The organism is Verrucosispora sp. FIM060022, assembly GCF_003977705.1.
Lineage (GTDB): Bacteria > Actinomycetota > Actinomycetes > Mycobacteriales > Micromonosporaceae > Micromonospora > Micromonospora gifhornensis.
In genome coordinates this window covers 172433-227330 of the sequence record NZ_RQIV01000008.1, presented here as the reverse complement: position 1 = coordinate 227330, position 54898 = coordinate 172433, and the positions used below count along the sequence as shown (strand labels likewise).

The window sequence follows — 54898 nt, the reverse complement described above, 5'->3', positions numbered from 1 at the left end:
GTCTCTTCACCGATAGCTCCGCGCACTTCACCTCCTGTGAGCTGGCTGGGCAGGCGTTCGCGGCCGGTTCCCCGTTGGCGGACCTGGCGGCGTTTCTTGATCGGTTGGATGTGGCAAGGTAGTGCCTTTCTTCGGAACCTCCGTTCACTGTGGTTGGTGTCTGTGCTGATCGATCCTGGCCTGTTGGCCGTCTTCCTCGTCGCGGTGCTGGTCATCTGCGTGACGCCCGGCCCGGACATGCTCTACATCCTGGCCACCTCGGTCAGCCAGGGCATCCGGGCCGGGTTGGTGGCGTCGGTCGGCATGTCCCTGGGCATGCTGGTGCACACCGTGCTGGTCTCGCTCGGCCTGGCGGCACTGATGGCTGCGGTGCCGGTGCTCTTCGACGTGATCAAGTACGTCGGTGCCGCCTACCTGGTCTACATCGGTGTCCGGGCCTGGTTGGACTCCTCGTCGGCGTCGGAGGTCCAGGAGCGTGCGGTAGTGCCGCTGCGTACGGTGCTCTGGCGTGCCACCATGACGAACCTGCTCAACCCCAAGATCGTCCTGTTCTACCTGGCCTTCCTGCCGCAGTTCGTCGATGCCGACGCCGGGGGCGCGGGTGTGCAACTGCTGGTGCTGGGGCTGCTCTTCGTGCTGGTGGGGCTGCTGGTCGACTCGGTGATCGCGCTCGCCGCCGGTCGGCTGGGGGAGTGGCTGCACCGGCGGCACCGGGTCGACACGCTGCTCAACCGGATCGCCGGCACGGTCTTCGTGGCCCTCGCCGCCCGCCTGGTCTTTCTCTGATCCTCCACCGGTACCGCATGGCCTCGCCCTCACGGTACGGGTGCGCCCGGCAGAGCGCGCTGTGACCGAACACCGTGAGCAGGCGGTGGAGGGGGAGCGGGGAGCGCTGTTGGCCGTACTGGTGATGGTGGTGCTCGGCGTGGCCGGGATATTCGCCGTTTCCTGACCAGCGGGGGCGCCCCGGTCGCATCGGGCGCCCCCATCTGTCGTCACCGGGTCAGGGTCGCGAACCCTGGCCGTCGGTGTGCGCCAGCCGCTCGGCCGGGATCACCCCGAGCCGGCCGGCCTGGTAGTCCTCGAAGGCCTGGATCAACTCGTCACGGCTGTTCATCACGAACGGGCCGTACTGGGCGACCGGCTCGCGGATCGGCTGACCGCCCATGATGTACAGATCCAGCGTCGGCGTGCGGCTGTCCTGCCGGGCGTTGGCCCGCAACCGCAGCGCGTCACCCGGGCCGTGCACCGCGAGCTGCCCGGTGCGTACGCCACGGCCGTTGGCGCCGATCGTGCCGCGCCCGCCCAGCACGTAGACCAGGGCGTTGAAGTCGGGCCGCCAGGGCAGGTCGACCTGCGCCCCCGGCTCCACCGTCACGTGGGTCACGGTGATCGGGGTGTACGTCGAGCCCGGTCCCTGGTGTCCGGCGATCTCACCGGCGATCACCCGGATCAGCGCGCCGCCGTCCGGCGTGGTGAGCAGAGCGGCCTGGTTGCCCCGGATGTCCTGGTATTTCGGTGGGCTCATCTTCGCCACCTTGGGCAGGTTGACCCAGAGCTGGGTGCCGTGGAACAGACCACCGCTGACCACCAGGTGCTCCGGCGGCGCCTCGATGTGCAGCAGGCCACTGCCGGCCGTCATCCATTGAGTGTCGCCGTTGGTGATGGTGCCGCCACCGCCGTGCGTGTCCTGGTGCTCGAAGATTCCGTCGATGATGTAGGTGACGGTCTCGAAGCCCCGGTGCGGGTGCCAGCTGGTGCCCCGTGGCTCGCCCGGGGCGTACTCGACCTCGCCCATCTGGTCCAGGTGCAGGAACGGGTCCAGTTCGCTGGTCGGTACCCCGGCGAAGGCCCGGCGCACCGGGAAGCCCTCGCCCTCGAAGCCGCTCGGCGCGGTGGTCAGCCGGCGGACCGGGCGGATGGTGGTGGTGGACTCGTCGAGCCGGGGCAGTCGGGGCAGGACGAGGACGTTGTCGACGGTGATCGCGGGCATCGGAGGCTCCTTCAACTGTCGCTGTGAGCGGGGCTGGCGGTGGCCTGCAGCCGCTGGCCGAGTCGGGTGAAAATCCTGGTCAGGCAGGCGATCTCGGCGTCGTCGAGGTCGTCCATCAGGTGCGTGCGTACCGAGTGCAGGTGCTGCGGTGCGGCCTCGCGCAGGGCCAGCAGGCCGGCGGCGGTGAGCACCGCCTCGCTGCCCCGCCCGTCCTGCGCACACGGCTGCCGCGCCACCAGGCCGCGCCGTTGCATCGAGGAGATCTGGTACGTCAGGCGGCTGGGTGAGAAGACCAGCCGTTCGGCCAGCTCGCCCATCCGCAGTCGCTGCCCGGGGACCTCGCTGAGCAGCACGAGCACGTGATAGTCGGCGAGGCTCAGGTTGCTGGTGGCGCGCAGATCCTCCTCCAGCCGGGTGAGCAACCGCTGGCTGGCCTCGATGTACCCCCGCCAGGCGGCGAGGCGGTCGGGGCTCAGGCTCTCGGTCATGCCCCCACAGTAGCACAAACTAAAATTTGAACTATCTCGCTGAACTGCTGCCCGGAAAGCGGGCAGCGGGGCTCATGGGAGAAGATATTGAAGGTTTGAATGACAGCCTCGGACCGGTGACCGTATTCCAGCGGTGGTACGCGAGGAGCGTGTGCCACACTGCCCGACGTGGTGAACCTGACCGGCCCTGGCCTGCTGCTACGTCCCTGGCAGGATGGCGACGCCCCTGCCGCCCTCGACGCCTTCGGTGACCCGGAGATCGCTCTGTGGAACCCCCAGGGCGACGGTCTCGACCTGGACGCCGCCCGACAGTGGGTACGGCGGCGCGCCGACTGGTCGAACGGCACGAACGTGGCGCTGGCGCTGGCCGATCCGACCGATCCGGCCGTGCTGCTCGGCTCGGTGTCGCTGCACCGCATCCACGACGGGGACGCCTCGATCGGCTACTGGGTGGTGCCAGCGGCCCGCGGACGAGGGCTCGCCTCGGCCGCGGTCGCCCGCGTCACCGCCTGGGCCTTCGCCGAACTCGGACTGCACCGCATCGAGTTGTGTCACGCGGTGGGCAACCCGGCCTCCTGCCGAGTCGCCGAACGGGCCGGCTACCTGGCCGAAGGCACCCTGCGGCAGTCGCACCGCTACGGCGACGGCCGGCGCCACGACGAGCATCTGCACGCCCGCCTGGCCACCGACTGACCGTCGCGGGCACACGATCCGCCCCCGACCGTACCGGTCGGGGGCGGTGGGAATCGTGCGCGGTTGAGGTCAACCTGCGGTCTGCGGGGCGCGCCCACCCAGGTGCAGTCGGCCCAGCAGTTGACGGGCCTGTTCGGCGACGTCCGCGTCGACGATGACGGCGTACTGGTTGGCGCGCAGCGAACTGGCCGAGGTGAAGTCGCGCTTGCCGCCCGTCATGGCGTGGGCGACCGCGCCGAACACCGCGCCCCAGATCGCGCCGATGACCAGGCCGGCCAGGATCACCGCGAGCCAGTTGCCGACGGTGAAGATGCCGAACAACAGGCCGATGAACAGACCGAACCAGGCACCGGTGCCGGCGCCGATCAGACCGGCACGAGCGGTCGTCATCCGACCCAGCACGGTCTCCACCAGGGTCAGATCGGTGCCCACGATCGCGCTGCGTTCCACCGGGAACCGGTTGTCGGCCAGGTGGTCCACCACCCGTTGGGCGGAGGGATAGTCCGGGTAGGCCCCGATCGTCACGGTCGGCGGGCCGAGCTGCGGACCGTGCCCGTCGCCGCTGGGCGCCGCGGTACGGCCACCCGGCCCCGACGGGAGGGTGCCGCCACCGGTCACGCCCGGCTGCCAGGCCGGGGGATTCGACTGTGTGGTCATGGGTCTCCTCCTTCGTCGCTCCACGCGTTCCCGCCCGAGGGCAGCGGTAACGCGTCGGCCGGGCCGGCGAACCGGACGTCGGCCACCGGCGCTGAAGCCGACGGAGGCGACAGCCGACGGAGAATCAGCCGACAAGGGTGACGCAGGCGTGAGCCCCTCGCCGATGCCCGAAGGCGGTGGCGAGGGGCCCAGGCAGGTGCGATCAGGTGCAGTTGGTGCCGTTGAGGGTGAAACCGCTCGGTGCCGGCAGGCTGCTGCCGCTGTAGGTGCCCTGGAAGCCGGTGCTGAGGGTGCCACCGCTGGGCAGGCTGCCGTTCCAGTCGGCGTTACGGACCGAGATCCGGTCGCCGGACTGGCTCCAGACGCCGTTCCAGCCGTTGCTCAGCCGTACCCCGGAGCCGGCCGTGAAGGCCAGGGTCCAGCCGTTCACCGAGCTGCCGCGGTTGGTCACCCGGATCTCGGCGGTGAAGCCACCGGTCCAGGTGTTCGGGGTGAACGTCACCGTGCAACCGGCGCCACCGGGCGGCGGGGTGCTGGGCGGCGGAGGAGTGGTGGGCGGCGGGGGAGTGGTGGGCCCCGGGGTGGTGGGGGCCGGCGTGGTGGGCAGCGGCCCGGCCGCGATGGCCAGGTCGTACGCCCGCTGCGGCACGAACTGACCGGCGGCGGCGATGCAGCCGTCGGCCTCGCCGGGCAGCTTGACCCAGAGGAAGGCGTCGATCGCCGAGTCGCCGGTGTTGGTGGTGCTCGGCGTGCCGATCGCCCGTCCCGGCGGGTCGCACCACTCCGAGCCGGCGGGACCGTTGCCGTTACGGCTGGTGTCGATGACCGCCTTCAGGCGGGAGATCCCGGTCGCCGCGATGATCGACTTGGCGTAGGAGACCTCACCGGCGGTGCTGCGGTAGTTCGACACGTTCACCGAGATGCCGTCGGCGCTGTTGGCGATGTCCGCGGCGAGCAGCCGGTTGGCGGCCTCGCCGGCCGAGAGCCAGCCGCCGTGGCCGATGTCGTAGTAGACCTTCGCCGCCGACGAGCCGCGCTTGAGGGCCTTACCGGCGTACGCCATCGAGGCCCGGACCTCGGCCTGCTGGTTGCCGTCCATGCAGCTGGTCATGATGGGGAGCACGTCGGGCTCCAGGATGATGGTGGCCGGTCGACCCTGCAGGCCGGCCGCCACCTGGTCCACCCACTGACGGTAGGCGCTGTGGTTGGGCGCGCCGCCACCGCTGTGGTTGCTGCAGTCGCGGTTGGGGATGTTGTAGACCACCAGGATCGGGATCTTGCCCGCTGCCGCGGCGGCGCCGACGAACTGGCTCACCTCGCCCTGCACGGTCGAGGTGTTGGTGGTGGTGTACCAGCGGGGCTGCGGCACGTTGGCGATCCGGTCCCGGATCACGGCGGCCCGGGAGTCGCCCGGGTTGGCCGCCACCCAGCGGGCGGCGCTGGTCTGCGGGTCCACGTAGAAGGCGGAATCGGCAGCCGCGGCGGGCGCCGCCAGCAGCGCGCCCACGCCGACGGTGGCGGCGACGGTGAGTGCCGTCACCGCGCCGACCACGGCGGACGTGCGTCGGGTTCTCATGGTCTGCTCCTCGGATATATCGAGCAAGTTGCGTGGAAGCGCTCCCACATGTCCGTCAAGGTACGCACCCGTTGCGAGATTGTGAAGACCTTCCGGAAGCATCGATGGCTTTAGGTATGTTTGGCGGCCTGGCCAGCGGCCAGGTACGACGGAGCCAGCAGGGACCGGTACGTAAGATCACCGGGTGACTACGGAGCGGACCGGCGTCGTGGTGGTCGGTGCCGGCATCGCCGGTGTGGCGTGCGCGGTGCAGCTGCAACGGGCCGGCGTGCCCGTCCAGCTCAGGGAACGTGCCCAGGTGACCGGTGGCCGGATGGCCAGCAAACGGTTCGACGGGCGTCCGGCCGACCTGGGCGCGGCCTACTTCACCGTCAGCGATCCGGACTTCGCCGAGGTGGTGGCGCAGTGGCAGGCCGCCGGGCTGGTCCGGGAGTGGACGGACACCTTCGTCGCGTACGGCGCGCAGGGGCGGCACGAGGTCCGTGGCCCGATGCGGTGGGCGGCGCCGGGCGGACTCCGTTCACTTGTCGAGCACCTGTCGCAGGACCTGCCGGTGCTGGTGAACCGGCTGGTGCTCGACGTGGCCCCGGGACCGTCGGTGGACGGCCAGCGGTGCCAGGCAGCGGTACTGGCGATGCCCGGGCCACAGGCCGCGTTGGTGCTCGACCCGGCCCTGACCGCCGCCACCGAGGCGCTGCGGAACCAGCGTTGGTCACCGTCACTGGCGGCGATGCTGCGGTTCCCGCACCGGCGTTGGCCGGACTTCCGGGGCGCGTTCGTCAACGACCACCCGGTGCTGCGCCTGGTCTGCGACGACGGGGACCGCCGAGGTGACCGGGAGCCCGTGCTCGTCGCGCACACCACCGCGCAGTTCGCCGCCGGGCATCTCGCCCAGCCCACCGCCGCCGCCCCGGCGGTCGAGGCGGCCGTACGCGACCTGCTCGCCCTGCCCGAACCGGCGGTACACGTGCACCTGCACCGGTGGACGTACGCCCAGCCCACCGCCGGCTCCGCCGCCGGGTTCCACCTCGACGACGAGGGGATCGGGCTGGCCGGAGACGCGTACGGTGCGCCACCCCGGGTACAGACAGCGTGGCGCTCCGGCCACGACCTCGGTCGCGCGCTTGCCAGCCGGCTGACCTGAGCTACCCGCGCTGAAGCCCTACTGCGGCGGGGTGAGGATCTCGAACCAGACGGTCGAGCCCCGCACGGTGGGATCGGTGCCCCAGGCGTCGCTCAACTCCTCGATCAGGCCCAGCCCACGGCCCCGACTGCTCAACGTGTCCGTCCGGGTCCGGGTGACCGTGCCGCGCGAACCCGAGTCGGCCACCGACACGAGCAGGCGCTCGGGGCTCAGGTCGATCTCCACCCGGGCCGCCGTGCCGGCGTGCAGCAGGGCGTTGGTGGTCAACTCGCTGGTGCACAGCACCGCCGCGCCGATCACCGACTCGGCCACCTGCCACTCGGTGAGCTGGGCGGTCATCCAGTGCCGTACCCGGCTCGGCGCCGTCGGCTCGGCCGGTACCTCCATCCGGGCCGACCGGCTCGGCCGCAGCGCGTACTCGACGGCGAGCACAGCCACGTCGTCCTCGGTGGCGCCGGGCACCGCGGCGGTGGCGGTGGCACAGAGCGCGCGGGGGTCGCCGCTGTGCGCGGCGCCCACCGACTCGGCCAACCGAGCCAGACCGTGCGTGAGCCCCTGCCGTCGCCGTTCCACCACGCCGTCACTGAACAGCAGTAACGTGTCGCCGGGCGGGAACGCGACGGTGCAGGTCGCCGGCTGGTATCCGACGCCCAGCGGCGCGCCGGCCGGCACCTGCACATACTCGGCTCGCGGCTCGCCGTCGGCCGAGCAACGCCGGATCAACGGTGCCGGATGGCCGGCGCTGGCCAGGGTGAGCAGTTCCCGGGCCACGTCGATGACCCCGAACGCCACGGTGACGAACAGCTCGTGCGTACCGGCCTCGGCACCCAGGCTGCTGACCAGACGGTCGAGCCCGACGAGCACCTGGTCCGGGCGCGGCTCGTTGAGGGCCAACGCCCGCAGGGCCGCGCGTACCTGACCCATCCGGGCCGCGGCCTGCACGTCGTGTCCGGCGACGTCACCGAGCACCACGCCCAGCTCACCGGTGGGCAGCACGAAGGCGTCGTAGAAGTCGCCACCTGCGGCGTTGCCGTCCACGCCCGGGTCGTAGCGCGCCGCGATCCGCAGCCGGGGCAGGCCCGGCAGATTCTCCGGCAGCATGCTGCGCTGCAACAACTGGGCCGTACCGTGCTGGGTCTCGAAGCGGCGGGCCCGCTCGGTGGCCTGACCGACCAACTCGGCCGACGCCGCCAGCAACACCCGCTCCTGCGCGGACCAGCTGTGCGGGGAGCGGTAGCCGACGGTGAGGGCACCGCGTACCACGGCGGCGCTCAACGGCACCGTGGCCAGGGATCGGATCTTCTGGTCGTGACGGTCGGCGGCGACCTCGCGCAGGGGCTCGCCGTCGTCGGTGTAGCTGGCCCGTCCGGTGCGGGCGCTGACCACTGCCGGGGCCGGCCAGTCCGCCGGCCCGCGCCGCCACAGCGGCGGGAGCCGCTCGTCGGCCTCGTCCACCAACTCGCCCCGCACCCGTCGGGCGAGCCGCCAGCCGCCACCGTCGTCTACCGCGAAGGAGACCCGGTCGGCGTCGAACGAGGTGATCGCGTAGCGCAGCGCGACCCGGGCCACGTCGTCGAGGGTGAGGGTGCCGGACAGCGCCGCGGCGAGTTCGCTGATCCCCTGCAACTGCCGGATCGCCGGGTTGGTCTCGGTGATCACGGACAGCACACCGACGATGCGGCCCCGGCTGTCCCGCACCGGGGAGCAGGCCCGTACGTACACCACCTGGTCGAGTTGCCCGTTGGCCCGGCGCAGCGGCAGGGTCATCTCCCGTTCCAGGAACGGCTCGCCGGTGCGGTAGGTGTGCTCCACCACGTCACCGATGCCCGGCATCGGCCAGATGTCCGCGAAGACCTGCGGCGCGGGCTGTCCGAGGGCCTGGGGGTGCTTGTCGCCGATCAGTTCGGCGTACGCGTCGTTGTAGAGCAGGAAGAACTCGTCGCTCAGGTGCAGCACCATCGGTGCCGGCGAGGCGAGCACGATCTCGGCGGCGGCCCGTACGGCCAGGTCCCAGTATTCCGGGGGGCCGAGCCTGCTGCCGCTCCACTGATGGCGGCTGACCATGCCGGTGACGCCAGGCATCCGCGCGCTCGGGACGCTGCCTGCTGGCGTGGGGACTCGCCCGACCGTTCCTGGCATGACAGCAGCCTAGTCCGGCGAGCCGAACAGTGTTTCGATCATGCGCTGCGATCCCCGAGGCTCGGGACATAAGTCCAGTTCAGAGCAATCCTGTGGCGATCTGTCGAGAAAAAGGAGGCGATCGGCGCGGCGTGCCGTCCGAGCGAAGGGGTAAGCGCGCGGGGCAGACCATGCGACAGGAGGGACATCATGCCGGAAACCTTCGCGGCCAGGCAGGTCGACATCGGCAATGCCGTGGCTGACATGTGGAGGTCGGTGCTGCTGTTCGTACCGAGGGCCATCGCGTTCATCGCGATCCTGGTGGTCGGATGGCTCATCGCCAGAGCCGTGCTCAAGATCGTTGACGCGGCGCTGGAACGGGTGGGGTTCGACCGGGCGGTCGAACGAGGTGGCATCAAACGAGCACTGGAACGAACGAAGTACGACGCCAGTGACATCCTGGCGAAGCTGGCGTACTACGCCGTGCTGCTGTTCACGTTGCAGTTCGCGTTCGGGGTCTGGGGACCCAACGCGATCAGCAACCTGATCTCGGGTGTGGTGGCCTGGTTGCCACGCGCGTTCGTCGCGATCGTCATCGTGGTGATCGCCTTCGCGATCGCCAACGCCGTACGGGACATCGTCAGCGGGTTCCTGGGCGGCCTGTCGTACGGCAAGGTGCTGGCCGACGTGACGGCCTTCTTCGTGATCGCCCTGGGTGTGATCGCGGCGCTCAACCAGGTGGGCATCGCCACCACCGTCACGACGCCGGTGCTCATCGCGGTGCTCGCCACGGTGGCCGGCATCCTGATCGTCGGCGTCGGTGGTGGCCTCGTCAAGCCGATGCAGAACCGTTGGGAGGACTGGCTGCACCGGATCGCCGAGGAGTCGCGGGCCGTTCGTGAACAGCGGCAGGGCGCTGCGGCCGGTCGCGGCGACACCCAGCGGCAGATGGCCGACCGGGCCGGTGCCGAGCGGAGTCAGGCGATGGCCGGTGGCCGGGCGACCCACCAGTCCGGGGCCGCGAGTGACGAAACGCAGCAGTTTCGCCGGTGAGCACGGCAGCAGGTCGCAACGGGTGTCCGCCGACCGCGGGCACCCGTTGCCGTCACAACGGCGGCGGCTGCGGGGCCGGGGTGTCGAGGGCGGCGGTCAGCGCGCAGACGGCGAGCAGGCGCACCAGCACCCAGTCGGCCTCCGACCAGTCGATCGGATCCGTGGGCGGCTGCCACCCGTGTTCGTCGGCTGCGGCGCGTACGCCCTCGGCGTAGCCGGCGAGCGCGGCGGCGGTCAACGGGCGCTGGTCACCGTGCAGGCTGTCGCGTACGGCGGCGGCGTGCTGATCGACGACCGCGAGCAGCCCGGGCAGCTGGTTGGCGGCGGCCAACCCGTCGAGCCCGACGGCGTTGGCGAGCCCCACGAGGGTGGTTCGCGTCGCGTCGACAGCAGTGGAGGTGGGAACCTCGTTCGGGGGCACGCGCATGGGGAACGAATCTAACCAACCCGGACCGGTAGCGTCCTCGTCCACTCGGTTGGCCGGCGCATCCACCGCTGGTCGCCGTCGGCTGTCCGCGCGTTCCGAGTCGGTGCGGACCGGGCAGCCCACGCCGCCGCGGATGGTGCACCAGCCCTCAGCAAGGCACGAAACGGACCAGCGGGCAACGTCACCGAGCGAACCCGACCCTCGGCCGGGGTGACCGATCACACAGCGCCGACGACCCGGCGAGCCGGGCCGTCGGCGGTGAAGTCAGTCGGACGAGCGGGCGTCGGCGGGACGCCGGCGGGCGGCGTCGTCGGCGATGATCACAGTGGCCACCATCAGCGCGACGCAGAGGCTGAACAGCCAGGAGCTGTCCGCGACCAGCCGGGCGGAGACGGGTGCCTGCACGGCGGCGAGGAGGAAGCCGATCCATGCCAGGCGGCGCTGACGCGTGGTGAGGAAGCCGGAGCCCTGATGCATTCCGAAAGTCTTACGCGCATCGAGGGCGTTGCCGTCAGCCGAACGGCCGATTCTGGCCGAGCTGTCCGGATTTCCGACCGTCCGGCCAGCGCCTCACCGCCCCGGTCGGGGCGGGCGTCACATGGTGTCGGGTCCGGTCCGGCCGGTGGTCGACGGGCGGTAACCCCGCTCCGGGTCGGTCGGCTCCAGGTCGCTGCCGGGCACGACCCGACCGCGGTCGGCCGGCTCCGGGCCGTGCCCGAAGGCGGCCTCCTCACCGGCGTCGTTGGCGGTCACGTCATCGGCCTGCCCGTCGAGCGTGTTGCGGGCCACGGCCCGGTCCAACTCCTCCAGCGAGAGCCGCTCCTCTTTGCGCCACGTCCTGTCGTCCGTCATGCCTTGAGCCGTACCCCCGCCGGGTCGCCGCAAACGGGAGCGGCCACCCGCGGCCCGAGCCGTGCACCGACGGTGCCCAGCCGGCCCGGCGACCGACGGTGCGCCGTGCACGGCGACGGCCGCCGGTGGGGACACCGGCGGCCGTCGACGAGATCATGCTCAGGGCTGCGGTCGGTCGACCTTGCCGCGCCAGGCGCCGGTCTCCTGCCCGCGTCGTTCGATGAACTGCTTGAACCGCTGCAGATCACCCTTGGCCCGCCGGTCGACCACGCCGAGCTTGTCGCCGGCCTGCTCGATGACGCCGTGCGGGTCGAACTCCAGTTGCAGGCTGACCCGGCTGCTGTGCTCGTCGAGCCGGTGGAAGGTCACCACCCCGGCGTGCTGGGTGCCGCCGGTCGAGCGCCACGCCACCCGCTCGTCGGGCAGCTGCTCGGTGATCTCGGCGTCGAACTCCCGCTTGACCCCGGCGATCTCCACGGTCCAGTGGGTCATCGTGTCGGACAGTTGGCGTACGGACTCCACGCCCTCCATGAAGTGGGGGAATTCCTCGAACTGGGTCCACTGGTCGTACGCCGTCCGCACCGGGACGGCCACGTCGACATGTTCGGTTACGCCACTCATCAGCATCCCTCCCTGCGCCGGCGGGGGCGACGGGCCTGGACGGCCCGTCTCACCAGCGCGTCGTCTCGTTCTTGTGCCCCAGCGCCGCCCACACCTCGGACACCGTCTGGTACCGGGTGCCGTCGGGCAGACGCTCCAGCGCGGCGATCACGTCGTCGGGTGCCTCGTTCTCCCGCGCGTTGGCGAGCAACGCGGCCCGGTCGCCGGGCAGGGCGGTCATCGTGATGAACCGCCCGAGCCGACTTCGCGCCTCGACGTCCTCGGAGGTCATCCCCTGTGGGGTGCCGCTGCGCAGGTCACCGCCGGGGGCGGTGGTCGCCTCCGGCTGGTCTTCCCCGGCGGGTTCCGGCACCCGGGACTCGTCGACCCGCGAGCCACCGGTCCCCGGCCCCTGTACCAGGCCGTTGACCTCCTGACTCATCTGCTCGTCGACTCTCGGTGCGTGCTTGCTGTTGCCGCGATCCATGCCTTCTGCGCTACCCGCCACGGTGAGTGGTAAACCCGGCAAGCAGTCACGAACCGGCCGGTGAGCGGGGCGGCAACACCGGTTCGGTGCTGTCGCTCGCGCCGGACTGGATCACCCGACCGCGCTGGAGTTCGGCGTTGATCTGGACGCCGAGCATCAGCGCCGAGTTGGACAGGAAGAGCCAGACCAGGAACGCGATGACCGCGCCGAGGCTGCCGTAGGTGGCGTCGTACGAGCCGAAGTTCGCCACGTACAGGCCGAAGCCGAAGGAGGAGATCATCCAGGCGAGCAGGGCCACCACGCCGCCCGGGGTGAGCCAGCGGAAGCGGGGCTGGCGCACGTTCGGCGCGACCCAGAACAGCAGGGACAGCAGCAGCATCGCGATCATCGCCAGGGCCGGCCACTTGGCCACTGCCCAGGCCGTACGAGCCGCGCCACCGGCACCGATCAGGTCACCGACCGCGTCCGCGACCGGGCCGCTGACGATCAGACCGGCGGCCACCGTGGCGATCAGGACCAGCGACAGGGCGGCAAGCCCGATCTGCATCGGACGCAACCGCCACATCGGCCGGCCCTCGGTCACCCCGTAGATCGCGTTCGAGGCACGGGTGAACGACGCGATGAAGTTCGACGCCGACCAGAGGGCACCGAACAGGCCGAAGCTGAGCAGGACCCCGGCCGAACTGTTCTGGTCCACCAGCGCCCGAACCACCCCGACGAAGCTCTCGTTGCCCACCACGTCACCGGCGCCGACGCCACGGGCCAGGTCCAGGACGGTGTCGACGGTGCGTTCGCCGTCGGAGACGAGACCGACCAGGGCGACCACCACGACGGTGGACGGAAACAGCGCGAGCACGCCGTAGTAGGTGAGCGCGGCAGCCCAGTCCGTGCAGTTGTCCCGCAGGAAGTTGCGGCCGCTGCGGATCAGCACGCCACGCCAGGTCGGCCAGCTCAGTTGGCGGATCCGGCGGGGCAGCCCGGCGGTGCGACCGTCGGCCGGCGGGACGTCGGAGTTCGTCGTGGTCATCACCGCTCCCTCGCAGTTCGCGACCCGGTTCGGGTGGCCCGGCCGGTACCCGGCCTCAGCCGTCGGCAAACCGCTCGCCCGTTTACCGGCTGCGGCAACGGGGACGCCAGTAGGAACGCTCGCAGACGACAGGAGGACGAGATGCCCGGGCGCGAGGTACTGCCCAGCACGCTGCGGCGCTCCCCGGAGAAGGCCCAGCGCACCTGGGAGAAGACGCACGATTCCGCCGTCGAGACCTACGGCGAGGGCGAGCGGGCGCACCGTACCGCCTTCGCCGCGGTGAAGCACCAGTTCGAGAAGGTGGGCGACCACTGGGAGCCCAAGGGCCGCAAGGGCCCCAGCGACGCGCAGGCCGCAGGTGGCGGCCCGCAGCGGCGGGCACCCACGGCCGGTGGGGTGGACGCCAACGCCCCCAAGGACCACCTCCTGGAGGTGGCCCGCAAGCTGGACGTGCGGGGCCGATCGAGCATGACCAAGCCGGAACTGGTCAAGGCCATCGAGAAGGCCAACGACCGGCAGACCCGCAAGGCCCGCGGCGACTGAGCTGACGTCGAGGGTTCCGGTCGCAGGGGTACGCCCGCGACCGGGACCCTCGCGCTCACCAGTGCCCGCCGCCGGGCGCCTCGATGTGCACCGCCTTCATCGCGGTGAACTCGTCGAGCAGTTCCGGCCCGTAGCCGAAGCCCTGACCACTGCCCCGACGGGGATGGGCGGCACCGGCGGGGGCGCCGCCGAAGACCGCGTTCACCTTGACGGTGCCGACCGGCAACTCCCGCCAGGCCCGCTGGGCGTGGCTCATCGACCCGGTCAGCACCGTGGCGGCCAGCCCGTACGGCGAGTCGGCCGCACACCGCAGCGCCTCGCTGAACGAGTCGACCACCACCACCGGCGCGACCGGCCCGAAGGTCTCCTCCCGGACCAGCGTCAGGTCGTGCCGACAGTTGTCGACCACCGTGGCGGGATAGAAGGCGCCGGGGCCCTCGGGCAGCGTGCCGCCGACCCGGATCCGGGCACCGTCGGCCGCCGCCGCGGTGACCTGCCCGTGCACCTGGTCACGGTGCCGCCGGTCGACAAGCGGGCCGAGTTCGGTGTCCGGGTCGCGGCCCGGCCCGACGCGCAGTGCCGCAGCCCGTTCGACGAGTGCGTCGACGAAGTCCTCCGCGATGTCCCGATGGACGTAGATCCGTTCCACGGCGACGCAGATCTGCCCCGCGTTGGCGAACGCGCCCTGCGCCGCCTGACCGGCCGCCCAGACCGGGTCGACGTCGGCGTCGACGATCAGCGGGTCGCTGCCCCCGTTCTCCAGCAGCACCTTGGCGCCGCCGGCCGCGGCAGCCGCGGCGATGGCCCGGCCGGTGGCGGTGGAGCCGACGTGCGCCACCACGTCCACCTCGGCGGCGGCCAGCGCCGCGCCCGTCTCCGGCCCGCCGGTGAGCAGCGACAACACCCCGGCCGGCAGCGCGGTGTCGAACGCCCGGGCCAGCAGCCACCCGGTCGCCGGGGTCCGTTCGCTCGGCTTGTGCAGCACCACGTTGCCGGTGACCAGGGCCGCGCCGAGCAGCCCACAGGCCACCGCCACCGGATCGTTCCACGGGGTGATCACGGCGACCACCCCGCGTGGCTCGGGGGCCATGAAGTCGAGAGCGGCGGGATCGCCGTGCAGGGTACGCCCACCACGCGTCGCGGCCAGTTCGGCGTACTGGCGCAGGGTGCCGATGCCGGCGTCGACTCCGCCCCGGGCGTCGGCCAGCGGCTTGCCCATCTCCGCCGTGGTGGCCTGCGCGAGTTCGTCGGCGGCCTCGGCCACCGCGTCGGCGGCGCGGTGCAGCGCCGCCGCCCGTTCCGCCGGTGCGGTCGCCGCCCACTGCGCGGTCACCTCCCGGGCCGCCGCCACGGCCTTGCCCACCTCGTCGGCGATCGCGATCGGCGCGGTGCTCACCCGGCTGCCGTCGGACGGGTCGCAGACCACGAACTCGCCGTCGTCCCCGCCGGCCCCCCACACCCCGCCGATCAGCTGCGCAACCGTGTACATGGGCGCTGGATGCCCGACGTCGGGGCCGGCAAACGTTTCGTCCGGTTGGCCGCGGGGTAGCGTCGGTGGATGATTTCGCCGGGTTCCACCGGTTCCGAGCGGGCGGACGCCCTCGTCATCGGAGCGGGACACAACGGACTGGTCGCCGCCAATCTGCTCGCCGACGCCGGCTGGGACGTCCTGGTGCTGGAGGCGACCCAGGTGCCCGGCGGGGCGGTGCGGTCGGCCCAGGTCACCGCACCGGGCTACCTGAGCGACCTCTACAGCTCCTTCTACCCGCTCGGCTACGTCTCGCCGGTGCTGCGGGACCTGGACCTGCCGCGCCACGGGCTGGTCTGGCGACACGCCCCGGACGTGCTGGCGCACCTGTTTCCCGACGGGCGGGCGGCACTGCTCAACCGCGATCCGGCGGTCACCGCGGCCTCCCTGGAGGAGTTCGCGCCCGGTGACGGGCAGCGCTGGCTGACCGCGTACGAGCAGTGGCGGCAGGTCGCCGCCCCGATGATCGACGTGATCACCACGCCGTTCCCACCGGTACGCGGTGGGCTGGACCTGCTGCGTCGGCTGCGGGTCGGTGGCGCGCTGCGGCTGGCCCGGCGGATGGTGCTGCCGGTACGTCGCCTCGGTGCGGAACTGTTCGCCGGTGACGGCGGCACCGCGCTGCTCGCGGGCTGCGCCCTGCACACCGACCTGTCCCCCGAGGAGGCCGGCTCGGGGGTGTACGGCTGGCTGCTGGCGATGCTCGGGCAGCAGGTCGGCTGGCCGGTGCCGGTCGGCGGGGCGCAGAAGATCACCGACGCGCTGGTGGACCGGCTGACCGAGCGGGGCGGCCGGATCAGCTACGGTGCCCGCGCGGATCGGGTGCTGATCGCCCGGGGACGGGCGGTGGGCGTACGCACGGTGGGTGGACGGTTGTGGCAGGCCCGCCGGGCGGTGCTGGCCGACGTGCCCGCGCCCGCGCTCTACCTCGACCTGGTCGGGGCCTCGGCGCTACCGCCCCGGCTGGTGGCGGACCTGGAACACTTCCGCTGGGACGGCTCGACGCTCAAGGTGGACTGGGCGCTGTCCGGCCCGATGCCGTGGCGCAACCCGCGGCTGTCCACCGCCGGCACGGTGCACCTCGGCGCCGATCTCGGTGGGCTGACCGGGTACGCCGCCGACCTGGCCCGTGGCGACCTGCCGCGTGATCCGTTCCTGCTGCTCGGGCAGATGTCGGTGGCCGACCCCAGCCACTCCCCGCCGGGCACCGAGTCCCTCTGGTCGTACACCCACCTGCCGTTCCGGCAGGACTGGCGGGCCGAGGAACTGATGACGCACGTGGAGCGGATGGAGGAGGTGCTGGAGGCCGCCGCCCCCGGCTTCCGGCAACTGGTCGTCGGCCGGCACGTGGCCGGACCGGCCGAGTTGGAGCAGGCCAACCCGAGCCTGGTCGGCGGGGCGCTCGGCGGCGGCACCGCCGCGCCGTACCAGCAGCTGTTCCTGCGCCCGATCCCCGGCCTGGGCCGGGCCGACACGCCCGTGGACCGGCTCTTCCTGGCCAGTTCGTCGGCGCACCCGGGCGGCGGGGTGCACGGCGCGCCGGGCGCGAACGCCGCCCGGGCCGCGCTGGCCCGCGACGGCGTGCTCACCGGCGACCTCTACCACGGCGCGGTACGCACCGCGCACCGCGCGATCTACCGCTGACCCGGGTCAGCGCTCGATGTGGCGATGCCGGGTGCGCAGCTTGAACGGCATCAGCGCACTTTCGATCTTGGTGGCCGTGGTCATCTTCGAGATGCCGTCCCGCCGCTCCTCGAACCGGATCGGCACCTCAAGGATGGTGTGCCCGAGCTTCGTGGCGAGGTAGTGCATCTCGACCTGGAAGCTGTAGCCGTTGGACTGGACCCGCTCCAACCCGATGTCGCGCAGCGCGTCGGCCCGCCAGATCTTGAAGCCGGCGGTCAGGTCCCGGATGCGTACCCGCAGCAGGGTGTGCACGTACAGATTCGCCCAGCCGCTGAGGGCCCGCCGGTACAGCGGCCAGTTCTCGTCCAGTTCACCACCGGGGACGTACCGCGATCCGATCACCACGCCGGCCTGGGTGGACAGCAGGGCGCCGAGCATGCCGGGCAGCGCCTCCGGCGGATGCGACAGGTCGGCGTCCATCTGGGCCACGTACTCCGCCCCACCGTCGAGGGCCCGACTGATCCCGTCCACGTACGCGCGCCCGAGCCCCTCCTTGCCCGGCCGGTGCACCACCTCGACCCGCTCGGGGTGCTCGATGGCCAGCTTGTCCGCCACGTCGCCGGTGCCGTCCGGCGAGTTGTCGTCGGCGACCAGCACCTTCAGGCCGGGCAGTGGCAGCGCCAGGAGCCGCTCGACCAGCGTCGGCAGGTTGCCGGCCTCGTTGTAGGTCGGCACCACGACAGTCAGGCGCGCGTCCCGCCACGGCGAGGGCAACTGGACGGGTTCGATCATGGGGGACATCCTCGGTCTGCGAACAGGGTCTCTCAGAGAGTAGCTACTTGCCCCTTCCGGGGCGAAATGGCTCCCCCGCCCGGTGTCGGCCGGTCTGCCGGCACGCGGTCGGTCGACGGGACCGGATCAGTCCGGGGTCTTCTGCCGGCGGGCGATGTCGGAGAGCCGGTTGAGCGTTTCCTTGTTGCGCTGGTGCAGCACCAGGTCGTTGAGTTTGTTGCGCACCCAGCGCAGCGGGCCGGCGGCGAAGTCCTCGCCCAGCGACACCCGGGTGGCGTCCGGACCGACCGGTTCCAGGGCGAACACCACGATCGCCTCACCGGCGGGCCAGAGCTTCACCCGCAGCACCAGCTTGCGTTCCGGCTCGCACTCCAACACCAGGGAGGAGTCCTCCAGCGAGAACGGCCAGGGACCGGCGCGGTGATGCAGGCGGGTGCCGACGGCGGGCCAGCCGTCGTCCACGTTGCGCATGTGGGCGGTGCCGACCACCCAGTCGCTGTAGGTCCATCCGTCCGCGAGGACCGCCCAGACCTGCTGGACCGGGGCCTTGATCACTTGCTGCACGATCGCCACCGGTTGTCCGTACCCCGCCGGCGTCGCCGGCTAACCGCACCCGGGTTAGCTTCTCCGGGGCGACGGGTAAGGCCACCGCTGGCGGCGCCCAGCAGGCCGCCGACGCGCGGCATCCGTCCGCCGCGTCGCAGTCGACGTTTACTCCTCGGGGCGTCGGGAACCCGCCGCCCGTGCGAGGGGACCGTGGGGAACCGGATAAGCGCAGGTCAGCCGGGGTGCTGGCCGGCGCGGGACCGGTCGGTCGCGAATCCCCGCTGTTCGACGCGGTGCTGCTGGACCGCGACGGCACCCTGATCGAGGACGTGCCGTACAACGGTGATCCGGACAAGGTGCGGGCCATGCCCGGCGCCCGCGCGGCGCTGGACCGACTGCGTGCCGCCGGTCTGAAACTCGCCGTGGTGACCAACCAGTCCGGGCTGGCCCGGGGCCTGTTCACCGAGGCGCAACTGGACCGGGTGCACCGCCGGGTCGAGGAACTGTTGGGGCCCTTCGACAGCTGGCAGGTGTGCCCGCACGACGATGGCGACGGCTGCGCCTGCCGCAAGCCGGCACCGGGTCTGGTGCACGCCGCCGCCGAGGCGCTGGGCACCGTACCGGCCCGGTGCGCGCTGATCGGTGACATCGGGCGGGACATCACGGCGGCGCTGGCCGCCGGTGCGGCAGGCATCCTGGTGCCGACGCCGGTCACCCGGACCGAGGAGATCGCCGCGGCGCCCTGGGTGGCCGACGACCTGCCGTCGGCGGTCGCGGAGATCCTGCGCCGCCAGCAGGCGCTGACACCGGCGACGACCGCCACCCGCGTCGAGGCAGAACGGACCGTGCTGGTGGTCCGCTCCGATTCGGCGGGCGACGTGCTGGTGACCGGGCCGGGCATCCGGGCGGTGGCCGCCGGCGCGGACCGGGTGGTGCTGCTCTGCGGTCCGCATGGTCGGGCCGCCGCCGACCTGCTGCCCGGCGTCGACGAGGTGATCGAACACCGGCTGCCGTGGATCGACCCCGCGCCCGGACCCGTCGACCCGGCGGAGATGACCACGCTGATCGCCCGGCTCGCCGCGGTCGCCGCCGACGAGGCGGTCGTCTTCACCTCCTTCCACCAGTCGCCGCTGCCGTTGGCGTTGCTGCTGCGCATGGCCGGTGTCGCGCGGATCGCCGCGATCAGCGACGACTATCCCGGCTCGCTGCTGGACGTGCGGCACCGGGTACCGGCCGGTGTGCCGGAGGCCGAGCGTGCCCTGTCCCTCGCCGCGGCGGCGGGCTACCCGCTACCGCCCGGCGACGAGCCGCGCCTGCGGTTGCGGCCGGCGCCACCGCCCCCACCCGAGGCCGGCGAACCGGGGTACGTGGTGTTGCACCCCGGCTCGGCGGCCCAGGCCCGGGGCTGCCCACCGGAGCTGGCCGAACGGATCTCCCGAGAACTGGTCGACGCCGGCCACCGGGTGGTGGTCACCGGCGGCCCGCAGGAACGCGACCTGACCGCCCGGGTGGCCGGCGCCCACGCCGTGGACCTGGGCGGCCGGACCGGGCTGGCCGAGTTGTCCGGGGTCGTCGCGGCAGCCGGCGCGGTCGTGGTGGGCAACACCGGCCCGGCGCACCTGGCCGCCGCCCACGAGGTGCCGGTGGTCAGCCTCTTCGCGCCCACCGTCCCGTTCGGCCAGTGGGGACCCTGGCGGGTGCCGACGGTACGCCTCGGCGACGCCACCGCCGCGTGTCGCGACACCCGGGCCGCGCGTTGTCCCGTACCCGGGCATCCCTGCCTGAGCCGGGTCGAACCCGAAGCGGTCCTGACCGCCCTGCGGTTGCTGGCCGTGCCGAGCGGTGGGAGTGGCCGATGAACATCCTGCTGTGGCACGTGCACGGCTCCTGGACCACCTCCTTCGTGCACGGCAAACACCGTTACCTGGTGCCGGCCACCCCGGACCGGGGTCCGTACGGCCTGGGCCGGGCCCGCACGTACACCTGGCCGGAGAGCGCGACCGAGGTGAGCCCGGAGCAGCTGCGCGACGCCGAGGTGGACGTGGTCATCCTGCAACGCCCCGAGGAGCTGGACCTGGCGACCGAGTGGCTGGGCCGCCGCCCCGGCCGGGACCTGCCGGCGATCTACGTGGAGCACAACACCCCCAAGGACGGCGACGTCCCGCACAGCCGCCACCCGATGGCCGACCGGGACGACCTGCTGGTCGCGCACGTGACCGCGTTCAACGAACTCTTCTGGGACACCGGGGCGACCCGGACCACCGTCGTCGACCACGGCATCGTGCCCCCGGCGGTGGAGTACACCGGTGAGCTGGACCGACTCGCCGTCGTGATCAACGAGCCGGTACGCCGCTGGCGGGTCACCGGCACCGACCTGCTGCCCCGGTTCGCCGAGATCGCCCCGCTGGACGTCTTCGGCATGAAGGTGGCCGGGCTGGCCGATTACCTCGGGCTGCCCGCCGACCGGCTGATGAGCCACGACGACGTGCCGCAGCACCGGATGCACGCCGAGTTGGCGCGCCGCCGGGCGTACCTGCACCTGTGCCGGTGGACCTCGCTCGGGCTGAGCCTGATCGAGGCGATGAGCATCGGCATGCCGGTGGTGGCGCTGGCCACCACCGAGGCGGCGATGGCGGTGCCGCCGGACGCCGGTGCGCTGTCCACCCGGGTCGACACCCTGCTCGCGGCCGCCGACCGGTTCGTGGCGCAGCCGCAGCAGGCCCGCCGAGCGGGCCTCGCGGCCCGTGCCGCGGCCAGGGAGCGCTACGGCCTCGACCGATTCCTCGCCGACTGGGACCGGCTGCTGGAGGAGGAAGTATGCGGATAGCGATGATCTCGGAGCACGCCAGCCCGCTCGCCATCCTGGGCGGTGAGGACGCCGGCGGCCAGAACACGCACGTCGCGGAGCTGTCCGCCGCGCTCGCCGCCGCCGGGCACGACGTACGGGTCTACACCCGGCGCGACGCGGTCGACCTGCCGGTGCTGGTCCGCGGCCCGGACGGCTACGACGTGGTGCACGTGCCGGCCGGCCCGGCCGAACCGGTGGCCAAGGACGCGCTGCTGCCGCACATGCGACCGTTCGGCGCGTGGCTGGTGGACCGCTGGCGCGGCGGCGACTGGACGCCCGAGGTGATCCACGCGCACTTCTGGATGAGCGGACTGGCCGCCCTCCAGGCCGGCCGGGCCCTCGGTATACCGGTGGTGCAGACGTACCACGCGTTGGGCACGGTCAAGCGCCGCCACCAGGGCGTGCAGGACACCAGCCCGGCCCGCCGCATCGGCTACGAACTGCACCTCGGCCGCTGCGTCGACCGGGTCATCGCGCAGTGCCGCGACGAGGTGGGGGAGCTGGTCCGGATGGGGGTGCCCCGCTCGGCGATGACCGTCGTCCCGTCCGGGGTGAACCTGGGCACCTTCGCGCCGCTGGGACCGACGGCCGAGCGGGAACCCGACCGCCCCCGGATCCTCACCGTCGGCCGGCTGGTGGAACGCAAGGGCTTCCAGACCGTGGTGCGGGCGATGGCACACGTACCCGAGGCGGAGTGCGTGGTGGTGGGCGGCCCGCCGGCCGGGCTGCTGGAGACCGACCCGTACGCCCGGCGGTTGCGGGCCCTGGCGGGCAGCTGCGAGGTGGCCGACCGGGTGCGGCTGGTGGGTGCGGTGCCCCGGGAGGAGATGGGTCGCTGGTACCGCTCGGCGGACATCCTGGTCGCCGCCCCCTGGTACGAGCCGTTCGGCCTGACCCCGCTGGAGGCGATGGCGTGCGGGGTGCCGGTGGTGGCTACCGCCGTCGGCGGCCTGCGGGACACCGTGGTCGACGGGGTGACCGGGGATCTGGTGCCGGCCCGCGATCCCCGGGCGCTGGGTGAGGCGCTGCGCCGGCTGCTCGACGACCGGATCCGCCGGTTCGCCTACGCCGGTGCGGCGCGGGCCCGGGCCCGGCAGCACTACTCGTGGACCGTCACCGCCGAGCGGATCGCCGAGGTGTACGCCGAGGTGGTCGCCGTACGTCGGCCGACCCGGGTGGTGGCCTGATGCCGGCGGCCACCCTGCTGGAGCGGCACCTGGCGAACCTGGCTGCGGCGCTGCCGCCGTACCAGCGGTGTGAGCCGCTGCTCGCCCGGTGGGGTGCGACGCTGGCGCAGCGACTCACCGCCGGTGGTCGGCTGCTGGTGGCCGGCAACGGCGGCAGCGCCGCCGAGGCGCAACACCTGACCGCCGAACTGGTCGGCAAGTTGCGCGACGACCGTCAACCCCTGTCGGCGATCGCCCTGCACGCCGAGACCTCGGCGTTGACCGCGATCGGCAACGACTACGGCTACGACGAGGTCTTCGCCCGCCAGGTCCGGGCGCACGGTCGGCCCGACGACGTACTGCTGCTGCTGTCCACCAGCGGTGGCAGCGGCAACCTGCTCGCCGCGGCCCGGGCGGGGCGGGAAGCCGGGCTGCGGTGCTGGGCCTTCACCGGACCGGCCCCGAATCCGCTGGCCGACGCCTGTCACGAGGTGCTCGCGGTGGAGTCGTCGGACAGCCAGGTCGTGCAGGAGTTGCACCTGGTCTCCAGCCATCTGCTCTGTGAGTACGTGGAACAGGCGATGCCGGAGCACACCGGCGGCACGACACCGCGCTACGTCGAGCCGCAGGTGCCGGCGGTGTCGAGCGCCCCGGCGGAGGGCCCGGTGCGGGCGGGTGTCGAGGTGGTGCTGGACGGCGGCGCCGGGCGACCGGTCGAGGCGTGAGGAGGCAAGCGTGACAGGACCCGTGGTGGTGCTCGGCGACACCCTGCTCGACCGCGACGTCGAGGGTGTGGTCAACCGGCTCTGTCCGGATTCACCGGTGCCGGTGCTCGACGAGATGGCGCACGTCGACCGGCCGGGCGGTGCCGGTCTGGCGGCCGTCTTCGCGGCGGCCCAGGGCGCCGAGGTGGTCCTGGTCACCGCGCTGGCCGACGACGCCGGTGCGGCCCGCCTGGGTGTGCTGCTGGCCGCGGCCGGGGTGCAGGTGTATCCGTTGCGGCTGGCCGGGGCCACCCCGGAGAAGATCCGGCTGCGCGCCGGCGGGCGGGTGCTGCTACGCCACGACCGAGGTGGTGGTGTCAGCGAGCCGGGGGAGCCCGCGGAGGCGGTGTTACGGGTGATCGACCGGGCGTCGGTGGTGCTGGTCAGCGACTACGGGCGGGGGGTGGCCCGCCAGCCGGCGCTGCGGGCGGCGCTGGCGGCGACCCGGGCCCCGGTGGTCTGGGACCCGCATCCCCGTGGGCCGGCGGCGGTGCCCGGGGTACGACTGGCGACGCCGAACGAGGCGGAGGTGCGGGAACTGGTGGAGGCGTCGCCGGGGGCGACCCGGTTGGCCACCGCCGCCGAGGGTGCCGAGCGGCTGCGGCAGCGGTGGCGGGCGGGCGCGGTCGCCGTGACGCTGGGTGCCGACGGCGCCCTGCTCAGCCAGGCCGGCTCGACCCCGTTGATGGTGCCCGCTCCGGTCTCCGCCGAGGGGGACACCTGCGGTGCGGGAGATCGTTTCGCGGCCACCGCCAGCCTCGCCCTGGCCGGTGGGGCGCTCGTCTCCGAGGCGGTGACCGAGGCGGTGACCGAGGCGTCGGCGTACGTGGCGGACGGGGGAGTGGCCACGGCGCTGCCGCAGCCGGTGCGGCGGGCCCCGCAGCCGGTGCACACCGCCGTCGCGGGGGACCGGGTCGGGGTGGCGGCGGCCGCCGCGGTGGTCGCCCGGGTCCGGGCCGCCGGTGGCACGGTGGTCGCCACCGGCGGCTGTTTCGACCTGCTGCACGCCGGTCACCTGGCCACCCTGCAGGCCGCCCGGCAGCTCGGCGACTGCCTGGTGGTGTGCCTCAACTCCGACACCAGCGTCAGCGGGTTGAAGGGGCCGGACCGGCCGGTCATCGGGCAGGCCGACCGTGGTCGGCTGCTGGCCGCGTTGAGCTGTGTCGACGCCGTGGTGATCTTCGAGGAGTCCACCCCGGCGGCGGCGCTGTCCTGGCTGCGACCGGACATCTGGGTCAAGGGTGGCGACTACGCCACCGGTGGCGCCGACGGTGAGGCGTTGCCCGAGGCGGAGATCCTGCGCCGCTGGGGCGGTCACAGCGTGGTGGTGCCCTATCTGGACGGTCGCTCGACCACCGGACTGATCGCCGCCACCCGGGCCACCGGAGCGCTGGCATGAGCGCCCCGGACACCGGCCGGACGGTGCTGGTCACCGGCGGATCCAGCGGTCTGGGGGCGGCGGTGGTCGCGGCGGTGGCCCGCTCCGGCGGCCGGCCCCTGGTGCTCGACCGGCAGCCGCCGGCCGACGGCGTGCCGTGGATCGAGTGCGACCTCGCCGACACCCGGGGTGCGGAGGAGGCCACCCGTCGGCTCGTCGAGCGCACGGGTGGGCTGGACGCGGTGGTCACGGCGGCGGGTATCGACGTGCCGGGCCGGCTGGCGGACGTGCCCGGCGAGACGTGGGACCGGATCGTCGCGGTGGACCTGCTGGCCACCGCCGCGGTGATCCGGGCGGCGCTGCCGTTCCTGGAGGCGTCGAGGGGGCACATCGTCACGGTGGCCTCCACTCTCGGGCTGAAGGCGGTCAGTGACGCGACGGCGTACTGCGCGGCGAAGTTCGGCGTGGTCGGGTTCACCCGGGCGCTCGCCGCCGAGCTGGCCGGGTCGGTGGGGGTGACCCTGCTGGTGCCGGGCGGGATGCGTACCGCCTTCTTCGACGACCGGGACGCGCAGTACCGTCCCGGGCCGGACGCGATCCTCAACGAGCCGGCGGACACCGCCGCCGCGATCATGTTCGCGCTCTCCCAGCCCGCCGGTTGCGCGGTCCGTGAGCTGGTCGTCTGCGCCGAGCAGGAGACCTCCTACCCGTGATCGTGGCGCTGCGTGCCCTGGGTGTCGGTGACCTCGCCACGGCGGTCCCGGCGTTGCGGGCGTTGCGGGCGGCGTACCCCGATCGTGAGTTGGTGCTCGCCGCGCCGGCCTGGCTCGCCCCGCTGGTGGAGCTGGTCGGTGGGGTCGACCGGGTGCTGCCGACCGCCGGGCTGGAGCGGCTGGCGTGGCCTGGGGCGGCGGTCGAGGTCGCGGTGAACCTGCACGGGCGGGGGCCGGACTCGCACCGGCTGCTGGCCGCCGTCGGCCCCGCCCGGTTGCTCGCTTTCGCCAACGCCGAGGCCGGGCATCTCGACGGGCCGGCGTGGGACGACGACGAGCACGAGGTGGCGCGCTGGTGCCGGCTGCTGGCCGCGTACGGCATCGCGGCCGACCCGACGGACCTGGACCTGCGTCGGCCGGCGACGACGAGTCTGCCCGCCGGGGTGACGGTGCTGCATCCGGGGTCGAAGGTGCCGGCCAAGTGCTGGCCACCCGGGCGGTACGCGGCGCTGGCCCGGACGTTGACCGAGCGGGGGCACCGGGTCGTGTTGACCGGCAGCGCGCGCGAGCGGGACACCGTCGCGCGGGTCGCGGCCGAGGCGGGCCTGCCGCCGGAGGCGGTCTTCGCCGGGCGCACCGACGTCGCCGGGTTGGCGGCGCTGGTCGCGGGCGCCCGTCTGGTGGTCAGCGGGGACACCGGGGTGGCCCACTTGGCCACCGGCTACCGCACTGCCTCGGTGGTGCTGTTCGGCCCGGTTCCGCCGAGCCGGTGGGGACCGCCGCCGGAGCGGCGGCGACACCGGGTGCTCTGGGCGGGCGGCGGGGCATGGCCGGACTGGGACGGGGTAGGCAGTCACCCCACGATGGCCGCGCTCGATCTCGACCAGGTGCTGGCGGCCGTCGACGAAGTGGAACGGGCGGTGCGTGCGGACCGTGCGGTTGCGGCGTAGCGATCCGGGTCGGCCGGGGTACGGACGCCGCCGGCGCGGCCAGGGCTGGTCGTACCTCGGGCCGGGCGGGGAACCGGTACGTGACCCCGACGAGCTGGCCCGGTTGCGGGCACTGGTCATCCCGCCGGCCTGGCGCGACGTGTGGATCTCGCCGTACCCCAACGGGCACATCCAGGCCATCGGCATCGACGCCGCCGGGCGTAAGCAGTACCTCTACCACCCGGTCTGGCGACAGCGTCAGGACCAGGCGAAGTTCGACCACGTGCTGGAGGTGGCCCGCCGGCTGCCGGTGCTGCGGGAACGGGTCGGTCACGACCTGTCCGGGCGAGGGCTGCGCCGGGAGCGGGTGCTGGCGACCGTGACCCGGCTGCTGGACATGGGCACCTTCCGGGTCGGCAGCGACCAGTACGCCGCCGGGGACGAACCGACCTTCGGGGTGGCCACCCTGCGCGCCGAGCACACCCGGTTGCGGCAGGGCTGTGTGGTCTTTGAGTTCCCCGCCAAGGGCGGCGTCGAGCAGGTGCGGCTGGTCTCCGACCCCGAGCTGTGTCAGGTGCTGGCCAACCTGCGTCGGCGGCGGCGCGCGGCGCAGCGGCTCTTCGGCTACTGGGACGGCCGGGACTGGCGCGACGTGCGTGCTGACGAGGTCAACGACTACCTGCGTGAGGCCAGCGGCGGGGAGATGACCGCGAAGGACTTCCGGACCTGGCACGCGACGGTACGGGCGGCCACCCAACTGGCTGCGCTGGGCACCCTGCGGTCGGTGACGGCCCGTCGCCGGGCGGTGGCGGGGGTGATGCGGGAGGTTGCGGAGCTGCTGGGCAACACCCCGACAGTGGCGCGTACGTCCTACGTGGACCCTCGGGTGGTCGACCTGTTCCACGACGGCGTGCTGGCGCCGGTGGACGGTGACGCCCCTCGCGAGCAGGCCGAGCGGGCGGTGTTGACGCTGCTGGAGGGGGCCTGAGGGCAGGTCAGCGCCGGGGTGGGCCCGAGGCGCGGCTGCGGATCAGCATCTCGACGCCGTCGAGCATCCGTTCGAGGCCGAAGCGCCACTCCTCGTCGGGGTGCTCCTCGTCGTCGAACGGCTCGGCCAGCAGCTCGTGGATGGCCGGGTACGGGCCGGGCGCGGTGAGCACGGCGAGGTTGCGCCAGTAGCGCAGGCCGACCTCGTCGGGGGTCTGCCCGGATCGGGCGGCGGCCTCGGCGAGATCCAGACTGATCATGGCCCAGCTGCGGGCGTACCCGCTGACCAGCATGATGGTGGAGATCCGCTCGGTGGCCCGTAGCCCGGTGCCCCGCAGGGCGACCAGCCCGTACTCGAACCAGCGGACCTGGTTCGGGTTGATCGGTGGACCGCTGATCGCCACGTGGCGCATCCAGGGCTGTCGGCGCAACGCGACGAGGTTGCCCTCACCCCAGCGGGCCAGGGCGGCTCGCCAGCCCTCGTCGGGGGCGCGGGGTGGTGGCGGCGGGCCGAATGCGGTGTCGACCATGAGATCGAGCAGGTCGTGCTTGGTCGGCACGTACCGGTACAGCGACATGGTCGACACGCCCAGCTCGCTGGCGACGCGGCTCATCGAGACCGCCGGCAGCCCTTCGGCCTGGGCGACCTGGATGCCGGTGGCGACCACCTGCTCCAGGCTGAGACTGCGCTTCGGGCCGCGACTCGACCGGTCGCGCAGCCCCCAGGCGAGCGCGATGTTCTCGGGCAGTTCGACGTCGTCCACTCCACCTCCCTTGACCGTCATCCTAGCCTCTGCGTATGGTCTACGCAGATAAGCGTATTGCATACGCAGTTAAGGAGAGTGATCATGGCGCACGGGCCGCCGGCAGTGGAACTGGAAGACCTGCGCAAGACCTACGGCAACCTGGTGGTGCTGGATCGGCTGACCATGCGGGTAACCGCCGGCGGCGTGCACGCGCTGCTGGGGCCCAACGGGGCGGGCAAGACCACCACGGTGCGGATCCTGGCCACCCTGACCCGGCCGGATTCGGGGACCGCCCGGGTCGCCGGGCACGACGTGCTGCGCCAGCGGCGGCAGGTGCGGCGGGCGATCAGCCTCGCCGGCCAGCACGCGGCTCTCGACGACGGGCAGACCGGCGTGGAGAACCTGACCATGCTGGCCCGGCTGGCCGGTCTGTCGCCCTCCGCCGCCCGTCAGCGGGCCGCCGCCCTGCTGGAACGCTTCGACCTGGTCGAGGCCGCCGGCCGGCGGGTACGGACCTACTCCGGTGGCATGCGACGCCGGCTCGACCTCGCCGCCAGCCTCGTCGGCACGCCGTCGGTGGTCTTCCTGGACGAGCCGACCACCGGGCTGGATCCCCGCAGCCGGCAGGGCCTGTGGGAGGTGATCGGCGACCTGGCCCGGGCCGGCGTCACCGTGCTGCTGACCACGCAGTATCTGGAGGAGGCGGACCGCCTCGCCGACCGGATCACCGTGCTGCACCAGGGTCGGCTCGCCGCCGAAGGCACCGCCACCGAGCTCAAGCAGCGCTTCGGCGCCCAGCGGCTGGAGTTGGTATGGCGGGACGCGGTCGCCTTCGAGCAGGCGGCGCAGCGACTCGGCGACCGGGTCACCCACCGCGACCCGGCCCGGCGAGAACTGTCGGTGACCACCGACGGCAGCGCGCCGGACGTCCGACGCCTGCTCGACGACCTCGACCCGGACCAGCACGGGGTGGTCCGGTTCACCGTCCGGGAGGCGACGCTGGACGACGTCTTCCTCACCCTCACCGGCCGACCGACCGGCGCGCCGCAGGAGGTGGCGAATGTCTGAGCTCGCGGTACGGGGTACGCAGACCGCGGTGATGATCAGCCGCTGCGTCCGGCTGTCCCGGCGCAACGTCGACGCACTGCTCACCTCGCTGGTGCTGCCGGTGCTGCTGATGCTGCTCTTCGTCTACCTCTTCGGCGGGGCGATCGAGACCGGCTCGGCGTACGTGACCTACGTCGTGCCCGGCGTACTGCTGCTCTGTGCGGGCTTCGGCGCGGCGGGCACCGCGGTGAGCGTGACCACCGACCTGACCGAGGGGATGATCGAGCGGCTGCGCACGATGGACGTCGGCGCCACCTCGATCCTCGCCGGTCACGTGGTGGCGAGCGTGGCCCGCAACCTGGTCGCCACGACGCTGGTGCTGGCGGTGGCCGTCGCCATCGGGTTCCGTCCGGCCGTCGCGCCACTGCGCTGGCTGGCCGCAGCCGGGCTGCTGGTGTTGTTCGTGCTGGCGGTGTCCTGGCTGTCCGCGGCGTTCGGCCTGCTGGCGCGCACTCCCGAGGCGGCCAACGGCTACACCTTCCTGGTGATGTTCCTGCCCTATCCGAGCAGCGCGTTCGTGCCGGTGGAGACGATGCCCCGGTGGCTACGCGGCTTCGCGGAGCACCAGCCGGTCACGCCGGTCATCGAGTCCCTGCGCGGGCTGCTGCTGGACACGCCGGTCGGATCGGCGCCGGTCCGCGCGCTGGCCTGGTTTCTCGGCATCCTGGCCCTCGGGGTGGTGCTCTCCGCGGTGCTGTTCCGCCGCCGGGTCGCCTGACCTGCCGTCGCGGTCGGCGAAGCGGGCGGCACGTGGTCCGACGCAGACGTACGGCGGCGCTGCACAGCGCCGCCGTACGGTCGAATCAGTCGTCGAGAACCTGCGCCAGCCGGTCGCGGAAGCGTCGCTCCGACGGGCTGACCTGGCTGCCGCCCAGGCCGAGGACCCCGCCGCTGCTGGCCGCGCCGACGACCCGCTCGGCGATCTCCACGAGCCAGTGCCGGTACGCCCCGGCCTCACCGGAGTCGACCTTGGCCGCCAACAGCGCCATCGCCTCCTTCGCCCGGACCAGCACGTCTTCGGCGTAGGCGCGCGGGTCGGCGGGGGCGATGGCGGGCAACTCCTCGCCGGCCTCCGGGTCGCCCACCCGGGTCACCAGCTCACCGGCGACCGCCGCCACCAGCGGGCTGGCCGACTCCCGACCGGCGGAGATGCTCTCCAGGCCGGCGGCGCTCTCGGCCATCGTCGCCCTGGTGCCGTCGGACTCGGCGGCGCTCGCCGCGGTGAGCACCGACTGCGGCAGACCGACGAGCAGCCCCCACTCCTCGTCAGTGAAACCGAAACCGGTGTACGCCGGCTCTTCGATCATGTGCCCTCCCGCTCGTCGTCGGTCTCCTCGCCGCACCCGGGCAAGGGTGCGGCCGATGGCTGGCCCAGGTTAGTCCAGCGACAGCAGCCCCTGTTCGGACACCACGCTGACCGACAACGTCTTGTACCCGACCTCGTCGAACAGCACAGTCATCCGGCCTTCCTCGTAACTGAGCACCAGGCCCGCACCCCACTCCGGATGCCGGACCTGGCTGTGCACCGGGAACGGCCCCACCGCGCCGTCGTCGGCGACGCTGGTGCCGGCGTGACAGTTGTCGCAGTGCCCGCAGATCGCGCTCATCTGCTCACCGAAGTACGCCAGCAGGGTCTGGCCACGGCAGGCGTTGGTCTCGGCGAAGGCGCGCATCATGTCGGTGCGCGAGCGGGTGAGGTTCTGCTGCCGCTCGGCCTCGGCCAGGGCCGCCTCGGCGGCCTGGACCGGGGTGGGGGAGTAGCGGGGCGCGCCGACCCGCTGCCCGGCGCGCGGTTGCGCGGCGCCCACCTGCTCCAGCAACGCCAGGTACTGGCCGAGCTTGCGCGGCCCCAGGCCGGTGGTCTCGCGCAGTTCCTTACGGGTGGTCGGGCCACTGCGCAGCAGCGCCGCCAGGTCGCGTAGCTCGGTGACGTCCGGCAGGCCGCCGCTGAAGTACCGCTGCAACCCGACGTCCTCGGCCTGCCAGAGCAGCAGGACCCGGGCGGGCTGGCCGTCGCGTCCGGCGCGACCGATCTCCTGGAAGTAGCTGTCCGGCGAGTCGGGCAGCGCCATGTGCACCACCCAGGCGATGTTGGGCTTGTCGATGCCCATGCCGAACGCCGAGGTGGCCACCATGATCGGCACCTGGTCGGCGAGGAACGCCTCGTGCAGCCGGGCACGCGCACCGCCGGCCATCCCGCCGTGGTAGTACTGCGCCGGGAAGCCGGCGGCGGTGAGCCGCTCGGCCAGCTCCTCGGCGGCCCGACGGGTCGGCACGTAGATGATGCCCGGCCGCTCGTCCTGCTCCAACAGCGCGATCAACCGACGCCACCGGTAGTCCTCGGTCGGACAGTGCGCCACCTCGAAGAAGAGGTTCGGCCGGTCCAACCCGGACACCACGATCTCCGGGTTGCGCAGCCGTAGCCGGGCGACGATGTCCTCGCGTACCGGCGGGGAGGCGGTGGCGGTCAGCGCCACCACCGGGGGCCGGCCGATGCCCTCGATGAGCTGGCCGAGGGCCAGGTAGTCCGGGCGGAAGTCGTGCCCCCAGGCGGAGATGCAGTGTGCCTCGTCGATGGCGACAAGCGCCGGTTTCAGGTCGCGGACCTCGGCCAGCCGCTGCGGGTTGGCCAGCTGCTCCGGGGTGATGAAGAGGAACTCGGCCCGCCCGTCGCGGATCTCGGCGATCGCCTCGGCCTGCTGGCTGGGCGCCTCGTCCGAGCTGATCCGCACCGCGCGCAGCTCCGGTCGCTGCCGTTCGTTGAGCGCGGCGATCTGGTCCTGTTGCAGGGCGAGCAGCGGCGAGATCACCACGGTGGGGCCGGGGATCAGGCTGGCCGGAATCTGGTAGATCGCCGACTTGCCGGCGCCGGTGGGCAGGACCACCAGGGCGTCGCGGCGCTTCATCACGGCCCGCATGGCGGCGAGCTGGTTGGGCCGCAGGGTGCTCCAACCGAACAGGCTGCGAGCCGCGCGGCGCAACGACATCGAGTGCGTGGTCAGTTTCATCGAGGGCCGCAGGTACCCGGGCGCTGCCGCGCCGAAACCGGATACCGGAGTCGCCGGTCAGGTCAGTCGGGGCAGCACCTCCCGCTGGTACAGGTCGAGCAGCTCCTGCCAGTGCGGTCCGGTGTTGGCGACGTAGACCTCGTCGAAACCGGCCTTCGCGTACGCGTCGATCCGCGCCAGGTGTGCGTCGGTGTCGTTGCCGCAGACGATCGCCTCGCGCAACGCCTGCGGGTCGACCAGTTGGGCGGCCTGCTCGAAGTGCCGGGGCGAGGGCAGCACCTGCAACAGTTCGCCCGGGATCGCCTCGGTCGGCCACCGCTCGTACGCCAGCCGTACGCCCTCCTGCTCGGTCGGCGCGTACGCGGCCTTGAAGCCGGCCTGGCACGGCTTGTCGCCGCCGCCGTTGTCGCGGAACCGGCGCACCAGATCGGCGTCGGGCACGGTGTTGATGAAGCCGTCGCCGATGCGGGCCGCGAGGTCGACCGCCTTGGGGCCGAACGCGGAGACGTAGACCGGCGGAGGGGTCTCGGGCCGCGTGTAGAGGCGGGCGTGTTCGACCTGGTAGTGGCGCCCGTGGTGGTTGACGAACGTGCCGTCCCAGAGTTTGCGCATCACCTCGACCGCCTCCTCCAGCATCTCAAGTCGAATGCCGGCCTGCGGCCACCGGTCGCCGAGGATGTGCTCGTTGAGCGCTTCGCCGGAGCCGACCCCGAGGACGAAGCGTCCCTCGTGCAGCACCGCGCTGGTGGCCGCCGCCTGGGCCAGCACGGCGGGGTGGATGCGCGTGGTCGGGCAGGTCACCGCCGTGGTGACGGGCAGCCGGGTGACCTGGCTCAGCGCGCCGATCATGGACCACGCGAAGGGTGCCTGGCCCTGCGCGTCGATCCACGGGTGGTAGTGGTCGGAGATCCAGAGGGCGGCGAATCCGGCCCGTTCCGCGGCCCGTGCCTGGGCCAGCAGCTCCGCAGGCGCATACTCCTCAGTGGACAGAAAGTAGCCGATCTTCATGGGCTGCCCCTCGCTGTGTCGGTGTCTGCGGCAGGCGGTACCCCACGGTGTTCCGGTCACACCCGACGGGGGTCAGCGCCGGAACATCGCCCGGATCGCGAGGAGCAGCAGCAGGCCGCCGACCACCAGGCCGAGCAGGCGTACGCCGGGGATGTCGGCCGCGTTCGTCGCGTCGGCGAGCAGCAGTTCCATCCCCGCACTCTCGCGGGGCAGCGCTCCCAAGGCAACTGTAAGGTTTATTGACTATTCGTTGGCGCGGTGTGACCATGTCTGCACCGTCGGGTGGCGGTACGAGCGGAGGAGAGCGGGCATGAGCGCGTCCAACGGAAACCTGGCGGCGTTGGCGACGGCCGTTCTCCAGCCGGGTTTCGTCGGCACCGTCCCACCCGACTGGGTCCGCCGCTGGCTCGGCGACGGGCTCGGGTCGGTGGTCCTGTTCAGCCGCAACGTCGTCGACCCGGAGCAGGTCAGCGCGCTGACCGCCGCGCTGCGGGCGGAACGGCCGGACGTGATCGTCGCGATCGACGAGGAGGCCGGCGACGTCACCCGGATCGAGTCGGTGCGGGGCAGTTCCCGGCCGGGCAACCTCGCCCTCGGCATCGTGGACGACCCGGCGCTCACCGAGGAGGTCGCCCGCGACCTCGGGGCCGAACTCGCCGCCGCCGGAGTGACCCTGAACTACGCGCCGGACGCCGACGTCAACTCCAACCCGGACAATCCGGTGATCGGGGTCCGTTCCTTCGGCGCCGACGCCGCGCTGGTGGCCCGGCACACCACCGCCTGGGTACGCGGCCTTCAGTCCAGTGGTGTCGCCGCCTGCGCCAAGCACTTCCCCGGCCACGGCGACACCCACGTCGACTCGCACCATGACCTGCCCCGCATCACCGCCGACCGGGCCCGGCTGGACGCCGTCGAGCTGGCCCCCTTCCGGGCCGCTGTCGCCGCCGGCGTGCAGGCGGTGATGACCGGCCATCTGCTGGTGCCCGCGTTGGACCCGCACCTGCCGGCCACCTTGAGCAGCCGGATCCTCGGTGGCCTGCTGCGGGAGGAGTTGGGCTTCAGCGGGGTGGTGGTGACCGACGGGATCGAGATGCAGGCCGTGGCGGGCCGGTACGGCCTCGCCGGCGCCGTCGTACGGGCCCTCGCCGCCGGTGCGGACGCGATCTGCGTGGGCGGTGAGCACGCCGACGAGCAGACCGTCCGTCACCTGCGGGACGCCATCGTGGCCGCGGTCGTCACCGGGGACCTGCCGGAGGAGCGGCTGGCCGAAGCGGCCAAACGGGTCGGTCAGCTCGCCGCCTGGACGGTGGCCGCCCGGGCGGCCGGGCCACTCGGCGATCCGGCCGACGGCACCGGTTCGGCGGTCGGTCTGCACGCGGCCCGTCGGGCCGTCCGGATCACCCGGACCGGCGGGGAGGCCGCGCTGCCGCTGGGCCGCGCCGCGCACGTGGTGGAGTTCGCGCCACCGCACAACATCGCCATCGGCGCGGACACCCCGTGGGGCGTGGCCGCACCGCTGGCCGAACTGCTGCCGGGCACCACCGTCGCCCGCTACACCGAGGCGGCGACGCCGGCCGACCCGGGCGCCGACGCCGCCGGCCGTCCCCTGGTCCTGGTGGTGCGGGACCTGCACCGGCACACCTGGATGCGCGCCGCCGTCGACCGGGCGCTGATCGCCCGCCCCGACGCGGTGGTGGTGGAGCTGGGAGTCCCCGCGCTGGTCACCGGGCCGGTGCACATCGCCACCCACGGCGCCACCCGGGCCGCGGGACGGGCCGCGGCCGAGGTGCTCAGCGGGGTCACGGTCACGTCAGGCTGGTGACCAGGTCGGCGTACTCGGGGTGGCGTTTGATGAACGCGGCCATGAAGGGGCACTGCGGCACGATCCGCTGACCCTGGGCGCGGAGCTGCTCCAGCGTGCCGCGCATCAGCGCCGAGCCCACACCCATGCCCTGGAACGCCGGGTCCACCTCGGTGTGGGTGAAGACCAGCGCCTCCCCGCGGGGCAGGTACGCGGTGAACCCGGCCAGCGCGTCGTCGACCAGGATCTCGTAGCGGTGTTTGGCGGCGTTCTCCTCGACCAGCATGCTCACGCCGCCCATTGTCCACCGGCCGGCGCGACGCCGACGGCGTTCGCCGGCGTCTCGTACGCTGGGCGACGTGATGAACCGACCCCCCGCCGGTAAGACTCCCCGCACCCGCAAACTCGTCGGTCTGCTCGCCGGCCTCGCCCTGGGCACGGCACTGCTGGCCGGTTGCAGCTCGGAAGGCGCCAGCACCAACTGCGGCCTGGACGCCTGCACGGTGACCTTCGACCGTGGCGTCGAGGCCAATGCCAACATCTTCGGCGTCGAGGCCAAGCTGGTCGGTGTGCAGAACGACCAGGTCACCCTCGACATCGCCGGTGAGCAGTTGACGTTGACCGTCGGCCAGCAGGCCGCCGAGGTCGGTGGCCTCGGGGTCACCCTGGACAGCGTCACCGATTCGCAGGTCGCGGTCCGGATCGCCCGCAACCCGGGCTGAGCGGTCACGGCGGGCGGCGGCCCACGTTTGGAAATCTTCGTGTTCGGTGATTGAGAGCCCATGTCTCTCACCCGGAACGCCGAAGCCACCGCCGCCCGTACGGCCGACAGCCGGTGGCTGGAACTCCTCGCCCGGGCCGGTTTCATCGGCTACGGGATCGTGCATCTGCTGTTCGGCTGGCTGGTCCTGCAGCTCGCGTTCGGCAAGTCTGCCGACGACGGCGACCAGTCCGGCGCGCTGCGTACCCTCGCGGCGCAACCCATGGGCAAGTTCCTTGTCATCGCGATCGCCGTCGGCATGCTCGCCATGGCGATCTGGCAGGCCCTCGAGGCGGCCGTCGGGCACCACGCCGCGCAGGGCAACGACCGGACCAAGGAGCGGGTCGTCTCCGCCGCCCGGACGGTCATCTACCTCTGGTTGGCCTGGACGGCCTGGAAGGTCTTCTCCAACGCCAACTCCGACAGCTCCTCCCAGCAGGAGGAGCTCACCGCGCGGATGATGGAGTCCAGCGGTGGCCGCTGGCTGGTCGGCCTCGCCGGTCTGGTGCTCGCCGGCGTCGGTGTCGGCATGGTCATCTACGGGGCCAAGAAGAAGTTCATGAAGCGGCTGAAGACCGGCGAGATGAACGCCCGGACCACCCAGCTCGCCCGCCGTCTCGGCATGGCCGGCTACATCTCCCGGGGCAGCGCCTTCGCGGTCACCGGTCTGCTGGTCGTGCTGGCCGCGGTCAACTACGACCCGGAGAAGGCCCGTGGCCTGGACGCCGCGCTGCGGACGCTGCGTGACCAGCCGTTCGGCACCATCCTGCTGATCCTTATCGGCCTGGGCATCGCCGCCTTCGGCGTCTACTGCTTCCTCCAGTCCCGCTACCGCAAGGTCTGAACCCTCCGGCCGGCCACCGCGTCCCCAGCGGTGGCCGGTGACGGCGATCCGAGGCAACATGGCCCCTTTGTGCGGATCTTGTCGTCGGACCGGAGGGAGAGGAACACGTGCACAGCTACCTGGTTACGGTCGTCGCCGCGCTCGTCGCGGCGGCGGCCGCTGTCGTGGTCGTCGAGGTGGTGCATCGGCTGATCGGACGGTGGGGACGGCGGTCGGTGCTGCTGACCGAGTTGGCCGAGCACGCGCACCGCGCCGCACAGGTGACCGCGACGGTGCTGTCCGTGCAGTTCGCCGTCCGTTTCAGCACCGGCTACGCCGTCGACGCCACCTGGCGGCGGGTACTGCTGCATCTGCTGGTGCTCGCGGTCATCGCCGCCGGCGCCTGGCTGGTCGCCGCCCTGCTGGTGGTGGTCGAGGACACCGCGCTGGCCCGGTTCCGCGTCGACGTGCCCGACAACCGGCACGCCCGCCGGGTACGCACCCAGGTCGTCATGCTCCGCCGGGTCACCATCGTGGTGATCGTGATCCTCACCCTCGGCGTGATGCTGATGACCTTTCCCGCGGTCCGCGGCATCGGTGCCGGTGTACTGACCAGCGCCGGGGTGGTCGGTATCGTCGCCGCGCTGGCCGCACAGAGCCTGCTCGGCAACCTCTTCGCCGGGCTGCAACTGGCCTTCAGCGACGCGGTCCGCCTCGACGACGTGGTGGTGGTCGAGGGGGAGTGGGGCCGCATCGAGGAGTTGACCCTCAGCTACGTGGTGGTGCAGATCTGGGACGACCGGCGGCTGATCCTGCCCACCTCCTACTTCACCAGCACCCCGTTCCAGAACTGGACCCGGACCGAGGCCGCCGTGCTGGGCACGGCCGAGTTCGAGGTCGACTGGTCGGTGCCGGTGCAGGCCATGCGGGAGGAGTTGCGTCGCCTGGTGGAGGGCACCGACCTGTGGGACGGCCGCGTCTGCGTACTCCAGGTGACGGACGCGACCGGCGGCATGATCAAGATTCGCGCGTTGGTGAGCGCCGCCAGCGCCGGCGCGTTGTGGGACCTGCGCTGCCTGGTCCGCGAACACCTGGTGGCCTGGGTACGCGACCAGCGGCCCACCGCGATGCCCCGGCTGCGGGCCGAGGTCGGCGACGGCGCCGGCACCCTGCCCTGGCAGTGGGTGCGGCCCGCACGGGCCCCACGCCGTCGCTCCGACGTGCCGGACGACGCGCGCCTCTTCGGTGGCAGCGACGACGGCGAGGCCCGCAGCGAGGCGTTCGTCGGCCCCGACGAACCCGCCGAGGCGCGCCACTGACCCGGCGCCGGCCGCGTCGGCGCGGGACGTCGCGGCACCGGCGGTGGCGCGCGGACGTCCCGGCACTCGGTCGACCGTCGGATTTCACATCCGGCTCGGTGGCGTCCGTTTGCCGGCGCGTTTTCTGGGGACCTGCTGCGGGACGCTTCTGTCCCATCTCGGTGCTGCGCCGGGTGACGAGTCGAGGATTGACCGGCGGCGAGTTCGGGCATACAGCGCGGTGATGAACGAGAGGGGGACAGCATGGCCGACGTGGCGAACATCCGGACATCCCACAACGGGAGGACATCCCACAACGGGAAGACCGCCCATCTCGGGAGCGAACCGTCCACCGCCGAGCTGGTCCAGCGGGCGGCCGAGCAGGTCTCCCGGCTGGTGCGCGACGAACTCACGCTAGCCCGCGCCGAGCTGACGGAGAAGGGCAAGCGCGCCGGTATCGGTGCCGGTCTGCTCGCCGGCGGCGGCGCGTTCGCGTTCTTCGGTCTCGGTGCGCTGGTGACCACCGCGATCCTGCTGCTGGCCCTGGTGCTGCCGGCGTGGGCCGCCGCGCTGATCGTGGCGGTGGCCATGTTCCTGATCGCCGGCGTGCTGGCGCTGATCGGACGCCGTCAGGTCAGCCGGGCGGTGCCGCCGGTGCCGCAGGCGACCGTGCGCAGCCTGCGCGCCGACGTCGACGTGGTCAGCGCCGCGGTGAAGGACAGGGGACGGGCATGACGCGCAACGGCACCGGCGACACCGAGGCGCTGCGGGCGGAGATCCAGCGGACCAGGGTCGAGTTGGGCGAGACGATGGAGGCGCTGGCCGCGAAGGCCGACGTCAAGAAGCGGCTGAAGTCCTCTGCGGACCAGGCCCGGGAGCGGGTGCGTGACCAAGCCGCGATGACCGTCGCCCGGGTCCGTGCACAGACCGGCCTGCGCCGGGAGATGTCCGCAGACGGGGCTCGCGGCGGTCCGGCACCCTTCGTGGCGCTGGCCGCCGGCGCGGTCGTCGCCGCGGTGATTCTGGCCATCATCCAGGGGAGGCGTCGATGAGCAAGGGCATCGGCAAGGCCGCCTATCGGCCGGTCGGGGTGCTGATGGGCATCGCCGCCGGTGCCATCGCCGGCAGCATCTTCCGTCAGGTGTGGAAGATGACCGCCGGAGACGGCGAGGCGCCCAACGCGACCGATGAGGACCGTCGCTGGGGTGAGATCCTCGCGGCGGCGGCCCTGCAGGGAGCAATTTTCGCGGTGGTACGGGCCGCCGTGGACCGCGGCGGAGCGGTGGGCGTACGCCGCCTGACCGGCAGTTGGCCGGACTAGAACGGCCGCGCGCAGGGCACTTTCGACTCATGCACAGCCACCGCCGAGCGGTCCCGACGTATCCGTCAGGTCACATGTCGGAGAATTTCGTCCGGTAGGCTGTGCAGAGTTTTTGCGTACGTGGTTTGCTGTTCCACGCTGTTGAGAGATGGCGTGGTTGAGAGAAGCTCTCCTTCACCGGGGGCCGCCTCAGGCACCGCTGCTCGAAAACGGCCAACCGGCCGCACGGCGTGCTGGGCCGCCAGTTTTAGAAGGAGATACACATGGCGCAGGGAACCGTGAAGTGGTTCAACGCTGACAAGGGCTTCGGCTTCATCACCGTCGACGGCGGGGGTGCAGACGTGTTCGTCCACTTCTCGGCCATCCAGTCCAGCGGCTACCGCACGCTGGAGGAGAACCAGCGGGTGGAGTTCGAGATCGCCCAGGGCCAGAAGGGTCCGCAGGCCGAGCAGGTCCGCCCCCTCTGAGAACACCGGTCGGCGGCTGCCGGCCAGTGGCGAGGCCGCCCCACACATCGGTGTGAAGCCCCGCGTTCCGACAGGACGCGGGGCTTTTTCCTGCCCACCTCAGGCAGGCGGTCCCGATCCTCGGCGGTTGCGGGCGCGCGCGCCCAGCCAGAGCAGGACCAGGCCGGCCAGCATCAGCACCGGGCCGATGACGGCCCAGATCCGCTGGCCGGCCATCACGCTGCCCTCGACATAGCCCAGCCCCTGCACCGTGCAGGCCGCACCGAGGACCACGCCCAGCAGGCCGAGGGTGAGCCGGAACCATCCGCTCATCGCGATCTCCTGGTCGTCGGGCCGGCGAGGCGCGACGCTGTCGGCCGGTGTGTCACTCACCATCGGTGATGCACCTGCGGCCGGATCAGCTCGTCGTAGACCGAGGCCACCTCGGCCAGCTCCGATGTCGACAGTGGCGGTTGATCGGCTGCGGCGACGTTGGCGCGGGCCTGTGCCGCGTCCCGGGCACCGGGGATCACCACGGTGACGCCCGGCTGGTCGAGCACCCAGCGCAGCGCGAACTGGGCCATCGTCCGGTCGTCGCCGACCAGCGGGGCGAGGCGGCGTACGGCGGCCAGGCCGGTGGTGAAGTCGACGCCGGAGAACGTCTCGCCGACGTCGAACGCCTCCCCGTGCCGGTTGTACGAGCGGTGGTCGTCGGCGGCGAAGGTGGTGTGCTCGTCGTAGCGGCCGGAGAGCAGACCGCTGGCCAGCGGCACCCGGGCGATGATGCCGACACCGGCGTTCGCGGCGGCCGGCAGCACCCGCTCCAGCGGCTTGTGGCGCAGCGCGTTGAGGATGATCTGGACGCTGGCCACCCCGGGGCGGGCGATCGCGGTCAGCGCCTCGTCGCAGGTCTCCACGCTGACGCCGTACGCGGCGATGCGCTTCTCCTCGACCAGGGTGTCCAGGGCGTCGAAGACCGCGTCGTCGGCGAAGACCACCGTCGGCGGGCAGTGCAACTGCACCAGGTCCAGAGTGTCCACGCCGAGGTTGGCCCGGGACCGGTCGGTCCAGGCGCGGAAGTTGTCCAGGGTGTACGCCTCGGGGGTCTGCGGCACGCGGCGGCCCATCTTGGTCGCCACGGTCAGCGCGGTGTCCGGGCGGGCGGCCCGGAAGCGGCCGATGAGCTGCTCGCTGCGCCCGTCGCCGTACACGTCGGCGGTGTCCAGGAAGGTGACGCCGGCCTCGACCGCGGCATCGAGCACCGCCATCGCGTCGTCCTCGCTGACCGTGCCCCAGTCGGCACCGAGCTGCCAGGCGCCGAGGCCGACCACGCCGGCCTGCCGACCCAGTCGGGGGAAGGTGCGTTGCTCCATGAGGCTGAGCCTAGTTGCTCACTTGCTGTGAGCCGGAGCGGGCCGTAATCTAACAAGACGTACGTACGGTTTGTATTTTTGGAGGCGTGATATGTGGGACCCGGCGACCTACCTGCGTTACCGCGACGAACGTTCCCGGCCCTTCGAGGACCTGCTCGCCCGGGTGCCGGCCGAACAGCCGAGGACGGTGGTCGATCTCGGCTGCGGCCCGGGCACCCTGACCGCCACCCTCGCCGCCCGCTGGCCGGACAGCCGGATCGTCGGCCTGGACTCCTCGCCGGAGATGATCGCCCGGGCCGCCACGCTCGACGTACCGGTCACCTTCGAGGTGGCCGACCTGCGTGACTGGCATCCCGACCCGCACACCGACGTGCTGGTCAGCAACGCCGCCCTGCAATGGGTGCCGGACCACCGTGAGCTGCTCACCAGGTGGGCCGCGCAGCTGCCCGCCGGTGCCTGGATGGCGATCCAGGTGCCCGGCAACTTCGCGGCCCCGTCGCACCGCGCGCTGCGTGAGGTCGCCGGGCTCGCGGCCTGGCGCGCCGAACTGGCCCCGTTCCAGCGGGAGGCGCCGGTCGCCGAGCCGGCCGACTACGCCGAGTCGCTGGTCGCCGCCGGCTGCGCCGTGGACGCCTGGGAGACTACCTACGTGCACCTGCTGGAGGCCCGGCCCGATGCGGATCATCCGGTGCTGACCTGGATGGAGGGCACCGCGCTGCGTCCGGTCCGGGCCACGCTCGACGCCGCCGGCTGGTCGGCCTTCCGGGCCGCCCTGGGCGTACGCCTCGCCGAGGCGTACCCGGTGCGGCAGGGGCAGGTGTACTTCCCGTTCCGCCGGATCTTCGTCGTCGCCCGTGTCGACGCCAGCGCCCAGGAGAATCTGTGACCGATCTGCGTACCTTCATCGCCGGACTGCCCAAGGTGGAGCTGCACGTGCACCACGTCGGCTCCGCCTTACCCCGGATCGTGGCCGAGTTGGCCGCGCGGCACGAGGGGCGCAGCCCGGTCCCGGCGGATCCGCAGTTGCTGGCCGACTACTTCGTGTTCCGCGACTTCGCGCACTTCATCGAGCTCTACCTCAGCGTCGTGGACCTGATCCGCGACCAGGAGGACGTCTGGATCCTCACCCACGAGGTGGCCCGGGAACTGGCGCGCCAGCAGGTCCGCTACGCCGAGCTGACCGTGACGCCGTTCTCGCACGTACGCCGCGGCATCTCCGCCCCGGCGTTCTGCGAGGCCATTGAGGACGCCCGCCGGCGGGCCGCCGCCGACTTCGGCATCGAGCTGCGCTGGTGCTTCGACATCCCGGGCGAGGCGGGACTGGAGGCCGCCGAGGAGACGCTGCGGATCAGCCTCGACGAACGCCCGGACGGGCTGATCAGCTTCGGCCTGGGCGGGCCCGAGATCGGGGTGCCGCGCCCGCAGTTCAAGCCCTACTTCGACCAGGCTCGGGCGGCGGGACTGCGCTCGGTGCCGCACGCCGGGGAGACCACCGGCCCGCAGACCGTCTGGGACGCGCTGCGCGACCTGGGCGCCGAACGCATCGGTCACGGCATCTCCGCCGCGCAGGATCCCGAGCTGCTGAAGTACCTCGCCGAGCGGCAGATCCCGATGGAGGTGTGCCCGACCTCCAACGTGCGCACCCGGGCGGTGCCGGCCATCGAGGAGCACCCGCTGCCCCTCCTCGTCGAGGCCGGGCTGCTGGTGACCATCAACTCCGACGACCCGCCGATGTTCGGCACCACCCTCGACGACGAGTACGCGGTGGCCGCCCGGCTGCTCGACGCCGGCCCGGAGCAGGTGGCGCAGCTGGCCCGCAACGCGGTGACCGCGTCGTTCCTCGACGAGACCGGCAAGCGCCGGATCCTCGACGAGATCGACGCCTACCTGGCGACCGCGCTGGCCTGAGCACCGGCGCAGAAGGGGCAACGACCCGAGCGAGTGGCGCGCGGCGGGAGGAGGTGTGGGGGGACCATGTCTCCCGCCGCGCGCACGGCTCCACCGGCCGGTGCGCTGGGAGCGAAAGGCCGGTGGAACTGCTGGGTTCGAAGGAATCCTGCCAGTCGACGGCGAGCGCACCGCCCGGGTTAATCCCGATCTAAGGAAGACTTGTTCCGGGGCACAACCCGTTCATCTCGGCGACGCCTGACGGTCACCGTACGCGTCGAGGTTCACTGGCCCGTCGGACGCTGCCGGGGCCACCGCCGCCCGCTGCTCTTCTGCTCCCGGGCCATCCGCCCGACCAGGCCGAAACGACTGACCTGACGCGGTGTCGCCTCCGGGTCGGCGAGCAGCATCACCACGCTGGCCCCGCCGAGCCGGGCCCGGTCGATGCTCACCGAACCGTTGGCCTGCAACGCCACCCGCTTGGCGATGTCCAGCCCCAGCCCGGTGGAGCCCTGGTCGCTGGCACCCCGGCGCAGGGCCCGGTCGGCGTCGGGGATGCCCGGTCCGGCGTCGTCGATCCGGATCGCCACGTACCCGTCGCGTCGGGAGACCGCCACCTCGAACGCGGTGCCCTGCGGGGTGTAGCGGAACACGTTGCCGATCACCGCGTCCAGCGCGGCGGCCAACTCCGCCCGGGGCACCGGCGCGGGAATCCGCAACTGGGCGCCGATCACCCGGTGCGGACGGTTCTGGTCGCCCGCCAGGGCCGCCCAGAAGACCATCCGGTCCCGGACCACCTCACTGACGTCGCACATGGCCGGCCCCGCCTCGGTGGCCACCGCCTTGCGAGTGGTCTTGATCAGCGTGTCGATCTCACCCTCCAGGGTGACGATCGCCTGCCGGATGCGCCGGATCCCCCGCCGGTGGTCCAACTCCGCCTGGCTGAACGAGCCCACGCTGGTGTCGTCGGGCTCCAACGCCTCCGCGTCGAGCCGTAGCACGGTCAGTGGGGTACGCAGCCGATGCGACAGATCCGCCACGAGTTCCCGCTCGTCGGTGCGGGCCGCGACGAGACGTTCGGCCATCCGGTTGAAGGCGTGGCCCGCCTCGGCCAACTCGCGTGGGCCGCTGGGCTCGACGCGTACGCCCAGGTCGCCGTCGCCGACCGCGAGCGCCGCCTTGACCAGATCCCGGGTGGCGTCCACGGTCCGCGCGGCGACCCGGTCCACCACCAGCACCGCCGCGCCCACCAGGGCGACGGCCACACCGGCGAGCAGCAGCCACCGGTTGCCGGCGTCCCCGCCGAGGGCGGAGTCCGGCACGAAGACCTCCACCACGGCGGTCCGGTCGGCCAGCACCACCGGATCCAACCGCAGCACGCCACCGTCGACGTCGAGCACCACGGAACGTCGCTCGGCCTGCGCCTGCGCCAGCTGGTCGGCGTCGGCCCGTCCGGTCGCGGCGACGTCGGAGTCGGTGTCGGCGGCGGCGTCGGCCAAGCCGTGCACCACGGGGCGGGTCGCCACGTCGTCGCCACTGGCCTCAATCGCGCGGGCCACCACGTCGGGGTCGGTGCTCACCGCGAGCGCCCCGGTCACCAGCGCGCTGCGCCGGGCGGCGTCGGCGATCGCCTCCTCCCGGGCCTGGCTGCCGAGGGTCAGCCCGAGCGGCACCAGGAAGACCAGCGCCAGCAGTACGCCCATGCCGGTCGTCGCCAGGGCCAGGGAACGCCTCAGTCCGGCGCCACCAGCCGGAAGCCCACCCCCCGCACGGTGCGCAGGTAGCGTGGCTTCGCCGCGGACTCGCCCATTTTGCGGCGTAGCCAGTACAGGTGAACGTCGATGGTCTGGTCCTCGCCGACCGATGGCTGCCGCCATACCTCCTCCAAGAGCTCCCGCCGGGACACTACCCGGCCGGGACGCGCGGCGAGGTATGCCAGCAGGTCGAATTCCTTTCGGGTCAGCGCCAGCGACTCCCCGTCGAGCTGTGCGCTGCGTTCGCCGAGGTCGACCCGCAGGCCGCCGACGCTGAGCACGACCGGCTGCTCCGCCCGACTGGCCCGGCCCACCCGCCGCAGCACGCTGGTGATCCGGGCGTCCAGGTGTGCGCCGGTGAACGGCTTGACCATGTAGTCGTCGGCCCCGGCCCGCAGCAGTTTGACCACGGACTGCTCGTCGTCGCGGGCGGTGGCGATGATGATCGGCACGTCGGTGATGCCGCGCAGCATCCGCAGCGCGTCCGAGCCGTCCAGATCCGGCAACCCCAGATCGAGGACGACGAGGTCAGGCGCCTCCGCAGCGACCCGCCGCAGCGCGTCCAGGGCGGTGCCCACGGCGTGTACCGCGTGACCCCGGTCGGTGAGCGAACGCAGCATCGCGCCGCGTACGACATGATCGTCTTCGACCAGGAGGACGGTGGCCACCCCAGCACGGTACTCGGCGCGGCGGATGGTTCGTCGTTGCGGCCCACCCCGGAACCCGCCAAGCTGGTACGACGATGACGTTCACTCTCTACCCGGACACCCGACTGACGCTGGCCCGGGACAGCCTCGCGGGTCTGTCGGTCGGTGATGCCCTCGGATCCCAGTTCTTCGTACCGGGCCGCCAGCCGGCCGACCTGGCTGCCGGGCTGCTTCCGCCAGCACCGTGGCAGTGGACCGACGACACCGAGATGGCCTGCTCGGTGCTGGCCGCCCTGGCGCAGACGGGCAGCATCGACCGGGACGCCCTGGCGGTCGCGTTCGCCGAGCGCTGCGAACCGTACCGGGGTTACGGCCCCGGTGCCGTGCGCATCCTGCGGCTGATCCGTACCGGCACCCCCTGGCCGGTCGCCGCGGCCGCCGCCTTCGACGGGCAGGGCTCCTGCGGCAACGGCGCGGCGATGCGGGTCGCGCCGCTGGGCGCGTACTTCGCCGACTCGACCAGCCGGGCCGCCGCGCAGGCGCAGGCGTCGGCCGAGGTGACCCACGCCCACCCGGAGGGGATCGCCGGTGCCGTCGCGGTGGCGGTGGCCGCGTCGCTGGCCGCGCGGGCCCGCCTGGACGGCGACCGACCCGACCCGGCCCGGTTGCTCGCCGGGGTGGCCGCCGCGCTGGATCCGGCGACCGAGGTGCACCGGGGCGTACGCCGGGCAGTCGACCTGCTCGGTCGACCGCTGGCCGAGGTCGTGGCGGCGCTCGGCAACGGCAGCCGGGTCACCGCCCAGGACACCGTCGCCTTCACCCTGTGGGTCGCCGCCAGCTACCTGGAGGACTATCCGGCGGCCGTACGGGCCTGTGTCGAGGCGGGCGGGGACGTGGACACCACCGCCGCCATCGTCGGCGGGACGGTGGCCGGGTACACCGGAGTGGGCACCTCGGGCGGGGTGCCCACTGGCTGGCTGGCGGCCCGTGAACCGCTGCCGGAGTGGACCGGCTGACCTGTGCCGCTCAGCGGGTAGCGCCGGCCCGGGTCACCCGGTCGTCGCGGCGCTGCGTCGGCTCCGCGTCGGCCACCGCCGTCGGGCCGTTCTCGGCGGCGGGCTCTTCGTCGAGGACCGACCGGTCGATCTCCTCGGTGTCGGCGCGGCGGCGTCGGCTGATCAGCCAACCGACCACCGCGCCACCGCCGAGGCCGGCGACCAGGCCGGCGGCGAGCAGGCTGTTGGCGTTCGGGCCCTCGTCGGGCGTGGCGGCGGCCGGCGCGGGGGCGCCCGGCACCGCACCGCCGGGGGCCGCGCCGTGACCACCGTGGGCGGCACCCGGGTACGCCGGGTCGCCCGGGGTGAGGATCAGCGCGGGCAGCGGGCGCTGGCCGGGACGGTCGCCCCAGTGCACCTGGAGGCCGTCGGCGTAGGTCTGGGTCAGCTCGAACCGCACCTGGTCGGTCTGCGGCAGCGGCGCCATCGAGAACACCAGCCGGGCCGGGCCCGTGCCCGCCTCGCCGGTGCCCCGGGTCCAGGTCAGCGCGGCGGTCACCACGTCGGTCGCCGGGCCGTGCATGCCCGCGACCGGGACGTCCAGCTTGCGGGTGGTGATCGCGGGCGCCCAGCCCTGCACCGAGAGCGGATACACCTCGGCCACCGGAGTCTCCGCCGGCATCCGGATCTCGATCCGCTCGGTCCGGACCCCGGGCCGCTCGTCGGGCACCAGGAACTCGAGCTTGACCGAGTTGCCCTGCTGGGCCTCGGTCGGAGTGAACGTCACGCCGTCGGCCCACGCCGTGGTCGCGGGCCAGAGCAGCACCCCGGCCGTGGCCAGGGCGGCCACCAGCCCACCCCGGCGTCGACGGCTCCCGCCGCGCGTCATCGCCATCCTGGGTTCCCCATCCGTGTCGACGTGGCCGGAACCGGCTCCGGCCACACCTGGTAGTTCGGTTTCCGGGCCGAAAAGGTTCAACGCCGCCCGGATTCGTCCCCTACGGTGTCGGGGACGGTGGCCGTCGGGCCGACCGATACCATCGCGGTGAGCCGTCACCGGCACCTTCCGTCACATCTGCTGCGAGGAGTTCCCCGTGTCCGCACCCCGTACCCCCGCCGTGGCCGACCCTGTCGTCGTCGCCGCCGGGACGACGGCGGCCGACGCGGTGGCCGCCGCCGAACTGCCCACCAGCGGTCCGAAGGCGATCGTGGTGGTCCGTGACCCGCAGGGCGTGCTGCGGGACCTGGACTGGCGTCCGGCCGAGGAGACCGTCGTCGAGCCGGTCGCCCTCGACTCCCCGGACGGGCTCAACGTGCTGCGGCACTCGACCGCGCACGTGCTCGCCCAGGCGGTGCAGGACATCTTCCCCGAGGCCAAGCTCGGCATCGGCCCGCCGATCGAGAACGGCTTCTACTACGACTTCGCCGTCGACAAGCCGTTCCAGCCGGACGACCTGGCCAAGCTCGAAAAGCGGATGCAGGAGATCATCAAGTCCGGCCAGCGGTTCCGTCGCCGCCGCTTCGACAGCCTGGACGAGGCGAAGGTCGAGTTGGCCGCCGAGCCGTTCAAGCTGGAACTGATCGACGTCAAGGGCGAGGGGCTGGACTCCTCCGAGGTGATGGAGGTCGGCGGCGGCGAGTTGACCATCTACGACAACCTGGCCGCCACCGAGGACAAGGTCTGCTGGTCGGACCTGTGCCGGGGCCCGCACCTGCCCAACACCCGGCTGATCGGCGCGTTCAAGCTGATGCGTTCGGCCGCCGCGTACTGGCGCGGGTCGGAGCGCAACCCGCAGCTGCAGCGGGTGTACGGCACCGCCTGGCCGACCCGCGACGAGCTCAAGGCGTACCTGAAGCTGTTGGAGGAGGCCGCCCGGCGCGACCACCGCAAGCTCGGTGTGGACCTCGACCTGTTCAGCTTCCCCGACGAGCTCGGCTCCGGCCTGGCGGTCTTCCACCCCAAGGGCGGCATCATCCGTCGCGAGATGGAGAACTACTCGCGGCTCAAGCACGAGCAGGCCGGGTACGAGTTCGTCAACACCCCGCACATCACCAAGGGGCACCTGTACGAGGTCTCCGGTCACCTGGACTGGTACGCCGACGGCATGTTCCCGCCCATGGAGGTGGAGGGCGCCAGCTACTACCTCAAGCCGATGAACTGCCCGATGCACGACCTGATCTTCCGCTCCCGTGGCCGCTCCTACCGGGAACTGCCGCTGCGGATGTTCGAGTTCGGCACGGTCTACCGGTACGAGAAGTCCGGTGTGGTGCACGGTCTGACCCGGGTGCGCGGCATGACCCAGGATGACGCGCACATCTTCTGCACCGAGGAGCAGATGGCCGGCGAGCTGAAGTCGCTGCTCGCCTTCGTCCTCGAACTGCTGCGCGACTACGGCCTGGACGACTTCTACCTGGAGCTGTCCACCCGCAACCCGGAGAAGTCGGTGGGCACCGACGAGAACTGGGAGCGGGCCACCGAGGCGCTGCGCTCGGCCGCCGAGGAGTCCGGGCTCACCCTGGTACCGGACCCGGGCGGGGCGGCCTTCTACGGGCCGAAGATCTCCGTACAGGTCAAGGACGCCATCGGCCGGACCTGGCAGATGTCCACCATCCAGGTCGACTTCAACCTGCCGGAGCGCTTCAACCTGGAGTACCAGGCCGCCGACGGCACCCGGCAGCGACCGGTGATGATCCACCGGGCGTTGTTCGGCTCGATCGAGCGGTTCTTCGGGGTGCTCACCGAGCACTACGCGGGCGCGTTCCCGGCCTGGCTGGCCCCGGTGCAGGTGGTCGGCATCCCGATCCGTGACGACCACGCGGACTACCTGCACGGCTTCGTCGCCGCGCTGCGCGCCGAGGGCATCCGCGCCCAGGTCGACTCCGGTGACGAGCGGATGCAGAAGAAGATCCGTAACGCCCAGCAGCAGAAGATCCCGTTCATGGTGATCGCCGGGGACGACGACGTCGCCGCCGGTACGGTCTCGTTCCGCTACCGCGACGGCTCGCAGCGCAACGGCGTGCCGCTGGCCGAGGCGGTCACCCACGTCCTCGACGTGGTCAACACCCGCACCAACGTCGGCCCGTCCGCCGCCTGACCCGCCGTTGCGGCAGCCCCGCGTTCGGCGGGGCTGCCGTCGCACGGGTGCGTCAGATCCCGCAGCTCGGTGCCGACCAGGAACGGCTGGGCGTGTTGCCCAGGTGGGTGTGGTCGTTGTGTCCCGGATATCCCGGGCCGAGGATGTTGGTGAACCCGTGGTTGCGGGCCTGCTGGGCGAGCGCGCAGAAGGAGTGCGACCCGACCAGGTCGATCCCGTCGCCGTAAAGGTGTCGGCTGTTGCTGGCGCCGCCGACCGCGCTGTTGCAGGAGTAGCTGCGGAATCCGCTGCTCAGGTAGAGCGGGGCGTTGCCCATGGCGCGGCGCATCGCCTGGAGCTTCCACATCGAGACCAGGGCGTTGAACCGGGCCGTGCTCGCCGACACCGCGCCGCCGGACCAGTCGCTGTTGCACCGGTTCCACTCGGCGTAGCTGAAGCTGACCGGCGTGCAGTCCGGATCCTGCAGGGCGTAGATCTGGTTGAAGGTCTGCGCACCGGCCACCCCGTCGGCGGCCAGCCCGTAGGCCTGCTGGAAGCGGATCACCGCCGACCGGGTGGCCGGGCCGTACGCCCCGTCGAGGGTGAGCACCGCGCCGTAGCCAGGGTAGCCGGAGACGCGGATCTGCAACTGGCGTACGTCCTCGCCGGTCATGCCGGAGGAGAGCGTTCGACCCCAGGTGTAGCAGGCGTCGGCCTGGGCGGGGGTGCCGGTGGCGGTCACCGCCGCCAGGCTGGCCAGTGCGGCCAGGGCGCAGGCGGTGAGGGCGCTGACCAGACGGTGCCGGACGGTACGTCGCTCCACAACCACTCCAATCGACGATCTTCGAATTGTGAGGAGTGAAAGTTTCATCGACATCGATGCAATAGTCAAGAAATCCTTGTCGCATTCTGCAATTGGCCGTCACCCGGTGGCCGCGATCGCCGGACGTCTGCGGTACGGGGTGGCGAACCGGCCCCGTGCGGTACGTAGGATCGCCGTGTGACTGGGGCGGACGAGCAGCACATCGACAGGGACATGGCAGACGGGCTGGACCGGCTCTGGACCCCCCACCGGATGACGTACATCTCCGGTGAGGACCGGCCCGAGGGCGGCTACGAACAGCCCTCCGGCTGCCCGTTCTGCCTGGCCCCGGGTCGACCCCACGAGGAGAGCCTGGTGGTGGCCCGGGGCGAGCACGTGTTCGTCGTGCTCAACCTGTACCCGTACAACCCGGGTCACCTGCTGGTCTGCCCGTACCGGCACGTGGCCGACTACACCGACCTGGACGAGCCGGAGACCGTCGAGCTGGCCGCGTTCACCCAGACCGCCATGCGGGTGGTCCGCAAGGTCAGCAACGCGCACGGCTTCAACCTCGGGATGAACCAGGGCGGGGTGGCCGGCGCGGGCATTGCCGCCCACCTGCACCAGCACGTGGTGCCCCGGTGGGGCGGCGATGCCAACTTCATGCCGGTGATCGGGCGTACCAAGGTCCTGCCGCAACTGCTCAGCGACACCCGCGACCTGTTCGTGCGCGCCTGGCCCAGCTGACCGGCGGGCCGGACCGGGTCGGTCCGGTGTCCGGAGATGTCGGTGAGGGCGCGGTGGCGCCGCGTGAGCAGTCGAACCGCTCGGTGACGGGCCGGTATCCGGCGGTGAGCTGGGACGGATGGATCCGCGCCGGGAACACGGGCGAGACGGACCCGTATGCGGGTGATCCTCCGGGTCTGGTCGTTCGTACGTATGGTCGTGATGGATCTCTGCCCAGCACCGGCTGGAAGATGGCACGATGCGCCGATGGTGCAGTCGACGCGGACGCTGGGGCGCAGCGGCATCGAAGTCAGTGCCCTCGGCATGGGCTGCTGGGCGATCGGTGGCCCGTGGGCGGAGGGGCGCACCCCGCTGGGCTGGGGAGCGGTCGACGACGCCGAGTCGGTACGGGCCATCCGTCGGGCCCTCGACCTCGGTGTGACCCTGTTCGACACCGCCGACACGTACGGGGCCGGGCACGGTGAGCGCATCCTCGGGCGGGCCCTGGCCGGGCGGCGGGACGTGTCGATCATCGCCACCAAGTGGGGCTACACCTTCGACGAGCAGACCCGGCAGGCCACCGGGTCGGATGCCTCACCGGCGTACCTGCACCGGGCCGTGCGGGCCTCGCTGCGTCGGCTCGGCACCGACCGCATCGACCTCTACCAGCTGCACCTGGCCGACCTGCCGGTCGCCCGGGCGCAGGCGCTGATCGGCACCCTGGAGGACCTGGTCACCGACGGCCTGATCCGGACGTACGGCTGGAGCACCGACCGCACCGACCGGGCTGCCGCCTTCGGTGACGCCCCGCACGCCGTCGCCGTGCAGCACAGCCTGTCGGTGCTGCGGGACGCCCCCGAATTGCTCGGCGTCTGCGAGAAGTACGACCTGGCCAGCGTCAACCGGGGGCCGCTCGGCATGGGGCTGCTCACCGGCAAGTACCACCCCGACTCGACGCTGCCCCACGACGACGTACGGGGCATGGCCTCGGGCTGGTTGGAGTGGTTCCGGGGCGGCCGACCCGCGCCGGAGTGGCTGCGCCGGGTACAGGCGGTCCGGGCGGCGTTGACCGCCGACGGGCGTACCCTCGCCCAGGGTGCGCTGGGCTGGATCTGGGCCCGCAGCGACCGCACCATCCCGATCCCGGGCTGCCGCACCGTCGCCCAGGTCGAGGAGAACGCCGCCGCGCTGACCCTCGGCCCGCTCACCCCCGACCACTTCGCCGAGGTCGAACGCCAACTCGCCGCGCTGCGCACCGCCGCCCTCCGCGAGGCCGACCGCCCCTACTGGCCGAGCCCGATGCTGCCCACCGCCCGCCCCTGACCGGACCCGGGCTCCCGTCAGGCGTGCTCCTTGCGGATCTGGTCGGCCAGGTGCTCCGGCATCGGGTCGTACCGCACGAAGTGGCGGCGGAAGGTGCCGGCGCCGGCGGTCATCGCCCGCAACTCGACGGCGTAGCGCAGCAACTCCGTGGCGGGCACCTCGGCCCGGACCAGGGTGCGTCCCTCCGACTCCGGGTCCGACTCGGTGCCGAGCACCCGGCCCCGCCGGCCGGACAGGTCACCCAGCACCGTGCCCACGCTGCCGTCGGGGACCCGTACGGTCACCTCGTCGACCGGCTCCAGCAGCGCCGGGCGGCCCTTGGCGGCGGCGTCGCGCAGGGCCAGCGCCCCGGCGGTCTGGAACGCCGCGTCGGAGGAGTCGACGCTGTGCGCCTTGCCGTCGACCAGGGTCACCCGCAGGTCCACCATCGGGTGCCCGGCGAGCAGGCCGCGTTCCATCTGGGCGCGTACCCCCTTCTCCACTGACGGGATGTAGTTGTGCGGGACCGCCCCGCCGACCACCCGGTCGACGAACTCGAAGCCGTCGCCGCGCGGCAGCGGCTCCACCTCGATGTCGCAGACCGCGTACTGGCCGTGCCCGCCGGACTGCTTGACGTGCCGGCCGTGCCCGGTTGCCGGGGCGGTCAGCGTCTCCCGCAGCGCCACCTTGACCGGTTCGGTGTCCAACTCGACCCCGCCGGCGCGCAGCCGGTCGAGGACCACGTCGGCGTGCGCCTCGCCCATGCACCACAGCACCAGCTGATGGGTCTGCGGGTTGCGTTCCAGCCGCATCGTCGGGTCGCCGGCGACCAGGCGGGCCAGGTTGCGGGCCAGGGCGTCCTCGTCGGAGCGGGACCGGGCGACGATCGCCACCGGCAGCAGCGGCTCCGGCATCTCCCACGGGGCGATCAGCAGCGGATCATCCTTGGCGGAGATGGTGTCGCCGGTCTCCGCGCTGCCGGACTTGGTGATCGCGCAGATGTCGCCGGCCACCGCCACACCGACCTCGCGCAAGGTGGCGCCCAGCGGGCTGTACAGGTGCGCGATCCGTTCGTCGGCGTCGTGGTCGGGGTGGCCGCGTTCGGCCAGCCCGTGCCCGGCGATGTGCACCGTCTGGTCGGGGCGCAGGGTGCCGGAGAAGACCCGGACCACGCAGACCCGGCCGACGTGCCGGTCGATGGTGGTCCTGACCACCTCGGCGACCAGCGGACCGTCCGGGTCGCAGGTCAACGGCGGGCGGGGGGAGCCGTCCACCCCGGTGACCGCGGGCAGCGCGTGTTCCGGCGGCGACGGGAAACCGGCGGTGAGCACCTCCAGCAGCACGTCCACCCCGACACCGGTGGCCGCGCAGACCGGCACCACCGGATAGAAGTGGCCCCGGGCGACGGCCTTCTCCAAATCCTCGATCAGGATCTCGGCGTCGATCTCCTCGCCGCCGAGGTACCGGTCCATCAGGGTCTCGTCCTCGCTCTCGGCGATGATCCCCTCGATGAGTTCGTCGCGGGACTCCGTGATGGCCGGCAGGTGCTCCGGGTCGGGCTGGCGCACCTGCGCCGGCAGCCCGTCGGTGTAGTCGAAGACCCGCCGGGTGATCAGCCCGAGCAGACCGGCGGTGGAGACCCCGTCGTCGCCGAGCATCGGCAGGTACAGCGGCAGCACGTTGTCGCCGAAGACCCGCTGGCACAGCGCCACCGCCTCGTCGAAGTCGGCGCGGGGGTGATCCAGCCGGGCGACGGCGACCGCCCGGGGCATGTCGACGGCGGCGCACTCCTCCCACAGGGCGGCGGTGGCGGCGTCCATCCCGTCCACGGCGGAGACCACGAACAGCGCGGCGTCGGCGGCCCGCAGGCCGGCCCGCAACTCGCCGACGAAGTCGGCGTAGCCGGGCGTGTCCAGCAGGTTGATCTTGATGCCGTCGTGCATCAGCGGCGCGCAGGCCAGCGAGACCGAGCGCTGCTGGCGTACGGCCGCCGGATCGTGGTCGCAGACGGTGGTGCCGTCGGCGACGGAGCCGGCGCGGGCGATCGTGCCGGTCGCCGCGAGCAGCGCCTCGACGAGGGTCGTCTTGCCCGCGCCGGAATGCCCGACGAGTACCACGTTGCGAATCTTCGCCGGATCGGTCACCACCGGTACCCCGGCGGCGTGCTTGTCCTGACTCCTCTGCGCCATCGGGCGCACCTCCCTCAACCGGTGGTGGTGACGACCGCCGCGCGCGACGGGGATGCGGCCCGGACGGGGTACCGCGGCGCTATCCTCCGGTGGATCGCCCCGGACCGGGCAGTCAACGGGCGGTCGGGTGAGCTGGGTCACCCTCCCGACCCGATCCCACACCCGATGGCCGCACGACACAACCCTCCCAGCTCGGACCGGCGTTGTCGGCGTGGTCGGGCCGACCGTTATCGTGGGACCGCCATGGCGAAGATCTTCCAAGTGTCGGTCCGCGCGGGGATGACCCGCGTCGTCGAACCGATTGCCCGCAGCCTGCTGCGCGCGGGCGTGTCCCCCAACGCGGTCACCGTCGCGGGCACCCTCGGGGTGCTCGTCGGCGCTCTCGGCTTCGGTGCCCGCGGCCACCTGGTCGCCGGTGCGCTGATCGTGACGGTCTTCGCGCTGACCGATCTGCTCGACGGAACGATGGCCCGGATGAGCGGCGGGTCGACCCGGTTCGGCGCGTTCCTCGACTCCAGCATGGACCGGGTCGCCGACAGCGCGGTGTTCGGCGCGGTCGCGTACTACCTGGCCACCGAGGGGGACCACGCGGGCATGGCCGCCGCGCTGATCTGCCTGGCCGCCGGCGGGCTCGTCTCGTACGTCAAGGCACGCGCCGAGGGACTGGGCATGAACGCCAACGTCGGCGTCGCCGAGCGTACGGAGCGCCTGCTGATCGTCGGTGTCGGTGGTCTGCTCGCCGCCCTGGTGCACCCGCTGGCGCTGCCGATCGCGCTCTGGCTGCTCGCGGCGGTGTCGCTGTTCACCGTCGGCCAGCGGATGCGGCACGTCTACCGCCAGGCCCAGCAGGTCGACGTGCCGGGTGGCCGCGGGTGAGCGGCACAGCCCGGCGACGG

At 72.5% G+C, this 54898-nt stretch carries 58 protein-coding genes (1 of these 58 only partly in view); 32 read left to right on the top strand and 26 right to left on the bottom strand.

Going from position 1 to position 54898, the window contains the following annotated elements; all coding sequences use genetic code 11:
- Positions 1-122, top strand: the final stretch of a protein-coding gene (locus tag EG812_RS21660) for a non-ribosomal peptide synthetase (RefSeq protein ID WP_013732623.1). It extends 2881 nt beyond the left edge of the window; only the last 122 of its 3003 coding nucleotides appear in the window; its start codon lies beyond the left edge, outside the window; its stop codon occupies positions 120-122.
- A 40-nt stretch (positions 123-162) separates the two neighbouring features.
- A complete protein-coding gene (locus EG812_RS21655) occupies positions 163-786 on the top strand; it encodes a LysE family translocator (RefSeq protein ID WP_013732624.1) in 624 nt (207 codons plus the stop codon).
- A 217-nt stretch (positions 787-1003) separates the two neighbouring features.
- On the opposite strand, the gene EG812_RS21650 is transcribed toward EG812_RS21655, so the two are convergent.
- Both EG812_RS21650 and EG812_RS21645 read right to left on the bottom strand, forming a co-directional pair.
- Positions 1004-1993 carry a pirin family protein gene (locus EG812_RS21650; protein WP_126712593.1) on the bottom strand — a complete coding sequence of 330 codons (990 nt, stop codon included), beginning with the start codon at positions 1991-1993 and terminating at the stop codon, positions 1004-1006.
- Between the two features lie 11 nt (positions 1994-2004).
- Positions 2005-2481, bottom strand: a complete 477-nt coding sequence (locus EG812_RS21645) for a MarR family winged helix-turn-helix transcriptional regulator (RefSeq protein WP_013732627.1) — start codon at positions 2479-2481, stop codon at positions 2005-2007.
- A 168-nt stretch (positions 2482-2649) separates the two neighbouring features.
- Between EG812_RS21645 and EG812_RS21640 the strand changes: the two genes are divergently transcribed.
- Positions 2650-3174 (top strand): GNAT family N-acetyltransferase, encoded by a 525-nt coding sequence (locus EG812_RS21640; protein ID WP_126712592.1) that lies wholly within the window; start codon positions 2650-2652, stop codon positions 3172-3174.
- Between the two features lie 69 nt (positions 3175-3243).
- On the opposite strand, the gene EG812_RS21635 is transcribed toward EG812_RS21640, so the two are convergent.
- Together EG812_RS21635 and EG812_RS21630 are read right to left on the bottom strand one after the other, a co-directional pair.
- Positions 3244-3831 (bottom strand): general stress protein, encoded by a 588-nt coding sequence (locus EG812_RS21635; protein ID WP_013732629.1) that lies wholly within the window; start codon positions 3829-3831, stop codon positions 3244-3246.
- 202 nt (positions 3832-4033) lie between these two features.
- Complete coding sequence (locus tag EG812_RS21630; RefSeq protein ID WP_013732630.1) at positions 4034-5407, bottom strand: glycoside hydrolase family 6 protein; 1374 nt, start codon at positions 5405-5407, stop codon at positions 4034-4036.
- Positions 5408-5591: 184 nt separating this feature from the next.
- Between EG812_RS21630 and EG812_RS21625 the strand changes: the two genes are divergently transcribed.
- Positions 5592-6551 (top strand): NAD(P)/FAD-dependent oxidoreductase, encoded by a 960-nt coding sequence (locus tag EG812_RS21625; protein WP_126712591.1) that lies wholly within the window; start codon positions 5592-5594, stop codon positions 6549-6551.
- Positions 6552-6569: 18 nt separating this feature from the next.
- Here the strand turns inward: EG812_RS21625 and EG812_RS21620 are convergent, their stop codons facing one another.
- Entirely contained in the window at positions 6570-8690 is a 2121-nt protein-coding gene (locus EG812_RS21620) for a SpoIIE family protein phosphatase (protein WP_043720244.1), read from the bottom strand.
- Positions 8691-8879: 189 nt separating this feature from the next.
- On the opposite strand from EG812_RS21620, the gene EG812_RS21615 reads away from it, so the two are divergent.
- Positions 8880-9722 carry a mechanosensitive ion channel family protein gene (locus EG812_RS21615; RefSeq protein ID WP_126712590.1) on the top strand — a complete coding sequence of 281 codons (843 nt, stop codon included), beginning with the start codon at positions 8880-8882 and terminating at the stop codon, positions 9720-9722.
- 52 nt (positions 9723-9774) lie between these two features.
- Here the strand turns inward: EG812_RS21615 and EG812_RS21610 are convergent, their stop codons facing one another.
- The 6 genes from EG812_RS21610 to EG812_RS21585 all read right to left on the bottom strand — a co-directional run bounded on the left by EG812_RS21610 (position 9775) and on the right by EG812_RS21585 (position 13115).
- A complete protein-coding gene (locus EG812_RS21610; RefSeq protein ID WP_043720247.1) occupies positions 9775-10149 on the bottom strand; it encodes a DUF6401 family natural product biosynthesis protein in 375 nt (124 codons plus the stop codon).
- A 264-nt stretch (positions 10150-10413) separates the two neighbouring features.
- Entirely contained in the window at positions 10414-10626 is a 213-nt protein-coding gene (locus tag EG812_RS21605; RefSeq protein WP_126712589.1) for a hypothetical protein, read from the bottom strand.
- 117 nt (positions 10627-10743) lie between these two features.
- Positions 10744-11001, bottom strand: coding sequence for a hypothetical protein (locus tag EG812_RS21600; protein WP_013732636.1), 258 nt, complete (start codon positions 10999-11001; stop codon positions 10744-10746).
- A 159-nt stretch (positions 11002-11160) separates the two neighbouring features.
- Complete coding sequence (locus EG812_RS21595; protein WP_013732637.1) at positions 11161-11622, bottom strand: SRPBCC family protein; 462 nt, start codon at positions 11620-11622, stop codon at positions 11161-11163.
- 49 nt (positions 11623-11671) lie between these two features.
- On the bottom strand, positions 11672-12088 hold the full coding sequence (locus EG812_RS21590; RefSeq protein WP_013732638.1) for a DUF2795 domain-containing protein: 417 nt from the start codon (positions 12086-12088) through the stop codon (positions 11672-11674).
- A 46-nt stretch (positions 12089-12134) separates the two neighbouring features.
- Entirely contained in the window at positions 12135-13115 is a 981-nt protein-coding gene (locus tag EG812_RS21585) for a YihY/virulence factor BrkB family protein (RefSeq protein ID WP_126712588.1), read from the bottom strand.
- Between the two features lie 141 nt (positions 13116-13256).
- Here EG812_RS21585 and EG812_RS21580 point away from each other — a divergent pair, with 141 nt between their 5' ends.
- Complete coding sequence (locus tag EG812_RS21580) at positions 13257-13658, top strand: ChaB family protein (RefSeq protein WP_013732640.1); 402 nt, start codon at positions 13257-13259, stop codon at positions 13656-13658.
- A gap of 55 nt (positions 13659-13713) precedes the next feature.
- Here EG812_RS21580 and EG812_RS21575 read toward each other — a convergent pair whose 3' ends face one another.
- A complete protein-coding gene (locus EG812_RS21575) occupies positions 13714-15147 on the bottom strand; it encodes an aldehyde dehydrogenase family protein (protein ID WP_013732641.1) in 1434 nt (477 codons plus the stop codon).
- Between the two features lie 69 nt (positions 15148-15216).
- On the opposite strand from EG812_RS21575, the gene EG812_RS21570 reads away from it, so the two are divergent.
- Positions 15217-16830, top strand: a complete 1614-nt coding sequence (locus EG812_RS21570) for a phytoene desaturase family protein (RefSeq protein ID WP_126712587.1) — start codon at positions 15217-15219, stop codon at positions 16828-16830.
- A gap of 6 nt (positions 16831-16836) precedes the next feature.
- Here the strand turns inward: EG812_RS21570 and EG812_RS21565 are convergent, their stop codons facing one another.
- Together EG812_RS21565 and EG812_RS21560 are read right to left on the bottom strand one after the other, a co-directional pair.
- A complete protein-coding gene (locus tag EG812_RS21565) occupies positions 16837-17604 on the bottom strand; it encodes a polyprenol monophosphomannose synthase (protein ID WP_013732643.1) in 768 nt (255 codons plus the stop codon).
- A gap of 126 nt (positions 17605-17730) precedes the next feature.
- Positions 17731-18177 (bottom strand): SRPBCC family protein, encoded by a 447-nt coding sequence (locus EG812_RS21560; protein WP_013732644.1) that lies wholly within the window; start codon positions 18175-18177, stop codon positions 17731-17733.
- Between the two features lie 215 nt (positions 18178-18392).
- Between EG812_RS21560 and EG812_RS21555 the strand changes: the two genes are divergently transcribed.
- From EG812_RS21555 to EG812_RS21520, 8 genes are read left to right on the top strand one after another with little or no spacing between them, the layout of a single operon-like run.
- Complete coding sequence (locus EG812_RS21555; RefSeq protein WP_013732645.1) at positions 18393-20009, top strand: HAD-IIIA family hydrolase; 1617 nt, start codon at positions 18393-18395, stop codon at positions 20007-20009.
- The gene (locus EG812_RS21550) at positions 20006-20977 is read left to right on the top strand and encodes a glycosyltransferase family protein (protein WP_126712586.1); all 972 of its coding nucleotides are present in this window, start codon (positions 20006-20008) and stop codon (positions 20975-20977) included. Before EG812_RS21555 ends, EG812_RS21550 begins: the two co-directional genes overlap by 4 nt.
- Positions 20968-22185 (top strand): glycosyltransferase, encoded by a 1218-nt coding sequence (locus tag EG812_RS21545; protein WP_126712585.1) that lies wholly within the window; start codon positions 20968-20970, stop codon positions 22183-22185. The genes EG812_RS21550 and EG812_RS21545 overlap by 10 nt, the downstream gene beginning before the upstream one ends.
- Positions 22185-22889, top strand: a complete 705-nt coding sequence (locus EG812_RS21540) for a D-sedoheptulose-7-phosphate isomerase (RefSeq protein WP_013732648.1) — start codon at positions 22185-22187, stop codon at positions 22887-22889. The genes EG812_RS21545 and EG812_RS21540 overlap by 1 nt, the downstream gene beginning before the upstream one ends.
- 10 nt (positions 22890-22899) lie before the next feature.
- Positions 22900-24327, top strand: coding sequence for a PfkB family carbohydrate kinase (locus tag EG812_RS21535; protein ID WP_043720256.1), 1428 nt, complete (start codon positions 22900-22902; stop codon positions 24325-24327).
- Positions 24324-25019 carry an SDR family oxidoreductase gene (locus EG812_RS21530; RefSeq protein WP_013732650.1) on the top strand — a complete coding sequence of 232 codons (696 nt, stop codon included), beginning with the start codon at positions 24324-24326 and terminating at the stop codon, positions 25017-25019. The genes EG812_RS21535 and EG812_RS21530 overlap by 4 nt, the downstream gene beginning before the upstream one ends.
- The gene (locus EG812_RS21525; RefSeq protein WP_013732651.1) at positions 25016-25969 is read left to right on the top strand and encodes a glycosyltransferase family 9 protein; all 954 of its coding nucleotides are present in this window, start codon (positions 25016-25018) and stop codon (positions 25967-25969) included. Before EG812_RS21530 ends, EG812_RS21525 begins: the two co-directional genes overlap by 4 nt.
- Positions 25953-26936 (top strand): DNA topoisomerase IB, encoded by a 984-nt coding sequence (locus tag EG812_RS21520; RefSeq protein ID WP_126712621.1) that lies wholly within the window; start codon positions 25953-25955, stop codon positions 26934-26936. Before EG812_RS21525 ends, EG812_RS21520 begins: the two co-directional genes overlap by 17 nt.
- Positions 26937-26943: 7 nt before the next feature.
- On the opposite strand, the gene EG812_RS21515 is transcribed toward EG812_RS21520, so the two are convergent.
- The gene (locus EG812_RS21515) at positions 26944-27699 is read right to left on the bottom strand and encodes a TetR/AcrR family transcriptional regulator (protein ID WP_158632530.1); all 756 of its coding nucleotides are present in this window, start codon (positions 27697-27699) and stop codon (positions 26944-26946) included.
- Positions 27700-27783: 84 nt separating this feature from the next.
- Between EG812_RS21515 and EG812_RS21510 the strand changes: the two genes are divergently transcribed.
- Together EG812_RS21510 and EG812_RS21505 are read left to right on the top strand one after the other, a co-directional pair.
- Positions 27784-28749: an ATP-binding cassette domain-containing protein gene (locus EG812_RS21510; protein WP_126712583.1), complete on the top strand. Its 966-nt coding sequence runs from the start codon at positions 27784-27786 to the stop codon at positions 28747-28749.
- A complete protein-coding gene (locus EG812_RS21505; RefSeq protein ID WP_013732655.1) occupies positions 28742-29506 on the top strand; it encodes an ABC transporter permease in 765 nt (254 codons plus the stop codon). Before EG812_RS21510 ends, EG812_RS21505 begins: the two co-directional genes overlap by 8 nt.
- 85 nt (positions 29507-29591) lie before the next feature.
- Here EG812_RS21505 and EG812_RS21500 read toward each other — a convergent pair whose 3' ends face one another.
- The 3 genes from EG812_RS21500 to EG812_RS21490 form a co-directional block, all read right to left on the bottom strand.
- Positions 29592-30095, bottom strand: coding sequence for a hypothetical protein (locus EG812_RS21500; protein WP_013732656.1), 504 nt, complete (start codon positions 30093-30095; stop codon positions 29592-29594).
- Between the two features lie 69 nt (positions 30096-30164).
- Positions 30165-31796 carry a RecQ family ATP-dependent DNA helicase gene (locus tag EG812_RS21495; protein ID WP_043720261.1) on the bottom strand — a complete coding sequence of 544 codons (1632 nt, stop codon included), beginning with the start codon at positions 31794-31796 and terminating at the stop codon, positions 30165-30167.
- Positions 31797-31853: 57 nt separating this feature from the next.
- A complete protein-coding gene (locus EG812_RS21490) occupies positions 31854-32804 on the bottom strand; it encodes a TIGR03557 family F420-dependent LLM class oxidoreductase (protein WP_126712582.1) in 951 nt (316 codons plus the stop codon).
- Positions 32805-33114: 310 nt separating this feature from the next.
- On the opposite strand from EG812_RS21490, the gene EG812_RS21485 reads away from it, so the two are divergent.
- Positions 33115-34626 (top strand): glycoside hydrolase family 3 protein, encoded by a 1512-nt coding sequence (locus tag EG812_RS21485; protein ID WP_126712581.1) that lies wholly within the window; start codon positions 33115-33117, stop codon positions 34624-34626.
- On the opposite strand, the gene EG812_RS21480 is transcribed toward EG812_RS21485, so the two are convergent.
- Positions 34610-34891: a GNAT family N-acetyltransferase gene (locus EG812_RS21480; RefSeq protein ID WP_233579570.1), complete on the bottom strand. Its 282-nt coding sequence runs from the start codon at positions 34889-34891 to the stop codon at positions 34610-34612. The genes EG812_RS21485 and EG812_RS21480 overlap by 17 nt on opposite strands.
- A 76-nt stretch (positions 34892-34967) precedes the next feature.
- On the opposite strand from EG812_RS21480, the gene EG812_RS21475 reads away from it, so the two are divergent.
- From EG812_RS21475 to EG812_RS21445, 7 genes are all read left to right on the top strand, one after another.
- Complete coding sequence (locus EG812_RS21475; RefSeq protein ID WP_013732662.1) at positions 34968-35327, top strand: hypothetical protein; 360 nt, start codon at positions 34968-34970, stop codon at positions 35325-35327.
- Between the two features lie 60 nt (positions 35328-35387).
- On the top strand, positions 35388-36209 hold the full coding sequence (locus EG812_RS21470; RefSeq protein WP_126712579.1) for a DUF1206 domain-containing protein: 822 nt from the start codon (positions 35388-35390) through the stop codon (positions 36207-36209).
- 107 nt (positions 36210-36316) lie between these two features.
- The gene (locus EG812_RS21465; RefSeq protein ID WP_013732664.1) at positions 36317-37507 is read left to right on the top strand and encodes a mechanosensitive ion channel family protein; all 1191 of its coding nucleotides are present in this window, start codon (positions 36317-36319) and stop codon (positions 37505-37507) included.
- A 243-nt stretch (positions 37508-37750) separates the two neighbouring features.
- Complete coding sequence (locus EG812_RS21460) at positions 37751-38221, top strand: phage holin family protein (protein WP_013732665.1); 471 nt, start codon at positions 37751-37753, stop codon at positions 38219-38221.
- Positions 38218-38538 carry a DUF3618 domain-containing protein gene (locus EG812_RS21455; RefSeq protein ID WP_013732666.1) on the top strand — a complete coding sequence of 107 codons (321 nt, stop codon included), beginning with the start codon at positions 38218-38220 and terminating at the stop codon, positions 38536-38538. The genes EG812_RS21460 and EG812_RS21455 overlap by 4 nt, the downstream gene beginning before the upstream one ends.
- Entirely contained in the window at positions 38535-38807 is a 273-nt protein-coding gene (locus EG812_RS21450) for a DUF4235 domain-containing protein (protein WP_013732667.1), read from the top strand. The genes EG812_RS21455 and EG812_RS21450 overlap by 4 nt, the downstream gene beginning before the upstream one ends.
- A 263-nt stretch (positions 38808-39070) precedes the next feature.
- The gene (locus tag EG812_RS21445) at positions 39071-39274 is read left to right on the top strand and encodes a cold-shock protein (RefSeq protein ID WP_013732668.1); all 204 of its coding nucleotides are present in this window, start codon (positions 39071-39073) and stop codon (positions 39272-39274) included.
- A gap of 99 nt (positions 39275-39373) precedes the next feature.
- Here EG812_RS21445 and EG812_RS21440 read toward each other — a convergent pair whose 3' ends face one another.
- Both EG812_RS21440 and EG812_RS21435 read right to left on the bottom strand, forming a co-directional pair.
- A complete protein-coding gene (locus EG812_RS21440; protein WP_013732669.1) occupies positions 39374-39649 on the bottom strand; it encodes a hypothetical protein in 276 nt (91 codons plus the stop codon).
- The gene (locus EG812_RS21435) at positions 39643-40626 is read right to left on the bottom strand and encodes an aldo/keto reductase (protein WP_013732670.1); all 984 of its coding nucleotides are present in this window, start codon (positions 40624-40626) and stop codon (positions 39643-39645) included. Before EG812_RS21435 ends, EG812_RS21440 begins: the two co-directional genes overlap by 7 nt.
- Before the next feature lie 91 nt (positions 40627-40717).
- Here EG812_RS21435 and EG812_RS21430 point away from each other — a divergent pair, with 91 nt between their 5' ends.
- Both EG812_RS21430 and EG812_RS21425 read left to right on the top strand, forming a co-directional pair.
- Positions 40718-41512: a trans-aconitate 2-methyltransferase gene (locus EG812_RS21430; protein WP_126712578.1), complete on the top strand. Its 795-nt coding sequence runs from the start codon at positions 40718-40720 to the stop codon at positions 41510-41512.
- The gene (locus tag EG812_RS21425) at positions 41509-42534 is read left to right on the top strand and encodes an adenosine deaminase (protein ID WP_126712577.1); all 1026 of its coding nucleotides are present in this window, start codon (positions 41509-41511) and stop codon (positions 42532-42534) included. Before EG812_RS21430 ends, EG812_RS21425 begins: the two co-directional genes overlap by 4 nt.
- A gap of 263 nt (positions 42535-42797) precedes the next feature.
- On the opposite strand, the gene EG812_RS21420 is transcribed toward EG812_RS21425, so the two are convergent.
- Positions 42798-44216 (bottom strand): HAMP domain-containing sensor histidine kinase, encoded by a 1419-nt coding sequence (locus EG812_RS21420; protein WP_199743920.1) that lies wholly within the window; start codon positions 44214-44216, stop codon positions 42798-42800.
- Between the two features lie 29 nt (positions 44217-44245).
- Entirely contained in the window at positions 44246-44935 is a 690-nt protein-coding gene (locus tag EG812_RS21415) for a response regulator transcription factor (RefSeq protein WP_043720268.1), read from the bottom strand.
- Between the two features lie 74 nt (positions 44936-45009).
- On the opposite strand from EG812_RS21415, the gene EG812_RS21410 reads away from it, so the two are divergent.
- Entirely contained in the window at positions 45010-45930 is a 921-nt protein-coding gene (locus tag EG812_RS21410; protein WP_013732676.1) for an ADP-ribosylglycohydrolase family protein, read from the top strand.
- A 10-nt stretch (positions 45931-45940) separates the two neighbouring features.
- On the opposite strand, the gene EG812_RS21405 is transcribed toward EG812_RS21410, so the two are convergent.
- On the bottom strand, positions 45941-46798 hold the full coding sequence (locus EG812_RS21405; RefSeq protein WP_158632529.1) for a DUF1775 domain-containing protein: 858 nt from the start codon (positions 46796-46798) through the stop codon (positions 45941-45943).
- Positions 46799-47003: 205 nt separating this feature from the next.
- Between EG812_RS21405 and thrS the strand changes: the two genes are divergently transcribed.
- Positions 47004-49004 carry a threonine--tRNA ligase gene (gene thrS / locus EG812_RS21400; protein ID WP_013732678.1) on the top strand — a complete coding sequence of 667 codons (2001 nt, stop codon included), beginning with the start codon at positions 47004-47006 and terminating at the stop codon, positions 49002-49004.
- Between the two features lie 52 nt (positions 49005-49056).
- On the opposite strand, the gene EG812_RS21395 is transcribed toward thrS, so the two are convergent.
- Positions 49057-49806, bottom strand: a complete 750-nt coding sequence (locus tag EG812_RS21395; protein WP_126712575.1) for a D-Ala-D-Ala carboxypeptidase family metallohydrolase — start codon at positions 49804-49806, stop codon at positions 49057-49059.
- A gap of 213 nt (positions 49807-50019) precedes the next feature.
- Here EG812_RS21395 and EG812_RS21390 point away from each other — a divergent pair, with 213 nt between their 5' ends.
- Positions 50020-50532 carry an HIT family protein gene (locus EG812_RS21390; RefSeq protein ID WP_013732680.1) on the top strand — a complete coding sequence of 171 codons (513 nt, stop codon included), beginning with the start codon at positions 50020-50022 and terminating at the stop codon, positions 50530-50532.
- A 249-nt stretch (positions 50533-50781) separates the two neighbouring features.
- A complete protein-coding gene (locus EG812_RS21385) occupies positions 50782-51834 on the top strand; it encodes an aldo/keto reductase (protein WP_199743922.1) in 1053 nt (350 codons plus the stop codon).
- A gap of 17 nt (positions 51835-51851) precedes the next feature.
- Here EG812_RS21385 and EG812_RS21380 read toward each other — a convergent pair whose 3' ends face one another.
- A complete protein-coding gene (locus tag EG812_RS21380) occupies positions 51852-54002 on the bottom strand; it encodes an elongation factor G-like protein EF-G2 (RefSeq protein ID WP_126712573.1) in 2151 nt (716 codons plus the stop codon).
- A 243-nt stretch (positions 54003-54245) separates the two neighbouring features.
- Between EG812_RS21380 and pgsA the strand changes: the two genes are divergently transcribed.
- Positions 54246-54878 (top strand): phosphatidylinositol phosphate synthase, encoded by a 633-nt coding sequence (pgsA, locus tag EG812_RS21375; protein WP_126712572.1) that lies wholly within the window; start codon positions 54246-54248, stop codon positions 54876-54878.
- Positions 54879-54898 lie beyond the last annotated feature (20 nt).

Excerpts from the sequence above, each read along its gene's own strand:
- EG812_RS21650 (WP_126712593.1), bottom strand. The coding sequence starts at position 1,993 with ATGCCCGCGATCACCGTCGACAACGTCCTCGTCCTGCCCCGACTGCCC.
- EG812_RS21645 (WP_013732627.1), bottom strand. The coding sequence starts at position 2,481 with ATGACCGAGAGCCTGAGCCCCGACCGCCTCGCCGCCTGGCGGGGGTAC.
- EG812_RS21635 (WP_013732629.1), bottom strand. The coding sequence starts at position 3,831 with ATGACCACACAGTCGAATCCCCCGGCCTGGCAGCCGGGCGTGACCGGT.
- EG812_RS21630 (WP_013732630.1), bottom strand. The coding sequence starts at position 5,407 with ATGAGAACCCGACGCACGTCCGCCGTGGTCGGCGCGGTGACGGCACTC.
- EG812_RS21620 (WP_043720244.1), bottom strand. The coding sequence starts at position 8,690 with ATGCCAGGAACGGTCGGGCGAGTCCCCACGCCAGCAGGCAGCGTCCCG.
- EG812_RS21615 (WP_126712590.1), top strand. The coding sequence starts at position 8,880 with ATGCCGGAAACCTTCGCGGCCAGGCAGGTCGACATCGGCAATGCCGTG.
- EG812_RS21610 (WP_043720247.1), bottom strand. The coding sequence starts at position 10,149 with ATGCGCGTGCCCCCGAACGAGGTTCCCACCTCCACTGCTGTCGACGCG.
- EG812_RS21605 (WP_126712589.1), bottom strand. The coding sequence starts at position 10,626 with ATGCATCAGGGCTCCGGCTTCCTCACCACGCGTCAGCGCCGCCTGGCA.
- EG812_RS21600 (WP_013732636.1), bottom strand. The coding sequence starts at position 11,001 with ATGACGGACGACAGGACGTGGCGCAAAGAGGAGCGGCTCTCGCTGGAG.
- EG812_RS21595 (WP_013732637.1), bottom strand. The coding sequence starts at position 11,622 with ATGAGTGGCGTAACCGAACATGTCGACGTGGCCGTCCCGGTGCGGACG.
- EG812_RS21590 (WP_013732638.1), bottom strand. The coding sequence starts at position 12,088 with ATGGATCGCGGCAACAGCAAGCACGCACCGAGAGTCGACGAGCAGATG.
- EG812_RS21585 (WP_126712588.1), bottom strand. The coding sequence starts at position 13,115 with ATGACCACGACGAACTCCGACGTCCCGCCGGCCGACGGTCGCACCGCC.
- EG812_RS21580 (WP_013732640.1), top strand. The coding sequence starts at position 13,257 with ATGCCCGGGCGCGAGGTACTGCCCAGCACGCTGCGGCGCTCCCCGGAG.
- EG812_RS21575 (WP_013732641.1), bottom strand. The coding sequence starts at position 15,147 with ATGTACACGGTTGCGCAGCTGATCGGCGGGGTGTGGGGGGCCGGCGGG.
- EG812_RS21570 (WP_126712587.1), top strand. The coding sequence starts at position 15,217 with ATGATTTCGCCGGGTTCCACCGGTTCCGAGCGGGCGGACGCCCTCGTC.
- EG812_RS21565 (WP_013732643.1), bottom strand. The coding sequence starts at position 17,604 with ATGATCGAACCCGTCCAGTTGCCCTCGCCGTGGCGGGACGCGCGCCTG.
- EG812_RS21550 (WP_126712586.1), top strand. The coding sequence starts at position 20,006 with ATGAACATCCTGCTGTGGCACGTGCACGGCTCCTGGACCACCTCCTTC.
- EG812_RS21545 (WP_126712585.1), top strand. The coding sequence starts at position 20,968 with ATGCGGATAGCGATGATCTCGGAGCACGCCAGCCCGCTCGCCATCCTG.
- EG812_RS21540 (WP_013732648.1), top strand. The coding sequence starts at position 22,185 with ATGCCGGCGGCCACCCTGCTGGAGCGGCACCTGGCGAACCTGGCTGCG.
- EG812_RS21530 (WP_013732650.1), top strand. The coding sequence starts at position 24,324 with ATGAGCGCCCCGGACACCGGCCGGACGGTGCTGGTCACCGGCGGATCC.
- EG812_RS21510 (WP_126712583.1), top strand. The coding sequence starts at position 27,784 with ATGGCGCACGGGCCGCCGGCAGTGGAACTGGAAGACCTGCGCAAGACC.
- EG812_RS21505 (WP_013732655.1), top strand. The coding sequence starts at position 28,742 with ATGTCTGAGCTCGCGGTACGGGGTACGCAGACCGCGGTGATGATCAGC.
- EG812_RS21500 (WP_013732656.1), bottom strand. The coding sequence starts at position 30,095 with ATGATCGAAGAGCCGGCGTACACCGGTTTCGGTTTCACTGACGAGGAG.
- EG812_RS21495 (WP_043720261.1), bottom strand. The coding sequence starts at position 31,796 with ATGAAACTGACCACGCACTCGATGTCGTTGCGCCGCGCGGCTCGCAGC.
- EG812_RS21490 (WP_126712582.1), bottom strand. The coding sequence starts at position 32,804 with ATGAAGATCGGCTACTTTCTGTCCACTGAGGAGTATGCGCCTGCGGAG.
- EG812_RS21485 (WP_126712581.1), top strand. The coding sequence starts at position 33,115 with ATGAGCGCGTCCAACGGAAACCTGGCGGCGTTGGCGACGGCCGTTCTC.
- EG812_RS21480 (WP_233579570.1), bottom strand. The coding sequence starts at position 34,891 with ATGCTGGTCGAGGAGAACGCCGCCAAACACCGCTACGAGATCCTGGTC.
- EG812_RS21475 (WP_013732662.1), top strand. The coding sequence starts at position 34,968 with ATGAACCGACCCCCCGCCGGTAAGACTCCCCGCACCCGCAAACTCGTC.
- EG812_RS21470 (WP_126712579.1), top strand. The coding sequence starts at position 35,388 with ATGTCTCTCACCCGGAACGCCGAAGCCACCGCCGCCCGTACGGCCGAC.
- EG812_RS21460 (WP_013732665.1), top strand. The coding sequence starts at position 37,751 with ATGGCCGACGTGGCGAACATCCGGACATCCCACAACGGGAGGACATCC.
- EG812_RS21455 (WP_013732666.1), top strand. The coding sequence starts at position 38,218 with ATGACGCGCAACGGCACCGGCGACACCGAGGCGCTGCGGGCGGAGATC.
- EG812_RS21450 (WP_013732667.1), top strand. The coding sequence starts at position 38,535 with ATGAGCAAGGGCATCGGCAAGGCCGCCTATCGGCCGGTCGGGGTGCTG.
- EG812_RS21445 (WP_013732668.1), top strand. The coding sequence starts at position 39,071 with ATGGCGCAGGGAACCGTGAAGTGGTTCAACGCTGACAAGGGCTTCGGC.
- EG812_RS21440 (WP_013732669.1), bottom strand. The coding sequence starts at position 39,649 with ATGGTGAGTGACACACCGGCCGACAGCGTCGCGCCTCGCCGGCCCGAC.
- EG812_RS21435 (WP_013732670.1), bottom strand. The coding sequence starts at position 40,626 with ATGGAGCAACGCACCTTCCCCCGACTGGGTCGGCAGGCCGGCGTGGTC.
- EG812_RS21430 (WP_126712578.1), top strand. The coding sequence starts at position 40,718 with ATGTGGGACCCGGCGACCTACCTGCGTTACCGCGACGAACGTTCCCGG.
- EG812_RS21420 (WP_199743920.1), bottom strand. The coding sequence starts at position 44,216 with ATGGGCGTACTGCTGGCGCTGGTCTTCCTGGTGCCGCTCGGGCTGACC.
- EG812_RS21410 (WP_013732676.1), top strand. The coding sequence starts at position 45,010 with ATGACGTTCACTCTCTACCCGGACACCCGACTGACGCTGGCCCGGGAC.
- EG812_RS21405 (WP_158632529.1), bottom strand. The coding sequence starts at position 46,798 with ATGACGCGCGGCGGGAGCCGTCGACGCCGGGGTGGGCTGGTGGCCGCC.
- EG812_RS21390 (WP_013732680.1), top strand. The coding sequence starts at position 50,020 with ATGGCAGACGGGCTGGACCGGCTCTGGACCCCCCACCGGATGACGTAC.
- EG812_RS21380 (WP_126712573.1), bottom strand. The coding sequence starts at position 54,002 with ATGGCGCAGAGGAGTCAGGACAAGCACGCCGCCGGGGTACCGGTGGTG.
- pgsA (WP_126712572.1), top strand. The coding sequence starts at position 54,246 with ATGGCGAAGATCTTCCAAGTGTCGGTCCGCGCGGGGATGACCCGCGTC.